Below are 57671 nucleotides of genomic sequence, written 5' to 3' on the forward strand. Positions count from 1 at the left end.
CCATAATCGGCAGCTTGGTTATCAAGGCCAATATGATAAGCAAATGCTGTATGGTTAAATTGGTGATTACCGCCAGATGCGTCACTATCTATAAACACTTCTAAGGCATCATCGTCCCAGTATTTATCCGTTGGATCTGGGTGAGTATCAATAAGCACATTATCACTAATGTCTGCTTGTAAATACAAGTAGTTTTCATCCCACAAAAGACGATAGCGACCTTTAAAATCCTTGTCTGAGTCTGGTAGGGTGCCGTCCATTAAGTATGGCATATTATGCCAAGTGGCTTTGTCCCATGCACTTTCAGAAACCCCATCAATAGTAATAGCTGTTGGTGTATGACTAACGTCAATAGCCATGATTGGCTGGGTAAAAAGTAAGCTAAAAGCGAGTAGTGTTTTTTTCATTAATCATCTCATCAATTAAGGATGATTTAGCTTGGCTTAAATAGCAATCAAAAACAATCTCGTAGTCTATTTTTATACTAACTGATTGTGCCTGCTATGCTGTCTTTTAATGCGAGCATTAATAAATGCGCACTTTCTCCAGACATTTTAAAAGGATTAAAATCAATGGAGCCTGAAAACTTGAGATTCAGTGATTCGGTTAGCTTAGATTGCGGTACATAGCCCATTGACCATTTTTCAAACTCTCTTTCAGGAATTTGGGTATAGTTGAGCATAATTACATTGTGGTGACGTTTATCGTTTAATATTTGTTGGTAGGTATTATTTACAGCCGTTCTAGAGCCTTCCAGGCATTGTAAAAAGTAATCATTACTAAAACATAACATGCCGGTGACGTTTGTTTTTACATTATAGGTTCGAGCGCTTTGTAAAATATTTTCTATATCTTTAGGCCCAAAACCACTACTAATTTTGCTGGCGTAAATAAGTCGTACAAGAAACATAAAACCTCCTCACTGTTTAGTTAATTAAACATAGTTCAGCAGAGAAGTTATTACTAATTTTGTAAATGACTGATTAAAGTTTAATACTCTCACCTTCATTTAAAATATGCAGGGGTATTTTCGAGTCCATCTTTTTGTGCATATACAATAAACGCAGTAAAGCTGAATGACTCGTGCGATCGCCCATTTTCCATGATGAGTTACCGTATCCCCAAGGTATCATTATTTTACAGTTTAGCTCTTGTGCTGCTGTTAGAGCGTCTTCTGGGGTTGTATGAACGTAACGATACCATTTAGGGTTATCTTCGCTATAGTAAGACGCTATCGGCATTAAGCACACATCAATATCGCCATATTTTTTCTGTATATCGCTGAAGTGTTTTGAGTAGCCAGTGTCGCCTGCAAAAAATAAGGTGCTGCCATTTTGTTCAAGTAGCCAGCCATTCCATAGGTCTTTATCGTTGTCTTCATAAATAAAGGGCACTAACACACGGCTGCTAAAGTGATGAGCAGGCAAGGCATGGATAGCTAAATCGCCAATATTTGTTTTTGCATACCACGCCATTTCACTAATATTAAACCCGCCTGTAGGGAAGTTGTCGGCCATGCCTAGTGGTGTTAAGTAGCGGGGTTTATTACCGATCTCTTCTATATCTGCTTTATTAAAGTGATCGTAATGAATATGCGAGTACATCACAGTGTCTAAGTTTTTCAGTTCACTATCTGTGAGCCAATCGCCGGGCTGTCGGTAAAACCCAGAGGCTAGTCTAAATGCTAAATCTACAGGTGAGTCAAACTGCTCTTTTACAGGATCAAGTAACACTTGCTGTCCGTTAGGCGTGCGGATCATAAACCCAGCATGCCCCAGCCAGCGTAAGCTAAAGCCTGTATTTAAATTCATAGGCTGTTGCTCACCAATAAATTGGCAGTTTTCGCTGTCTTTTTCGCATTGTAATTTAGGGCTAGTTGGGTAGCAGTTGCTTTTACAGGTCGTCGGGTAAGTTTTTTTACCCGGGTAGAGATTATGAAACCGTCCTTCTCGCTCGCCATTTTGATGTAGCGGGGTAATGGTTTGCTCCCCTGCAATAACTTCAACATGGTTAGCTGTTTGGCAGGCGCTGAGCATTGTGCATGCAAGTATTAGGGTAATGGCTTTGAACTTCATTTTACTGTTCTAATTATTATTATTTTGTAAAAGTATAACAACAATAGCGGATTATCGAAGAGCTTAAAGGTAACAAAAAGTAACAATAAAAAAGCCTACAATTTAGTAGGCTTAGTAAACGAGTTTATAGTAATTAGCCTGTAGTATTCATTTGCTCAATAAATTTATTTGAGTCTTCAATCGACTTATTCATGTCATTCATGAGTAACTGAATATCACGTTTTAAGTTAGTAAACTCGCCTTTTATAGCGGCTACCGCTTGTGCGTTTAAGTTATGTTTTAAGTAAAGCACGTTATCTTGTAAAGACGATAATACTGGCTCCATTTTGCTCTCAGCGCTGCGCATTGAGCGAAGTAATTGGCTAAACTGGCGCTGAGTTGCAGCTAGTTTTTTACTGCTTTGACGCTTAAGTGAGGCGCTTTTGTATTGCTCTAGCTCATCGCTCCACTCATCAAACAAGGCATCGGCAACATCTTCTACTTTATTTATGTTACTTGATACTTCGTTTGCCGCCGCTAAGCTCGACTCGTAATCGTCATTAAGTTGATTGTAAGCATCTTGCAACTCACCGCCATCGAAATTAATTAAGGTAGTTAGGCGCTCGAGTGCTGATTGAAATTCTTCTTGCGACTCTTGTTGTGAGTCTTTTGTTTCTTCAACGCGGTCAATAAGAATGTCACGTTTATGTACGCCTACTTTTTCCATTGCCGAATAATAAGCCGACTGACAACCTGAAAGCATCAGCATTAACGAGAGTATGGCTGTCCCTAATAATGTTTGTTTTTTCATCTGAATTCCTATTTACGAGTGTTAATGCTGTAAATTATGGCCTTGATTGTTATTATAATCAAAAGCCCACCAACAAAGTTAATTGTATGAATGATAAGCTCTCCCATTATAAACAGCAAGTTAAGGTGTTTCTAAAACAGCAACCAGGCTGGTGGATGCAATATTTCAATCGCTGTATAGACGATCAAATAACCATTAATGCAGGGTATTTAGCATACGTTACCTTGTTGTCGTTGGTTCCGCTGATAGCGGTGGGTGTGGCAATCTTCTCTGCTTTTCCAGGGTTTGAATCGACCCGTTTAGCCATTGAAAGTTTTTTATTTACTAACTTTGTGCCGACTTCTTCCGATGTTATTAAAGAACATATTAGCTCGTTTGCTGGTAATGCTAATCAAATGACGGCGGTAGGTATTGGCTTTTTGGCAGCCATTGCCTTGCTACTTATTCGTAATGTAGATGCCACACTAAACCGTATTTGGCGAGTAAAGAAAAAACGCCCAATGATGATATCCTTTGCTGTGTATTGGATGGTACTGAGCTTGGGACCTGTACTACTGGGTGCGAGTATTGGTGTCACCTCTTATATTGTGTCACTAGTGTCGTTTGCTGATCAGGGGATCCCTGGGTTTAGTGGTTTTTTATTAAAACTACTCCCTTATGCTATTTCTATGGCTGGGTTTATCATGCTGTATACCTTAGTGCCGAATACGCGGGGTCAGGGGATCCCTGGGTTTAGTGGTTTTTTATTAAAACTACTCCCTTATGCTATTTCTATGGCTGGTTTTATCATGCTGTATACCTTAGTGCCGAATACGCGGGTTTCATTTAGGGCCGCTATTCCTGGTGCACTGTTTGCTGCAATGTTATTTGAGTTAACCAAAAAAGGCTTTGCTTTGTACATTAGCCATTTTCCATCATACGAAGTGATTTATGGTGCGGTAGCAACCATTCCTATTTTGTTTGTATGGGTATACTTGTCGTGGGTAGTAGTGCTACTAGGTGCTGAATTTACTGTGTGTATTAACATGCAACATTACAATAAAAAAGAGCAACGAGCAGAGGATAGTGAATAAATGCAAGGACTAATTCAACGGGTAACACACGCCAACGTAGCAATAGAAAAACAGATTGTTGGTGAAATAAAACAAGGTATTGTATTACTGCTTGGTGTTGAAAAAGAAGATGATGAGCGTGTTGCTGATAAACTATTACACAAGGTCAGTAATTATCGAATTTTTAGCGATGAAAATGATAAAATGAACCTCAGTCTCAAAGATATACAAGGCGAACTATTAGTCATATCGCAATTTACACTTGCAGCTAATACCAAAAAAGGCATGCGTCCTAGTTTTTCATCGGCAGCCACACCAGACCAAGCGCAAGCATTATATAATTACTTTGTTGAGCAGGCTAAATTACTCGGTATTAAGGTAGCGACCGGTGTATTTGCAGCCGATATGCAGGTTAGTTTATGTAACGACGGTCCGGTTACCTTTAACTTAACCGCTTAAAGTGTTTTTTCAACAACCACAATGTGATTCACAAACCCGGTGATCTTTTTAATACTAACGGCTTCCCCAAACACGCGCTTAAGCACAAGTTGTAGCTGTGTAAGTTGGGAGGCATGTTGCGATAAAAAGTTAATAAATAAGATGCCCCGCTGAGCAAGCGCCTCATAAATTGTTTGATAAAAACATAAATCAAATAAGAATCTAGGGGCATCGAGTTCACTAAATAAATCTAAAATAATCCAATCTATATTCACCGCTGACTTTAAAACTGTTTGTGCGTCTTCACAGTAAATTTGGCCCTGTTCATTAAGAGTAAAAAAATCTTGATAACAGTCAATTATATGAGGGTTTTTTTCTACTGAAGTTAGCTGCGCTTGAGGGTACTGTTTTAATAAGAAGTTACGTATAGCACCACCACCTAAACCGAGCTCAAGTATTTTTTTAGGCGCTGGTCGTTGCTGCCAAACCGTTGCTAAATAGGCAAGGTGAGGAAACAGTAATACTTGTGGACTCCGGGTTAAAATAACTGATTGCAAGGTGTTGTTAATAAGTAGCCAGCGCAGCTGTTGATGCTCTCGAACTTGTATATTTATGCCATGTTGATTATGCCAATAAAGTAACTGGCCTAGCGATGAACTATGCTCAATAAAGTGCCTGCTTATCAGGCCACTGCTACCATGGATATATTTATTCATGGTATTGAGCATAAACCAGCAGGGGTAAAGCGCAATCGATTTTGTCATTAATTTTTTACAGTCATTTATAGGAAACCAAAGTCGTATTTGCAGTTTTACCCAGATCGAGTATGGTGTTTTTCACAAAATGCACAGCGTAATATTTTTACATTTTTAATTTATGGAGTCTGTATGTTTCAAGTGAGCACCCCTCAAAGTAGTGAAGACTGGCAAGCCTATTATCAATTACGCTGGCAAGTTTTACGTGCACCATGGGGCGAACCTCGTGGTTCTGAGCAAGACGATTTAGAGCAAGAAGCTGAACACCGCTTTATTAAAAATAAAGCAGGTGAAGTATTGGGTGTGGCGCGTTTGCACTTTAATAATCAGCAACAAGCTCAAGTACGTTATATGGCGGTTGCAGAGGGTAACCGTAATCAACATATTGGTAGCCGCTTATTACATGAGCTAGAAAAAATAGCGTGGAATCAAGATGCTGATGAATTAGTGCTGTTTGCTCGCGAACGTGCTCTGGAATTTTATCAGCGCCATGGCTACGAAAATAAAGAAAAAGCGCATTTAGCCTATGGTGATGTTCAACATTATAAAATGGTTAAGCTCAAGCCGAGTGAGCCAGGTTGGTTTCGTCACCCTAATTGGACTCAAGTACTGCAAAATACATGGCGTGAATCAATCCCTATTAGTGATGCAATGGGGATAAAAGTAGAAAGCTATACTGATTGGCAATTTACTACTCGTGCAGATTTAAATGCTAACTTAAACTTACACAACACCATGTTTGCAGGCTCTATTTACAGCCTAGCTACACTAACGGGTTGGGGAGCAACGTACTTAGCATTAAAAGAAGCCGGACTTGAGGGTAATATAGTGTTAGCCGATGCTAATATTAAATATTTAAAACCACTGAATACCGACCCTAAAGGCTGTGTTGATATTCAAACCTGTAAAGGTAACTTAATAGAGTTACAAGAGGCGGGTAAGGCGAGCTATTTAGTGCCAGTAACCATTTTTGATGGTGATCAAGTAGTTGCTCAGTTTGAAGGGCAGTTTGTGGTTAAAAAGTAATAAGAATAAACGAAAAAGCCAAGCGAGTTGCTTGGCTTTTTTTATTAGCGGTTATTACAGTAAATCAGTCAGTAATATACCGACACCAAAGCGTTCAATATCGGCGTTATAGTCTATTAAACTCTCACCATAGCCATTAAAATACTGCGCATAGCCGCGTACTCTTCCCCATAGAGGGAATGACCAATCAAGTTGAATTGCCCCGCGGTTATCTGAATTTAAATTATTACGAGTCATAAAACTAAATTCATGATCGTGAAAGCGATACGCGCCACCAAATTCAAAGTAACCCATGTATTTATAGATATCAGGGTTATCGTCACCTCGTGCATCTAACGGCGCAGGCTTTTCATTCTCAGGAATGCGGTACCAAGGCTTAAAGCTGAATACAAAGCCGTCATTTTCCCAAATGAAATCGGCATAAATACGGTTCCAAGAACGCGAGTTTGGCTGACTACGGCCATTAGATTGGTGTGAAATACCAATGGCTATTGCCATTTCATCGCCCCATAAAACGTTTTCAGGGTCTAAGTAATTAATCCAGAAAATTTCTGGCTCGTAATTAGTTTCTCGAAAGGGAGAAGAAATATCGTCGTTGTATACTTGCCAGTATGACTGCAGAGTAAAGCCAAAAAATATAGCTTGGTCTGAGTCGGCAAACTCATCATACAAAGGTACTTTAATTGATAACTGATATTTAGCTTCTAGGTTATCGAGAGGGTCGCCATCTTTTTTATCGGTTAATTCTGCAAGTCCATCAAACGGGCGAGTGTTTGGGTTCGACATATAAGAAACCGGTAAAATATAATTACGTTTATGCGGCGTAATTACATTACGGTTTTTTTTGCCAACCGCTTCACGGGCTTGGCGTTTATCGATAGCTGTTAGCTGCTTGCTTTCTTCAACTGCAGAGCATTTTTCGCGCAATTGATCGAGGGTTTGCTTACCGTCTCCACCTATCACTTCATTTAATATACATTGTTTAACCAGATCAAGTTCATTGTTTTGCTCGTTTTTTGCTGTTTCTTCAGCAATAACAGCAGTACTTAGTAATGTTGAGAGTAGTATCCAGTGGCGCCAACTCATTATAATTCCTTTGTAAGTGAGGGAAGTAACAGATTTGTGGTGATTATAACGCATTTTTAACACGTATACGGTGAACTTGTCCTGAACTTTAATAAAGCAAAAAGAAAAGCGACCTAAGTCGCTTTTACTGGATAACTAGCTAATAGCTCGCTAGTTAGACTCTCACGCAATGAGAAGGGGTGAGCTAGAGCTCAAAAACGTTTGTAAAAAACTTATAAAGTTCAGTGCCTTGGTTCACACTAGCTGAGGCAAAATGCAATATCGCAATCGCATCAAGATCAAAGCTTAATGTTTGCAGTGGTTGTTCGCTTAGGTAGCGTTCCATTCGTAGTATTTTAGCTATAGGTTCGCCCGCTTTAATGTGCCCACCAAGGGGGGCTAAGTATTCAACCATGCCACCCATAGGTGCATAGTAAGCAATATAATCATTTAGTTGGCAGCCATACCTTGTCATCACTTTTGGCTTGTAGGGCGCATCAACAAATACTTGCTTATGATTTAAATAACTTAAAATACTTTGAGCATCATCAAACGCCGCGCTTAAATCTATTTTTTCTTGGCTTCCCAGCTCTACCGTAAAGGCTTCAACTTGTACGTTAAAATTTCGGCCTTGCTGAGCAAGTTGCTCGCTAAGTTGCCACCATGGACAAAAGCTCGCTTCATCCATTGCGCCATCAAAGTCATTAGGGATCACTAGCACATGGGGAATATTAAAGTAACGGGCACTTTCTGTGGCATATTCAGGACAATATAAGTGCTGACTAGAAATAGGGCCAGTGTGTAAATCTAAAACAATATCAGCTTGATGCGCTAGTCTTTGTAAGTTTAGCGCTATGCGTTTACCCGTTGTTAAACGATAGTCTGGGCCATTAAGTTGCTGCTCAACATCATTAATTAACGCGGTTTTAAACGCTGTTTTTAGAGCTGTATCGTCAGCGTCGTAGTATTGCTTTGCAAACTGTGATGCAAGCTGATTATTACAGTGATACATACGATTCCAATTAGTCCCCGTAATAGGGTCGAATCGGCCAAGCGTAAATTCGCCCGATTTTTGATTACAGCCAATGGGGTTAGCGTAGGGAACTAAGGTAATATCACCTTTTAAATTAAGGTTTTTTAGCTGTTCAAGTAGCTGATAAATAACCGCGTTACCTTGCACTTCGGCGCCATGCATATTAGCTTGTATATACACACTTGGGCCTGTGCCATCGCCCTTTAAACGATAGACAGGAATGGTCAGTGGTAGGCCATTTGCCACTTCACCAACTACAATATTTTCCTGGCTTATATCTGTGGTGTTATTCATTTTTATTACCTCAAGTAGTGGCTTGCATCTTCTGCTTGGCGAATACAGTTGATTTCGCCATGGTGTATAACATATTCACCGGCCAGTTCATGGCACAAAAAGTACGGCATACTTTCGGTAAAACCATAAGCACCGCATTGACTAAACACCAGCCAGTCATGTTCATTTAAATCGCTCGGTAATTGGTGCTCCCCTAAGCAATCAAGTGCTGTACATAAAGGTCCGTATAGGCTCATTGCTTGGTTTGCTGCGTTTGAATCTCGTAATAAACGCGCAGGAAAGTCTTGATTAGTAACCGCAGGGCGCAATAAGTGATTAATACCGCCGCTCATAATTACCTGCTGTTGGCCGTAGTTTAATTTGCGCTCAACCACCGGTGTGGCGTAGTGGCCGCATTCGCCTACAGCATAGCGACCTAGTTCCATCCACAGCTCTTTAACACCCGCATCGCGTTTAATCTTTGCAAGGGCTGCTATTAATGCATCCCAGCTTAAAGTCGGGTCATTAAGGGTGTAAGGAATACCTAAACCGCCACCTAAATCTAAAATATTCAGGTTTATATTTAAGTTATTAGCAAGGACTGTAAGTGGTGTAATCATTTGCGACCACAGTTCTGCAAGTTTGTCGCTGCTGAGCATGTTACCCCACTGAAAAATATGTAGGCCATCAAAGCTCAATGCTGTGTAGTCTTTAGTATTTAGCGATTGCCATTCATCGCAGCCAAGCCCAAATGGGGTAAGGCTGTCGCCACCTAGTGGGTTTTTATCACCCTCGGGCCAGCGTAATTGAACACGCAGCAAAACCTGTAACTGACACTGCTGGGCAGTCGCTTGTTCGTTTAACCAACGCACTTGATTAAGACTTTCTGCCACAAAGGTGCGTACGCCACGTGCAATAAAATGTTTAATTTGTTTTGGGCTTTTAGCAGGGCCCGTGTTGAGCACGCGCTCGCTGTTAATTCCTTGGGCAAGTACTTGCTCAAGTTCGCCTTTACTTGCAACATCAAAGTTAAAACCAGCGTTATCTAAACTTTGTATCACTTTAGATAGGGGATTGGCTTTAACCGCATACCAAAGCTTTACTTCGGTTTGCGCCACTAAGTGCGCAAGGTGCGCATCTAGTGAGTCGAGGTCGTAGACAAAAAAGGGCGTATCAAGTTGGCTTGCTAGCTTATCAATAGCGCTTTTAACGGGCGTGCTCAAAAAGGTCATTAACGTAAAACCTCTTCAAGCAATAATGACGCGTCACTTTGCTCGTCCCGGTATTTAACAATTAAGGCACACGACATACTCAAGCCTTGAGTACGGGCCCAGTCGTTTGACGCAGGGCGAGAGCCTGGGATCACAATCGCGTATTCAGGGATTGCTTCGCCTTTATCAAGCTGACGCTCATTAACGCAGTCATAAACAGGGATGGTTGCAGATAAGCGAACACCTGGAGCAAGTACCGCGCCTTTTTTAACTACCACGCCTTCAACAATCACACAGCCTGCACCAATGAATGCATCGTCTTCTATGACCACAGGGCTTGCGCCAATGGGCTCAAGTACCCCGCCTAATTGTACCGCGGCGCTCAAGTGAACATTTTTACCCACTTGCGCACATGAGCCAACCAATGCGTGGCTATCTACCATAGTCCCCTCGTCAATAAAGGCGCCAATATTTACGTACGCAGGTGGCATAATAATAGTGCCTTTGGCAACATGTGCACCACGGCGCACACTTGAACCACCTGGCACCATGCGAACGCCTGCTGTGGCTTCAAAGCATTGCGGCGCTAGATTATGTTTATCTACAAAGCCACCAGGAAACTCCATGTTAGTGCCGTTTTTAAATGCCTCTAAAATGCCTTGCTTTACTTCTACGTTAGCGTGCCATTGGCCGTTTTCGTCTTGTGTTGCTGCGCGAACTGCGCCCGTTTCTAAATTATTTAATAGTTCTAACCAGCTCATTATAAAAACCTGTATTTAATGCCAAGATAAAATGGTGTTGTTTGCCGATGAAATGTCATCTGTGTGTGTCAGCTCAAGGTGTGTTAAAGGTGGACGTAAATGCGGACTGCTAATACGCCCTTGTAAATGCATTAACACTTTGACTGGGATAGGGTTTGCTACTGAAAATAAGCTATTGATAGCGCTAGACCACTGGACAAAAAGATTAGGGTGTTGGCCGCTTAAACTGCGCTTTACAAACTCATGGGTTTGCACTGGCCATGCATTGGCTGCAACCGACACTAAACCTTTTGCACCTGCTTGGGCAAAATAAGGCATGAGGGCATCGTCACCACTAAAAATGGCTAGTTCAGGCGCTGCTTGTCGATAGGCTTCAAATTGAGAAATACAGCCACTGGCTTCTTTGAGTGCCCATAAATTTTTATGTTGTTTGAGGTTTTCAATGGTTGCAATGGGAATGCTAACCGCACTACGTCCTGGTACGTTATAAAGCATACAAGGATGAGAACTGGCATTGAGCAGGCTTTCAAACCAATGCGTTTGCCCCACTGCACCGGGTTTGGCGTACAAAGGCGAGCCAAGTAAAAAACCATGAATAGGCAGTTGGTTGCAGTAGTTAACCCATTCAAGCTGCTGCTTTAAGTTACTACCACCGACTGCGACCATAAGCGGGACGCTCGGCTGTAATTGGCAAACATGCTCTACGATGGCTTGCTGCTCTTTTAGGGTCAGGGCTAACCCTTCGCCAGTGCTACCAAGTAATAAAATGCCGTTGTTAGCGGCTTCTTGTTCGGCCACCAAGGTGTCTAAGGTTGCGTAATCAACTAGGCCATTTTGATCAAATGGGGTGATCAGCGCAGTCCATAAATGGAAATTGTTAATATTGAAGTTGTTGATCATCTCTCACGAACTTATAGGGCATTCGTCGAGTTATTGGCGGGTATTTAGGGTGCCTGACTCTTTGAATGTATTTATAATTCGAAGAGCGAATGGGCTTAAATAATAGGGCGCACGGCCTTATTATACTAAGACCAGAAGCTCTCCACCAAATATGTTATTGGTGACAGTCGCTAGGATTCAACCTAGTCGCCCGAAGTAATCTTTCACAAAAAAGTGTTACCTCTCGGCGTTAATTCCCCTCACGTATGCTCAATGGAGTTTGCGCTCCTAACATACGCTACCTGAATAACGCACCTCTTCCAGCCCTTTGCACTTGCTATTGAAAAATCAATCAGCAAATACAATGTAATAGGGTAAGTGTGGCGATTAAACCACTTTAGCCGTCTAGGTGTCAAGTGACTAAATACAGAATAGTTCATCGATAATAGCAACGGTTACGTATTGGCTGCTTTTCTCGTAAACTAGTTTCATGGTCGAAGTAAGGTATTAAGTAGATGGAAAAATTTAGCGATATTTATAAGCGTGCAGTGGAGCGAAAGGGCTCTGAAAAAATGCTTAAATTGTTACTCGCAAAACCTTTATCAACAAAGCAACTCGTCACATTAAGTGATGATGATTGGCTAGAAGAATTTACTCGGAAGGTTTTTCAAAGTGGCTTTTATTGGTCGGTGATCAACAGTAAGTGGGCCGGATTTAGAGAGGTTTTTTGGGACTTTAGTGTTGAAAAGCTATTGATGATGCCACCAGACATGTTAGAACAAAAAGCCAGTGACGAACGAATTGTGCGCAATTATAAAAAAGTAAAAACCATTACTGATAATGCGTATATGATCCATGAAGTTGCAGAGCAGCACGGCAGTTTTAGTCAGTTTATTGCTAACTGGCCAAGTGAAGATATTATTGGTTTGTGGGCGTATTTAAAAAAACATGGTGCAAGGCTGGGTGGTAATACTGGTCCTTATGCACTGCGTGCCTTGGGGAAAGATACTTTTTTACTTTCAAGAGATGTAGAAAGCTATTTGCGTGCCCATAAAATTATAGATGGCGGATTACAAACTAAAAAGTCACTAAGTGCGGCGCAGGCATTCTTTAATGAACTGCAGCAGCAAAGCGGCTTAAGCATGCAAGAGCTAAGCTTAATTGTCGCTTATGGTGTAGGCGACAATCGCGTAGGTATCAGCCAAAAACAATAGGATTAAACATGAAATTAGTGCCAAGGTATACCGATATTGGTGAGGGGTTTGCTATTAGCGATCATCCAGCCAAGGTGACAGCACCACAGTTATTGTTATGGAATGAGCCCTTAGCCGAACAATTTAATATACAAGTAAATGCTGATTCTCGAGCAAATATATTCAGTGGAAATGAACTTCAAGCAGTTTCTGCAGTTGCATTAGGGTATTCGGGTCATCAGTTTGGTCATTTTTCTCCACGCTTAGGAGACGGCCGAGCGCATTTACTTGGCGCGATCAGTGATGATAAAAACCAGCTTTGGGATTTGCAATTAAAAGGCGCTGGCGCTACGCCATTCTCGCGTGGTGGAGATGGGCGCTGTGCATTAGGTCCTGCTATTCGTGAGTACGTAATGAGCGAAGCAATGCATGCGCTTGGCATTCCTACTACGCGTTGTTTAGCCGTGGTTGGTAGTGGTGAAACTGTTTATCGTAACCCGCCTCAACCTGGCGCTATTGTAACGCGACTCGCGAGTAGTCATATTCGAGTTGGCTCGTTTCAATATTTAGCTACCCAAGGCGATTTGACCAGTCTAAAAAACTTAGCCGATTTAGCCATTCAAAGACATTACCCTGAAATTAACAGCACTGGCGCCCAGCGATACTTGGATTTTCTAGCCGCAGTGATAACCAATCAAGTTAACTTAGTCGTAAGTTGGATGAGGGTGGGGTTTATTCATGGGGTAATGAATACCGACAACACCTTAATTAGTGGTGAAACCATAGATTACGGTCCATGTGCTATGATGAACCAGTTTGATTTTGATACCGTGTTTAGCTCTATTGATAAGCAAGGGCGTTACGCATTTGGTAATCAGCCAAACATGGCGAGTTGGAACTGTGCTCGCTTAGCAGAGAGTCTAATGGCACTAATAAGTGACGACGATGAGCAAGCCGTAGCAATGCTGACACCTATCATTGCAGACTTTTCGACCCAATTTAATCAGCAATTTAGCGCTATGTGGGCACAAAAGTTAGGGCTAACAATAGCTGATGATAAAGATAATGAGCTGGTGGGGGAGTTACTAGGGCTATTAAAAGAACACCAGCTTGATTATACCAATACTTTTAATGCACTCACTGAGTCGTTAAATGGGCAAGCTGAAATACCATCAGCACTTACCTCTTGGGCACAGCAATGGCAAACACGAACTAATGAGCACAGCTATCAAGTGATGCGACAAGCCAATCCGAGTGTGATTCCACGTAACCATATTATTGAAGATATTATTACTCAGTACACTACGTATGGGGATAGTGAGCTACTCAGTCGTTTTAGCAAAGTGATGTCGAGCCCTTACACAAGCCATGCGCAGGCCACTGACTTTCAAACGCCGCCCGAAGATGATAAGAATTATCGTACTTTTTGCGGTACTTAAGTATGGTTTATTGCATTTTAAAATGAATATAAAAGGTCATTTTTTACCCCTGCGATGTTCATTCATAGAGCAATCTATGAACGAATGATACCATAACATCCATAAAGGCTAGTGATCGTATGGGGTTTAAAGCGATTGTTTGCTTTTTGAGCTAGTCTTTGTTCAGTAACATTTTTTATGGGCTAGTTTTATTATCCTAAGATATTGAAAAAATATATTTGCGTTAAGTATTGATTAACAAAGGCTCAGTTACTGTATAGGTAAGTTAGAAGAGCTAGCAATGCTTAGCTACATTTTTAGTTGTTAAAATGGGAAGAAAACAATGAAATTAAAATCACTTACAATTGCCATAGCGTTAGCTGCAACTAGCGCATCTACTTTTGCTGCCGAACAAGAAGGTTTTTACATTGGTGCGTTCGGTGATTACTACGATGCTTCGTGGAAAAACATGCGTGAGCAGGCTGGCCTTGACGTTAATGAGTCAACAGGTTGGGGTGCTGAATTAGGTTACCGCTTTAATGATTACTGGAGCGCACGTTTAGAATACGCAGACCTAGATTTTAATGCACATGACAAAGTACTTAACAACCGCAACGATATTGACGGCGAACGTTACGGTATCGATGCGCTTTACCACTTTGGCGGCGGCCCTTTTTACGGTTTATTCGGTCTGAAAGACATTGATGTTGTTGATGACAACACGTTTGTAAATGCAGGTGTAGGTTACCGACACTTTGTTACAGACAACTTCTTTGTAAATGCTGAAACCAGTGTTTACCAAGGTTTAGACAAAGGCTACACAGATGTTGGCGCAAAATTAGGTATTAACTACTTTTTCGGCCAAAAATCAGCGCCAGTAGCACCAGTTGAGCCTGCACCACAACCAGAGCCAGAAATTGTTCCAGTGCCGGTAACACTTGCTGATACTGATAAAGATAGCATTCCTGATGTAGATGACAAATGTGCTAACACACCGATGACAGATGCGGTTGATAGTGATGGTTGTACACTTTATGAAGATACTGAAGTAACAGTAAGCTTGTTAGTAACATTCCCTAACAATGACTCGTCAGTTTCACAGCAGTACTTAAATGATATTGACGAAGTAGCGTCTTTCTTAAAAGAGTACCCAGATACAACTGTACTTCTTGAAGGTCATACGTCTGCAGTAGGTAAAGCGTCTTACAATAAATGGTTATCTAAAAAACGTGCTGATGCAGTAGCTAAAAAGCTAATTGCTGATGGTATTGCAGAAGATCGCATTACAACAGCTGGCTTAGGCGAAGAACGCCTTAAAAATGAAGCGAATACGGCACAAGCACACGCTGAAAACCGTCGTGTTGAAGCACACGTAAAATCTATTAAACGTGTAAAAGTATTACGTTAATAGTCTCATTATTGAGTAAAAACCCAGCTTAGGCTGGGTTTTTTTATGGCTGCTTAATAGGTATTCATGGGAGTTGGTTTTACTTTGTTCACTATTCATATTATTAATAATCGGTATAACTAGTTGCCTAACTGGATGGATTTTAATCTATGTATAAAAGCTTTATAATCGAGCGTTAGAATACTATAAGTATTGGTTTATAGTGTGTTTTGTAAACACTACCGAATACTTTCACGTCACCAAGAGGGCAATACTGTGCTACAAGAATATCGTAAACACGTAGAAGAACGTGCCGCGTTAGGTATCGTACCAGCGCCATTAGATGCTCAGCAAACGGCTGATCTTATTGAGCTAATTAAAACTCCACCGGCAGGTGAAGAAGAATTCGTCCTAGAACTACTAATCAATCGTGTACCGCCGGGTGTCGATGATGCAGCCTATATTAAAGCTGGTTTTTTAGCGGCTGTTGCTAAAGGTGAAGCCGTTTCTCCACTTATCTCTAAAGAAAAAGCAGCTGAATTGCTAGGTACTATGCTTGGTGGCTACAATATCGCGCCAATGGTTGACCTACTTGATGACGAAGCGTTAGCGCCAATCGTAGTTAAGGGCCTTGCAAACACATTATTAATGTTTGATGCGTTTTACGATGTAGAAGAAAAAGCAAAAGCAGGTAATACATACGCCAAACAAATCATTGAGTCTTGGGCTGCCGCAGAATGGTTTACTAATAAGCCAGCTGTTGCTGAAAAGATCTCGGTTACTGTATTTAAAGTCACTGGTGAGACAAACACGGATGACTTATCACCCGCTCCAGATGCATGGTCACGTCCTGATATTCCACTTCACGCACTAGCGATGCTTAAAACAGAACGTGATGGTATTAATCCTGACAAAAACGGTGAAGTAGGTCCTGTCACTCAACTTGAAGAATTAAAAACTAAAGGCTTACCACTTGCTTACGTAGGTGATGTTGTTGGTACGGGATCTTCACGTAAATCTGCTACTAACTCTGTGCTTTGGTTTATGGGTGCTGATATCCCATTTGTCCCAAATAAGCGCGTAGGTGGTGTCTGTTTAGGTAACAAGATTGCGCCTATCTTTTTCAATACAATGGAAGACTCGGGTGCATTACCAATCGAATTAAATGTTGATGAATTCAACATGGGTGACCAAATCGACATTTACCCTTATGAAGGGGTTGTTAAACGTCACGGTACTGATGACGTGATCTCTACGTTCACACTTAAATCAGACGTCATTCTTGATGAGGTTCGTGCTGGTGGTCGTATTCCACTGATCATTGGTCGCGGTCTTACAGACAAAGCACGTACATCACTGGGTTTAGGTGCAACTGACGTATTTAAAGTACCAGCAGTTACTGAAGTGTCAGATAAAGGCTTTACGCTTGCGCAAAAAATGGTGGGTAAAGCATGTAATGTTGCCGGTATTCGCCCAGGCCAATACTGTGAACCAAAAATGACCACGGTTGGCTCGCAAGATACCACGGGTCCTATGACACGTGATGAGCTTAAAGACTTAGCCTGTTTAGGCTTCTCTGCAGATTTAACTATGCAGTCTTTCTGTCATACATCGGCTTACCCTAAACCAATTGACGTAAATACGCATCATACACTTCCTGATTTCATCATGAACCGTGGTGGTGTATCGCTTCGTCCTGGTGATGGTGTAATTCACTCATGGTTGAACCGTATGTTATTACCAGACACCGTAGGTACCGGTGGTGATTCACATACGCGTTTCCCATTAGGTATTTCATTCCCTGCAGGTTCAGGTGCGGTCGCATTTGCAGCAGCAACAGGTGTTATGCCACTTGATATGCCTGAATCGATTTTGGTTCGTTTTAAAGGTGAAATGCAGCCTGGTATCACGTTGCGTGACCTCGTTCATGCCATCCCTTACTACGGTATTAAAGAAGGGCTATTAACGGTTGAGAAGAAAGGTAAAATCAACGAGTTCTCTGGTCGTATACTAGAAATTGAAGGAGTTGAGCACTTAACTGTTGAGCAAGCATTTGAACTATCAGATGCATCAGCAGAGCGTTCAGCTGCAGGTTGTACCGTTAAGCTTTCTAAAGAGTCGATCAGCGAATACCTTGAGTCTAACATTGTTATGCTTAAGTGGATGATTTCTGAAGGCTACGGTGATGTACGTACAATCGAACGTCGTATTACAGCAATGCAAGAATGGCTAGCTAACCCAGAACTAATGGAAGCGGATAAAGATGCTGAGTACAAGCACGTACTTGAAATCGACTTAGCTGAGATTAAAGAGCCAGTACTTTGTGCGCCAAATGACCCTGATGATGCGCGTTTACTATCTGACGTGACAGGCGAGAAAATTGATGAGGTATTCATCGGTTCTTGTATGACTAACATTGGTCACTTCCGTGCCGCAGGTAAATTACTCGATGGTTTTACTGGTCGTATTCCAACACAGCTTTGGGTTGCACCGCCAACTAAGATGGACAAAGACCAGCTTACGGACGAAGGTTACTACGGTATCTTTGGTCGTGTTGGAGCACGTATTGAAACGCCTGGGTGTTCACTGTGTATGGGTAACCAAGCACGTGTTGCAGATAAAGCAACGGTTGTGTCTACCTCAACACGTAATTTCCCTAACCGTTTAGGTACAGGCGCAAACGTGTTCTTAGCTTCAGCAGAGCTGGCAGCAGTAGCGGCAATTTTAGGTAAATTACCTACTCCGGCTGAGTACCAAGAATATGCAGCGAAAATCAATGCAACGGCAGCAGATACCTACCGTTACTTGAACTTCCACCGTATGCCTCAATACACTAAAAAAGCAGACAACGTAATTATTCAGCAAGCTGTATAATTAATAGAGTTTGAATGAAAAGCCCGCTTCGGCGGGTTTTTTGTCGTTTGAATTTAATTTGGATTATTCATGCTTTAATAATCTTATATTGAATTAAATTTAAGTATTATTTACTTTTTAGTTGAATAATAAAGCAAAAAATCCTCGCTATATGCATTAAAATCCCTGCCAATATTATCATTATTATAAGCAGGATTTTATGACCGCATTAAACAACCAGAATTTACTGCAACTTCGTTTTATTAACCAAGCCAACATTGATTTGGTTAAGCCTTCTTTTGATAACTTACCTGCAAACCCATATGCAGATGGTGCGTTTCGCAAACGCCGTTATTCAGTAGTTAAACTACAAAATGGTGAGCTTAATCTTCAAGCGACTAAAGCGTTTGTGCAAGACGATTCAATTAATACCTTTCAAGGTAATGTTGAACGTACTTACGAAAATTTAGAGCAAAGCTTGCTTGAGTCTGAGGGTATGAAAAGTATTGTTAGCGAATTTTGTGCGATTACCGGTATTGATGCAGAGCGTGATATTGAAATTCACCAATTTAGAATGCTTGCCATTGATAGCGACACGCCAGCAGCCCCAGAAGGTGTGCATCAAGACGGGTTTGATCATGTGTGTGTATGTGGTGTTTCTCATGAGAATTTAGAAGGTGGTGAGCTATTGGTTTATGAAAACCAACAAGCAGAACCTTGTTTTAAAATGGAAATAAAAGACGGCATGTTTGCACTAATTAATGACCGTCAGGTATGGCATAACGCCACGCCAATGAACAAAATTGATGCTAATAAACCAGGTTATCTGGATTGTTTTGTACTAACTGCTTAAGAGAAATAAAATGAATTTAATGCAATTGCGCGCGCAATTTCCTGCTTTAATGCAAACGGTTGATGGCAAGTCACCGGTATTTTTAGATGGGCCAGGTGGCTCACAAGTACCCCAGCCGGTACTCAGTGCCATGACCGCTTATTTAGGGCATTACAATTCAAACTTGGGCGGTGCGTTTTTCTCAAGTGACAAAACGGTTGAGCTAATGGCTAATGCGCGTCAAGCGGCGGCTGATTTGTTAAATGCCCCTAGTGCACAAAATATTGTGTTTGGTCCGAACATGACCAGCCTTACGTTTAGCTTCAGCCGCGCGATTTCACGCAGTTGGCAAGCAGGCGATGAAATTATTGTGACCAATGCAGATCATTTTTCAAATGTATCGTCTTGGCAGCAAGCCGCTGAAGATAAAGGTGCAGTGGTTAACACTGCGCTAATTAACGAAGCCGATTGCAGTTTAGATATGGCGCATTTTGAAAGCTTATTAAACGCTAACACTAAATTGGTTGCCGTTACGTATGCATCAAATACCACTGGCTCTATTAACGATATTAAACGCATTATAGAGCTTGCGCACAATGTCGGAGCATTGGTGTATGTTGATGCTGTGCATTATGCCCCTCATGAACTAATCGATGTGCAAGCATTAGATTGTGACTTTTTAGCGTGTTCTGCATATAAGTTTTTTGGCCCGCACTTAGGTATGGTATACGGTAAAGCTTCGCATTTAGAAGGGTTTACACCTTATAAAGTAGAGCCAGCAAAAGATATTGCTCCTGGTCGTTGGGAAACTGGTACCCAAAGTTTTGAAGCACTAGCGGGCTTTATTGCGGCGGTTGATTATATTGCGGCAATTAGCGAACTTGATGACAGTCACTCACGCCGAGAAAAACTGCGTGTTGCGTTTGAAAAAACGAAACAACACGAGATGGCGCTTAGTGAATACTTTTTGACACGCCTGGTTAATTACCCGCGTATTAAATTGTTTGGTATTGATGACTTAGCACGCTTAAGTGAGCGTACCCCTACGTTTGCACTGACCTTTGAAGGGTTAGAGCCTCGCCAAGTGTCTGAATTTTTGGGCAAACAGCATGTATGTGTATGGGATGGACATTTTTACGCCCAAGGTTTATGCAAACAACTTGGTGTGCTTAATAAGGGCGGCGTAGTACGCATTGGGTGCATGCACTACAACACCCTAGAAGAAATCGACACGCTCTTTAATTTGTTTGATGAGCTACTAGGTTAATCCCTTATTTATTCAATACTTTTTAAAGCCATAAGTAAAAATTACTTATGGCTTTTTTATTGGCTGATTACCTAGCTTTGTGGCGTTCCATATATTTGCTCTGCTCGATTAAACAAAACCCATGAGGTTAAAATATACTTATCATTTGATACTGGCTTATTGCCTCTATGTGTATGCGTGAAATATCCTGGAGCAACCACCATGCTGCCTTTTTTAGGGGCTATTTTACGATTTTGATAATAAAACTCGGTTTCTCCGCCTTCTTCAACATCATTTAAATAAAACATAAATAACAATACCCGATGCAGGGCTTCATTATGTTGTAACTGCGGATACACCTCACTATGCCAATACGGATAGCCCCCTTTATTGACCTCATATTTTTGTGCTTGAATATTACCGAGCCTAAAAATTTGTTGCACCAATAAAGGAAGTTGTGGTTTACCTACTTCGTCATAATTGGCATGAGTCAAATCTACCGGCTGGCCTGTTTTTGGGTGATACACTTTTAAACCAAATGCCCCAATCATCATAAAAATATGTTCTTCGATGTATTTAAAAACATACTGTGCAGTGGTTTGTTGAATATGTTTTAATTGTTCTGCGTATTCAGGATGATTGTTTAAGTGCAGGTCGTGGCTATCTTTTTTATTAAGATCAACGCCGCCCGATGTCATCCCTTGTTTAATATGCGGGCTTTGAGAAAAGGTAGTGATAAAGTTATCGCAAAAGTCACTGCTGAGCGCGTTGTCATACACGCGGATAAAGTCCGTCATGAGTTACCTGTTTAATTATTATGGATTATTATGTTTACTGAAAAAGTGATGCCGCGCTTTAGCGAAACGGATGCACTCGGACACATCAACAATACCGTACTCCCTGTTTGGTTTGAAGCCGCCCGAGTACCTATTTTTAAATTTTTTACCCCTGATCTTAATCCTCACAACTGGAAGTTAATTATTGCTAAGGTTGAAGTGTCGTTTGTCGGCGAGTTATTTTATGCCCATGAAGTGACAATTAACTCCAGCATAGAGCAGATTGGTAATAGCTCATTTGTGATCCGCCAAGAAGCCTGGCAGCAAGATAAGTGCTGTGCTATTGGTAAAACGGTCATGGTACGTTATGACTTCGCCAGCAAAACAAAGCAAATGCTTTCGGCTGATGAAAAAGCTGCATTAACACAGCACCTTGTTGCAACGAGTTAATCGCAGTTTAGCTATGACTTAGTTAAATATTGCCCTAAGGCAATGACTTGTTTTTCAGTAAAGCGTAGTCCGAGCTTAGTTCTGCGCCACAATATATCTGCGTTAGTTCTTAACCATTCATGGTTAACTAAGTGTGCCATAGCTGCGCGCTATACGTTTTAAGGTGTCGATTGGTAGCCTCTTTTTTGTGGGCTCAGTATTTAATATTGGATTTTTATGTTGTGACAGCTAATTGCTATTTGTAGGTATGCTAAAAAGGTTGGCCTTGAAATAGGCCAACCATAGTACTTCCTTTACTGACCATGTATCGATGATTGCTGAAGTTAGATTGATAAATCACGAGCTACTCGACCGCATATCTTGATTAAGCGGAAAATCCACCGTCGATCATCAAGTCAGCGCCAGTGATATAACCCGCTTCTGAGCTAGCAACGAATGCAACTAAGCTAGCAATCTCCTCAACTTGACCATAACGACCAAGTGCACCTATTGCTTTTACAGGCTCCGAAGTATCGCCATTGTCTGGGTTTAAGTCAGTATCGACTGGACCAGGAAGAATGTTATTAACTGTAATGCCTCTAGGGCCTAGATCGCGAGAGAGACCTTTAACCAATCCGGTTAGTGCAGACTTACTCATTCCATATATTGAACCGCCAGCAAAAGGAATGCGCTGAGCGTTCGTACTACTGATATTGATTATTCTGCCATTATTTTTCATGCGTTTCGCGGCTTCATGAATAGCCACAAACACACTTCTTACATTGGTATTAATGGTCTTGTCCCAATCATCCATTGTCAATTTTTCAATACTGTCCCAGATCAGCGTACCTGAGTTATTTACGACAATATCAATTTGACCAAGTTGTTCTATGGTTTCGCTGATTGCATTTCTGATATCTTCAGGCTTAGTGCTATCCGCCTTTATTGCGATGACTTTGCTACCTTGTGAAGTTAAGTTCTCAGCAATCGCTTTAGCTTTTTCGTGAGATGACACAAATGTAAAAGCAACAGACGCTCCCTCCAATGCCAACCTCTCAACAATGGCGGCACCAATACCGCGACTGCCACCTTGGATAAAAGCAACCTTCCCACTGAATCTATTGAAGTTATTCATTATGTTTACCTTAATTAAAATTAGTTGATGTGAATAATCTCGTTGATGTATGCAGAATAATCGATTCACATTGGTTTATTAAGTCTTTAAAATGATAAACACAAAGTCCTGCAGGGAATTAATGATGTTAAAAAGCCAATTTATAGAAGTTCGTCACTTTGTCACCGTTGCGCAGTTGGGGAGTTTTACCCTTGCGGCTCAAGCGCTTGGAATGACCGGTTCAGCTTTAAGTAAAAGCGTTGCTCGACTAGAAAAACAGCTAGGCACCAAACTCCTTCATCGAACAACTCGACGCATCGCGTTAACCAATGATGGGGATTCCTATTTAGCCGACTGCCTTAAAGCGATGACCATTTTAGAGGAAGCAGAGAAGCGCTTAAGCAATCAACAGTTATTGCCATCAGGGCGTGTGCGTATTGATTTACCCGCAGTTCTCGGTAGAAGAGCAATCCTACCCAAGTTGCTAGAATTAACGTCCAAGTTCGAGCAATTAGATCTATCTATTACCTTTAATGACCGTCCTACGGATTTAGTTAGTGATGGGATTGATCTTGCGATCCGCGTTGGGCACTTAGAAAACTCGGGCGATATTGTTGCACGTAAAATTGGGGAGCAAAAAAGGGTGATATGTGCCTCTCCCTCTTATTTGGCAACTCGAGGGCCGATTACCAAAAAAGAAGATCTAGCCCAACATGATTGCATCGTCGGTTGGCCTATAGGACAAAGGCATAGTTGGCTGCTGAAAAATGCTAAAGGGGCAACCGAATCTGTTGATATTTCAGCACGTCATGAGATAGCCGACTGTGAAGGTATTTTGCAATCGACTTTATCTGATGCAGGTTTAGCTCAACTACCAGTATGGTTAGTGAAGCAATACCTTGATGATGGGCAATTATGCCCTGTATTAGAGAAATTCAATGGCGAAGGAGCACCCATCAGTATTGTTTGGCTAAAAACACCTTACATTCTGCCTAAAATAAGAGTCACCATAGATGAGATTATTACTTTAGCTAGCCGTCATCCAGATGTTTTTGAGGCTTCTTTGTGATTTTGATTAATCGAAGTACGACATCGCAGGTACTTTTAGTATTATTGTGTGCGCCCATAAGTATTCTTGTGTTTACTTGCTCACTCTTGTCGTCAGTGCTATTGAAAAGTCTAACTTGTTCAATGCAATACAATGTAGCCATTTTGCGTATAAATCGTTGCGCTCTTCACTGCTTATACTTGGTTCAAAGCGGCGAACGCTTGGCAAGCTGCGCAGTTGATTCATACACCTCAGTTTGTAATCCTGCTAAGTAAGTCACCCCCAGTGAGGTGGTTTCGGTTAAAGTAAGGCGCTCACTCATCACAGCACCTTGTTGCAACGAGTTAATCGCAGTTTAGTTGTGGCAAGCAGGATGTTTAGTTAAATATTGCCCTAAGGCAATGACTTGTTTTTCAGTAAAGCGTAGTCCGAGCTTAGTTCTGCGCCACAATATATCTGCGCTGTTTTTTGCCCATTCATGGTTAACTAAGTAATCAACTTCTTGTGTATATAAGCCATGACCAAAGTGATAACCTAAATCGCCGATTGCTTGGCTTTTACCCAATAATTGAAAACTAAGTGTGCCATAGCTGCGAGCCATACGTTTTAAGGTGTCGGTTGGCAGCCAAGGATAGCTGCTTTCTAACTGAGCGATAAGGTATGCTTGGTTACTAAAGTCGCCGCCTGGTAAAGGGGTGTTTTTCGTCCACGAGCCACTCATTTTTGGGTAAAAAGGCGCTAACTTATTGACGGCATTTTCTGCAAGCTTTCTATAAGTGGTAATTTTGCCACCAAACACACTTAATAATGGAGCATGATCAGCCTCATTATTTAATATCAGTTTGTAATCGCGGGTGACAGCTTGGGCATCTGTTGATTTGTCATCTAACAGCGGGCGCACGCCACTAAACGTGTGCACAATATCCGCTTCGCTTATTGGCTTTTTAAAGTAATGATTAGTAATACTGATCAGGTATTCGATTTCTTGCTCACTAATTTTTACATCAGTAATATCGCCGGTGTACTCTTCATCCGTGGTGCCAATCAGTGAGTAATCTTGCTCATAAGGAATCACAAATACAATGCGGTTATCTTCATTTTGTAAAATATAGGCAACTGGCTGGCTATGAATTCGAGGCACCACAATGTGACTGCCTTTTACAAGACGAACAGTATGTGGTGTGGGCTGGGTAAATACATCTTCAAATAATGACGCGACCCAAGGGCCTGCAGCATTTACAACACTTTTAGTTTTAATATTTAGGTGTTGTTTGCTGGCTTGCTGCTCTAAAGTCACATCCCAATAGTCTGCGTTACGGGTGGCTTTAATACAGCGCGTGCGTGTTGCAATGGTGGCGCCCAAATTATGCGCTGCTTGTGCGTTTAAAATCACTAAGCGCGCGTCATCAACCCAGCCGTCTGCGTATTCAAAGCCTTGGGTGATGCTGCTGTTAAGTACGCTATCGCTGTTAAACTCAATCGCTTTTGAAGCTGGTAAAGTATTACGCCAGGCTAGATGGTCATAAATAAATAACCCCATGCGAATCATCCATGGCGAACGCAAATGTGCTTGGTGCGGCAGTCGAAAAGACAGTGGCCACATAATATGAGGTGCTTTTTTTAACAGTACTTCACGCTCACGCAAGGCCTCTCTTACCAATCTAAATTGATAGTTCTCTAAATAGCGAAGCCCGCCATGAATAAGTTTGCTGCTATTAGAAGAGGTAGCAGAGGCTAAATCGTTCTGCTCACATAAGAGTACTTTTAAGCCACGACCACTAGCATCGTCTGCAATGCCAGCGCCATTAATACCGCCGCCAATAATGAGTAAGTCATATTCGTTGTCGTGTGCGCTCATAGATTTCACAGTGTTTAGTCTCTCTCGTCGTCAGTGCTATTAGAAAGTCTAACTTGTGCAATGCAATGTAGCCACTTTGCGTATAAATCGTTGCGCTCTTCACTGCTCATGGTTGGTTCAAAGCGACGATCGCTTTTCCACATGTTGGCAAGCTGCGCAGTAGATTCATATACCCCAGTTTGCAGGCCTGCTAAGTAGGCAACCCCCAATGAAGTGGTTTCGGTCAAGGTTGGGCGTTCAACGCTTGCGCCTAAAATGTTAGCTAAAAATGCCATGGCCCAATTATTGTTTGCCATGCCGCCATCAACCCTTAAAATACTAGGGCGAAGTCCGTCACCCTCCATGGCTTTTTGTAAATCTTTGGTTTGATAACCCACCGACTGTAAGGCAGCTGCCACAATAGTACTAATGCCTGAATCTCGGGTTAGGCCTAAAATAGCGCCTCTTGCATTTGCATCCCAATAGGGCGCTCCTAAGCCAGTAAACGAGGGCACTAAAAACACCCCATGATCTAAGGGAACACCTTTGACAAGGGCTTCACTTTCACCTGCGTTTTCTAATAGTTTTAGGCCTTCTACTATCCATTGCATGGTGGCACCAGCCATAAAAATGCTGCCTTCAATTGCATAGGTGGGTTTGCCGTTGAGCCGATATGCAAGAGTGGTTAATAAACGATTACTTGATTTTAGTGCTTTATCGCCAGTGTTAAGCATTAAAAAGCAGCCCGTGCCGTAGGTGCTTTTTGCCATACCTTCTTCAAAACAGGCTTGACCAATTAAAGCCGCTTGCTGATCGCCTGCAATACCACAAATAGGAATTTCACTACCGAACAACTCGCCGCTTGTTATCCCAAAATCAGCCGCTGAGTCCATTACCTCAGGTAACATAGCCAGTGGGATATCAAATAAAGCCAGTAATTCTTCATCCCAGCATTGCTGATGAATATTAAACAGTAAAGTTCGTGAGGCATTAGTGGCATCGGTTTTGTGCACTTTACCGTCGGTTAATTGCCACAATAAGTAGGTATCTACCGTGCCAAATGCTAGTTCACCTGCTTGTGCTTGCTCTTTAGCGCCAGTGACGTTATCTAAAATCCAACGAACTTTGGTTGCAGAAAAATAAGGGTCGAGTACTAAACCGGTTTTATCATTCACCATTTTCGTATGCCCAGCATGGCGTAAACTATCGCAATATTCACTGGTGCGTCGGTCTTGCCATACAATCGCGTTATAAATAGGTTGCCCAGTTTTTTTATTCCACACTAAAGTGGTTTCTCGCTGATTAGCAATGCCGATGGCAATTATGTCGGCGGCAGTTACTTGTTGCTGCGCTAAGAGGTTTTTGACGCTGGTTAATACAGTTTGCCAAATATCTACAGGATCGTGTTCAACCCAACCATTTTTTACAAAATGCTGAGGGAAGGTTTGTTGAGCACTCCCTATCACCTGTGCATCTTTGCTATATAAAATAGCCCGAGAGCTTGTCGTTCCTTGATCAATCGAGAGTAAGTATTTAGCCATAAAAAATAACGTTGTTTAATTTAGATAAAGGTAGCTTGTCTTTAAGCGAAACGAATAGCAATGCTTTTGCACCATAATGGTTAAAATTATAGATTAGCAAAGGGTAGGAGAGGGAAATGATAATTAAATTTTGGCGCCTATTATTTAATAGACGCCAAGCAATAGTGATTAATCAGTAGTCGTTAATTGTTGATGTAACCAATCTTTTAATACCATTCTGTCGTGCTTTAGCTGCTGCATAGCTTCGTCATCGATAGGTGAGTCTTGTAGTTCAAGTACCCGAATTTCTTTATCGATTTCATTGTATTGTTTTGCTTTAGTAGCAAAGTTTTCATCATTTGCATTGAGTTTTGCAATTGTTTGCGTGTAATCAGGAAAGTCTTTAGTTAATGAATGGTCTTCGCCTAACATAGGTTACTCCTTGTTTATACGTATTTAATGCGCTGTTGGATAATGCAGGTCACTTTACTGATAGACAGTTTGTAACTACTGAATTACTCATATAATAGAGCTTGGGCTGATTTAAAATAAATCAACCATTGCTGATTGTAAGCGAGCTATTTGTTTTAGCTGAGCTGCAAAACACTGACACCTGCAAAGCCTTCAGTTAGAATATGCATGCAATAACCATCCGCCTAATTACTTTGAGTACTTTAATACATGCTTTTAATGATCGATAACTACGACTCGTTTACCTACAATTTGGTACAGTATTTTCAACGATTAGATCAAGAAGTGGTGGTAAAACGTAACGACCAAATAACGCTGAGCGAAATTAAACAGTTAAACCCCGATCATATTGTGATTTCTCCAGGCCCTAAAAGCCCAAGTGAAGCGGGAGTATCGTTATCTGTTGTAGAGCAATTTAAAGGAACTTATCCTATATTAGGTATTTGTTTGGGGCACCAAACTATTGCTCAGGTGCTAGGTGGTAAGGTGGTGCGCGCTAAACAGGTTATGCATGGAAAAACATCGCCAATTTATCACCAGCATCAAGGTATGTTTAAAGGTTTACCAAACCCGCTGACAGTGTGCCGCTACCATTCTTTAATTGTTGAAGCACACTCATTACCTAAAGAACTAGAAGTAACAGCATGGACACAAAGCAACACTGGGCTGCGTGATGAAATTATGGGGTTGTTGCATAACGAGCTCGCACTTGAAGGCGTGCAGTTTCACCCTGAAGCAATTTTGACCGAGCAAGGCTTAGCCTTACTTGATAACTTTTTAACGCGCTTCTAGGCTTATACCTGTAAGCTATTTTCCTTTTTTGCCTTAAGATAGAGTTTATGACCGATACATTGCAGCAACAGCGAATTGTTAACGTGCTACACCAACGAGCGCATGATTTGCTACTGGGTCATAGTTTTGCTAATCAGCAAATAGGCTTTATTCATACCTTAGACCTCAATGACGGTAAACCCGTTAAAAAGCGTACCTTATTAGAAGTTGAAGTGGCCGCTCAGCAAAAGCGTCAACAAAAAAGTACTTCACATCAAAAGTTACAGGCAAAAACCAGTCAAAAATTACATACGGTTATTGAAACCGTGATGGCCAAACGTCTTGAAGACATAGATTTAGTCATCAAAGACACTGTTGGTATAGATGATAATGTGCCCGCGATACTTGATATTCTTGCAACACGCGCGGCATCGGTCGGTCGTTTAGAGCCGCTAATTAACGATTTAAACTGGCTTGGACGAGAGCTGGTTACCTTAGTTAATTTACCTTTTTATCGTAAGCAACGCAGTAAAGGCACCTCAGTCAAAGTAGATACCCCAGCATTGGCATTACGTTATTTAGGCTTAGACAACCTGCAACTGGTAGTGCCTACTTTTGCAGTGCGCCATTGGATGCCAAACAGTACCGCACCATTTCCGCTATTAAAGCGCAGGTTAAAAGACAATACTATGTCATGTGCTATTGCGGCACAAACTCTAGCGCAGCTTAATGGGTTAAATCCCATGCATGCATTTACCTTAGGCATGTTATTAAATGTGGGGCAAATTGCCTTAGTGCGCTTATATTTAAAAGTGTTTGAGCAAGTATGGCAACGCAAAATACAGCGTGCTCGTGAAGAAGGTGACAAAAACCTACACACTGCGTTGTTGGAGTTAAAACCTGACCCGCTATTTTTAACGACATTGCTGAATGAAAAATCACTGCTTGTTAGCGCCAAGGTGATTGAAACCATGTCATTTAAATACTTACCCTTTAACACTGTTATGCAGCAGTTAGTGAATGGGACAGAAAAAGGTGATAGCTTATTGCCATTATCACAAGTAATTTTAAAGGCGCGTTGTTACTCTCAGTACTTAAATTTAAAAGAGCATCAGCTTATTGAAGACGATGAATTACAAAGCTGGTTTAGCTATTATAAGTTTACAAAAAAAGAGTTAGAGACCTTACAAACAGCTAATTTTACTAATTTGGCACTTCAAATCGATTAAATCTGTTAATTTTTTTGCGACTATTCATTCACTTTAATTCTACTTATTCATGTGCAGTTGGTTTATAAGCGCTATGCTTTTTTCGTTGTAGAGGCGCTGACTAAGGTAAATGCACATCATTATTAGCTCTCAAATAGTTATTCACTATCTATGAAATAATATCTTAAGCCCTTTATTTTAAAGGGGTACATGAAAGTTTTTGAAGAGACATAACCCTAAATTTCTGAAATAATGAGCGCCTGAAAATTGAACCACAACGTAGTTTCAGGCAAATACATAGCTATTATTTTTTGCCGACACATTTGGTTATTAACAATAATCACACCCCTATTCTACTGCTTTGTGATGCACACAATTAAGAGGAAATAAAATGACAGTCAATCGCGAATTATTTGATCACGTAATGGTTCCTAACTACGCACCTTCAAGCGTAATTCCAGTTCGAGGCGAAGGTTCTCGTGTATGGGATCAACAAGGACGAGAGTTTATCGACTTTGCTGGTGGTATTGCCGTTAACTGTCTTGGCCACTGCCATCCTGCATTAGTGGGTGCATTAAAAGAGCAGGGCGAAAAAATTTGGCATTTATCAAATGTAATGACCAATGAGCCAGCGCTTCGCTTAGCTAAAAAAATGGTTGATGCGACTTTTGCAGAAAAAGTTTACTTTGCAAACTCAGGCGCAGAAGCAAACGAAGCGGCACTTAAATTAGCGCGTCGTTTTGCGCTTGATAAATTTGGTGCAGAAAAGTCACAAATTATCGCCTTTAATAAAGGTTTCCATGGTCGTACCTTCTTCACGGTTACTGTAGGCGGTCAAGCGGCTTACTCTGACGGTTTTGGTCCTAAGCCAGGCGACATTGTTCATTGTGACTACAATGACCTTGCCGCATTTGAAGCGTTGATTAGCGATAACACCTGTGCGGTAATGATGGAGCCAATTCAAGGTGAAGGCGGTATTATCTCGCCAACTGACGAATTTGCTCAAGGCGTTCGTGATTTATGTACTAAGCACAATGCATTGCTAATTTTTGATGAAGTGCAATCAGGTGTTGGTCGTACGGGTGAGCTATACGCATACCAAGGCTTAAACGTAGTACCTGACATTTTAACTTCAGCTAAAGCACTTGGTGGCGGTTTTCCAATTGGCGCTATGCTAACAACCACTGAGATTGCACAGCATCTTAAAGTAGGTACTCATGGTTCTACTTACGGCGGTAACCCACTAGCCTGTGCAGTTGCAGAAGCTGCATTTGATACAGTGAACAATCCAGAAGTATTAGCGGGCGTTAAAGCAAAAGCGGCGTTATTTACCGAGCTACTTAATGCGATTAACGAAAAGTACCATGTATTTAGTGAAATTCGTGGCCAAGGTTTATTAATCGGTGCCGTAGTTAATGAGCAGTACAAAGGGCGCGCTAAAGAGTTTTTAGTTGCAGGTACTGAGCATGGCTTAATGTCACTTGTAGCGGGTGCTGATGTGGTTCGTTTCACTCCATCTTTAGTAATACCAGAAGCTGATATTCGCGAAGGTATGGCACGCTTTGAAAAAGCAGTAGCCCACGTTGTAAATGCGTAATCGCTAATTCAACTTCTCTAAGGGCAAACATTGTTTGCCCTGCAGTTCCTATTTACCGTTATATATAAGGGAGTAAGCGGATTCATGATGATCCTTCGCCCAATCCAAAAAAGTGATTATGCAGCTTTAGTAACCATTGCCGACGAGTCGGGACATGGCTTTACTTCTTTACCTAATAATGAAGAGTTATTACAAAAGAAGATTGCACATTCAGTTAACTCATTTACAAAAAACACGTCACAACCTGGTGATGAAGGGTACTTATTTGTTCTTGAAGATACTGAAACTGGTGAAGTAGTTGGTACTTCAGGTATTGAAGCGGCAGTTGGCTTAGATGACGCATTTTATCACTATCATTTGAGTAAAGTGATTCACTCTTCGCGCACGCTAGATGTATATAAAGCGGTAGATATTCTCACCCTTTGTAATGACTACACTGGGGCTACAGAGCTGTGTACGCTGTTTTTAAAAGACGGTTATCGTAAAAATTGTAACGGTAAGCTGCTTTCAAAAGCACGCTTTATGTTTATAAAACAGCACCAGCAACGCTTTGCACAAACCGTTATCGCAGAAATGCGTGGCGTATCTGACGAAAACGGCAGTAGCCCGTTTTGGCAGTGGCTTGAAGAGCACTTTTTCTCAATGGATTTTCCAACCGCAGATTATCTGACGGGAATTGGCCAAAAAGTGTTTATTGCTGAGTTAATGCCTAAATACCCAATTTACGTCAACTTATTGAGTAAAGAAGCGCAAGCGGTTATTGGTCAAGTACACGATAATACGCGCCCAGCTATTCAGTTATTAAAAAGTGAAGGCTTTACTTTTAATGGTTACGTCGACATTTTTGATGCAGGCCCAACCGTTGAAGCAAAAGTAGATAACATTGCTACTGTACGTAATGCACAAAACTTTAGTGTTGAAATTGGCGAAATGACAGGTGATACCATGGTATTGCTAGCCAATGATAAGCTTGAAGACTTTAGAGCAACCGTTGTTCCTATGGCATTTGATTCGCGTTCAAACAGCCTTGTGCTTACGCAAGAACTTGCTGATGCATTACATTTAAAATCGGGCGACTTTGTTACTGCTACCCCAGTTTAATTTAGGAGAAAGTATATGACTCATCCTGCACAATTTATTAATGGTCAATGGTCGCAAGGCCAAGGCACAGAATTTAACTCAGTTAATCCTGCAAATAACGACGTTATTTGGCAGGCATCAGCTGCAAGCGCAGAGCAAGTAGATAGCGCTGTAGCATCAGCACGTGAAGCATTTTACAGCTGGGCTGATAAAAGCTTTAGCGAGCGTTTAGAGATTGTAAAAACCTTTGCTGCAACATTAAAAGAGCACAGCGAAGAGCTAGCGGTTGCTATTGCACAAGAAACAGGTAAACCACTTTGGGAAACACGTACTGAAGCGGGCGCCATGGTAGGTAAAATTGCCATTGCTGAAAAAGCATTTTTAGACCGTACTGGTGATGTTGAAAACGCTATGCCGCAAGGTCGTGCGATGATCCGTCATAAGCCACATGGTGTTGTTGCTGTATTTGGTCCTTACAACTTCCCTGGGCACTTACCAAATGGCCACATTGTACCTGCACTTTTAGCCGGTAATACTGTGGTATTTAAACCATCTGAACTTACACCTATGGTGGCTGAGCTAACCCTTAAACTATGGGAAAAAGCCGGTTTACCTGCTGGGGTAATTAACCTAGTTCAAGGTGAAGTAGAAACAGGTAAAGCATTGGCGTCACACAAAGGCATTGATGGTTTATTCTTTACTGGGTCTTCACGTACGGGTCATATTTTACATGAACAGTTCGCAGGTCAACCAGGTAAAATTTTAGCGCTTGAAATGGGTGGTAATAATCCGCTAATCGTTAAAGATGCAGAAGATACTCTTGCTGTAGTGCACGATATTGTGCAATCTGCGTTTATCTCAAGCGGCCAACGTTGTACCTGTGCGCGTAAATTGTTTTTACCAACAGGCGCTAAAGGCGATGAAATTTTAGCGCGCTTAATTACAGCGACTAAAGCAATTAAAGTTGGTAACTACGACGACGCTGACCAACCGTTTATGGGTTCAATGATCTCAGCGGCCGCTGCTGCTGGTATGGTTAAAGCGCAAGACGAGTTAAAAGCCATGGGTGGTGACGTGTTAGTTGAGCTTGAGCATACAGCTAACACCGGTTTTGTTACACCGGGTATTATTGAGTGCACAAATATTAAAGACTTCCCAGATGAAGAGCACTTTGGTCCACTTTTAAAAGTATTCCGCTTTGACGATTTTGACCAAGCAATTGATAAAGCAAACGACACTAGCTTTGGTTTATCAGCAGGTTTATTAAGTGATAACCAAGCTGATTACGATCATTTCTTACGTCGTATTCGTGCGGGTATTGTTAACTGGAACCGTCCAATTACGGGCGCCTCAAGTGCTGCACCGTTTGGTGGTATTGGTGCCTCAGGCAATCACAGAGCAAGCGCTTATTACGCTGCCGATTACTGTGCATACCCTGTTGCTTCTGTGGAACTTGAAAAAGTAACCATGCCGGCAACATTAAGCCCAGGCTTAAAAATTGATTAAGGCTCATCCTTAATCATTAAAAAAGCAGCTTCGGCTGCTTTTTTTGTACTGCAATCTCACAAAGCTAGCAATTATCAGGGCTTTCTGCTTAAATTAAGCAACCAGTATTTTTGAGGTAAATAAACGATGGTTTTAAACAGGCAAGGGTACGATGACTTAATAATGTACCTAACTCAGAACTTAGCGTTGTTTGAAAAACCAGGCGAAATAAAGCCAGGTGCGCCAACCGTTATTGAGTTAATTGAAGATGTAATTGCCGAAAATGTCATACGCATTTGTCAACAACACCCAGACCTTTCTACAGAGCAGCGCAGTCAAATTGTGCGCGAGGTTGATGGCATTGTTTACGATTTACAAGAAGTGCTGAGTAGTGTGACCTCTCACACTGTTACAGTAGAACAGCATGCTTTTATTGATGAATTTGCTGGGCTAGTTAAAAACTTATTTGATAACGCTATTAATTAATTGTTCCCCCTTTAAAAACCACGCTTTATTCGCTATTTAATTTTAAATGCGCGTGAGAGCCTGCGTGTAATGAATACAAAATTAAACTAATGAGATAAAACAATGCAAGCAAATGTAAAATGGGTTGAAGGTAATACCTATATAGGCCGCTCTAATAGTAATCATAATGTGGTATTTGATGCGGGTAGTGACGGAGCAGCACCAAGCCCAATGGAAATGGTGCTTATGTCTGTCGGTGGCTGTTCATCGGTTGATGTGGTAAGTATTTTAAAAAAAACCAAGCAAGACTTCTCATCCGTTGATGTGCAATTAACTGCTGAACGAGCAGAAACAGCCCCGCGCGTGTTCACTAAAATTAATTTACACTTTGTTGTAACTGGTAAGAATGTGTCTGAAAAACACCTAGAGCGAGCGGTTTCGCTTTCTGCCGAAAAGTATTGCTCAGTTGCATTAATGCTTGATAAAACAGTAGAAATTACCCACAGCCATGAAGTTGTTGAAGATCAGGAAAAATAACGCTTTTTCCGTGAGTGAAATTCGTATAAAATCCGCGAACTTTTCATTCTGCAGGTGCAGATTTCACTAATTTATAGGTTGGTTTATATGAACAAACCCTTCGATAAACTTAAACTTCATGGCTTTAATAATTTAACTAAAAGCCTAAGCTTTAGTATTTACGATATTTGCTATGCAAAAACAGAGCAGCAACGTAAAGAATATATAGAATATATCGATGAGCAGTATAGTGCAGATAGACTAACCGACATTTTAGGTGATGTGGTTGATATTATTGGTGCCAATATTTTAAATGTTGCACGTCAAGATTATGAGCCACAAGGTGCCAGTGTAACTATTTTAGTTTCAGAAGAGCCTGTAGAAGAGCAGCAAAACTATGATGCTGACGAAGCGCCAGGGCCATTACCTGACTCAGTGGTTGCACACCTTGATAAAAGCCACATTTGTGTTCACACATATCCTGAAGCACACCCAGATGATGGTATTTGTACTTTCCGTGCGGATATTGAAGTATCAACCTGTGGCATTATTTCGCCGCTTAAAGCGTTAAACTTCTTAATCCATAGTCTTGAGTCTGATGTGGTAACGATTGATTACCGCGTACGTGGTTTTACCCGTGATGTAAACGGCGTTAAGCATTACATTGACCATGCAATTAATTCGATTCAAAACTTCATGACAGAAGATACCAAAGAAGCGTACCAAATGATGGACGTGAACGTGTATCAAGAAAACTTGTTCCATACCAAAATGATGTTAAAAGAAACCGATTTAAACACCTATTTATTTGGTTTATCTACTGATGACTTGTCAGATGACGAAGAAGAAGAGATTCGCTCAAAACTAACACGTGAAATGCAAGAAATATTCTATGGCCGTAACCTGCCAGATACAGAATAATACCAATTGCATTAAATAAAAATGGCGCTCATTGAGCGCCATTTTTGTATGTCTGAGAAAGCTCAAGTAAATGAGCTGGGCTTTTGTAATAAATACTTACTTAGCTAAGCATGCTGTACAGTAACGCACACACTGCTAATGAACCGACAGCCAGTACAAATAAGGTACTTAAACGATTACGGTACTTTTGTAAGCTAGGCACTTTGTAAACTGCAATCATTGGCATAATGAATAAAATCATCGCAATGATTGGGCCTGATAACTGATCCATCATATCTAGTATGCTTGGGTTTTTAACCGCGCAGAACCAAATAGCGAAAAACATCAGTACCGCACCCACTTTGTCAGCCACTTTAGGGCTCATGCTTGAGTGTTTAGTCACTAACCCAGTAAAGCTTTCGCGTGCCCCTAAAAAGTGACCTAAAAACGACGACATAATCGCAATAAAAGCAACCAAAGGTCCCAGCGTTGCAATGAATGAGTTTTCTGTAATATTAGCCAAGTAAGATAAAACAGAGACGTTTGCCGCTTTTGCTTCAGCCATTTGGTCGCCGGTAAGCGATAACACGCATGAGAACACAAATAACAAAACAAAGGTGATCAGTAATAAGCTAGTACGCTTTAAAATCGCTTCTGACTTAGAGGTTGCTAGGTCACCGTAATGGCTACGTTGTTTATTAACAAAGCTTGAAATAGCCGCTGCATGGCTAAACGAAAACACAATAATAGGAATCGATAACCAAAGTGTTTTGCTAAAGCTACCTAGCCCAGGCAAAGTCGTATCGGGCATTTGCCAGCTTGGGATTAAATACAGAGATAAAAAGAATAAAATACCTACTAGCGGGTACACTAAAATAGCAAAAGCGCGCAGCATTAAGCGTTCACCGCCCATCATTAAGCCAATCATAACAGCAACAAGTACACCTGAAAGCACAACGCGTGACGGCGACTCCATTCCTAATTGATTGACCATAAAGCTATCTACGGTATTGGTTAAACCCACACCGTAAATAAGCAAAATAGGAAAAATTGATAAAAAGTATAATAAGGAGATCAGTCGACCCGCGTTTACGCCAAAGTGTTCTTCTACTACATCGGTAAAATCAGCCTCTTTATTTTTTGATGATAATACAAAACGCGCCAAACCACGGTGCGCTAAAAAGGTCATTGGAAAGGCTAAACACGCCATAATAATCAGTGGCCAAAAACCACCAATACCAATATTAATCGGTAAAAATAAAATACCAGCACCTACTGCGGTGCCAAAAAGACTAAGTGTCCACTGCGTATCATGCAGGTTCCATTTTGATTTAGACGTGTGTGCGTCTTGTGCTGGTGCATTTGAAAGCGTTGCACCTTGAGATGTTGTCATGTGTGTATATCCATTATTTATCATAATAATTGCGCCGAAGAATATAGTTTTTAACCACACATTTCATGTGTTTTTATGTCTTGGATATAAATTTGTTGTAGCGTATTAGTTACTGACTGTCACGAATATGAAACAGTGTTTAAAAGCTGCGCAATTAGTGCAGGAATATGCTGCGAAATGCGTGAATAATCAGCAAAGATGCTATTGAAGGAGGGACATACAATCTGAAAAGTTATTTTCAAGCGAATGTGTACTTGGTATGCATTAACCAGCGAATGGTTGGTAAGGGTATTATGAGAATTGAAAATACTTGGCCACTTTCTTGCCCAGTTAGTTGATAACTAACAACTCAAAGCGAGTTTTACCCTGTAATATTGAAGCCATTAATCGGAACTTCATAAGAGATTTTTTCTAAACTCCGTTATACTTTCTACAATTTAATCAGCCAACTGAAGTAAATAGGCCGCTAACAGCAATGAGCAAAGACATTCTTTTCCATACTATTTTTGTGCATGAAACCAGTAAAACATGGGTAGTATTTGTTCATGGCGCAGGAGGGAGTTCGGCAATCTGGTTTCGTCAGCTTAAAGCTTATAAAAAAGAATATAATGTGTTGTTGCTTGATCTTCGTGGTCACGGTAAATCAAATGATCTATTACAAAACTTTGTTGATAATAATTACTCATTTAATAATGTCTCTAAAGACATTATCGATGTGTTAGATCATAACAATATAACCAGCGCACATTTTGTTGGTATTTCATTGGGCACAATTCTTATTCGAAATATTGCAGAAATTGCTCCGCAATATGTTTCTAGTATGGTGCTAGGTGGGGCGGTTACTCGTTTTAATACCCGTAGTAATACCTTGGTTTATTTAGGCAATACCTTTAAACACTTGTTGCCTTACATGTGGTTGTATCGTTTATTTGCTTTTATTATGATGCCGAAAAAGCGTCATAAAGAGTCTCGACTTTTGTTTATTCGTGAAGCAAAACACTTGTGCCAAAAAGAGTTTATAAAATGGTTTAAATTAGCCATGGACGTAAACCCTTTAATGCAGTATTTCAAAGAAAAAGACATCGATATACCCATTCTTTACATTATGGGTAAAGAAGATCATATGTTCCTTGGCCCGGTTAAAGAAATGGTTAAGCGCCATAAAAATAGCGTATTGCAAACCATTCACCATTGCGGCCATGTTTGTAACGTAGAACGCCCAGACTTATTCAATCAACACTCGCTTGCTTTTATAGCACAGCAAAATCGTTAGGGGTTACCGCTTTTAAAAAGTGTTTAATTAATGGTAGGTAATTAGAAAAACTTATAACCGATATTACTAGCAAACTGGAGCAGGTCATTCTTTTGGACTCTTATCGAAAACTAAAAACAAGGCCTTACTCCATGTCATACTTTTTTACACATAGTAGAATACCTCGCTTAAATATAATTGGTAATCATTTACACAGTTTGCTACTAATAGATGTTCACAAAATAAGAACGCGCTCATGTGAACTATAAGGGTGTAATTTGAGCAAGTTACTAGAATGCAGGGAAGTGTGTGAGAATATGTTTAGTTTTAATATCATTACTTCTTAATGGGTGCTCTCCAATTTGGGAGGAGCAACCTTACAAAGTGTATTACATTGATGATACCAAAAGGTTAGGTTACAGCCTTGGTCAGGGCGCATATATTGGGCGACTCGATGAACTAATAAATATTAAATCTAACGAAAAATATATTTCGGCTTATGCTTGTCCGAATAAGGTTTGTGCTTTTTACTATATTGATAAAGTCAAAGATAACAAGTTTGCTGAACACAACGAATTTGTTTATGGACCATACACAAAAGCTCAATTTTCAGCGATAACTAAAAAATTAGGGTTACCGACTATAAATTCCATCGCTAACAACGCAATTTAATAAAGGCTAAAAACTTTACTTAGATTTTCACAGGCTACGACACGTCCAAATCTTTTAACTAAAACGCCTATTAAAGTTTATAAATAAAGAACTTAAAGAACAAATAAAGGCGGTCAGTATGGATAAAAAGAAAGCCATTGTTATATTATTCGGTATTTTATGGTTTGTGTTAGGAGCTACTTTTTTCGTAGGTTTTGAGTCAGTAGAAAAGTTGTTGTTTTGCGTGTTTGTATTTTTCTTTTGTTATAGATATATCTATGCATTTATATTAAAAAGAAGTATTTATGCACCATATACCGGTGAGGAAATTTCTCCTACTGAAGGTAATTTAATAAAGCGGCTCTTTATGCTGATTATAGGCATCGGTGCGTGTACCTATTTTACTTTCTTTATCTCTTAAAAAGCATACTTGACCAAAAGCCTGAACAAACCCTAATAGAAAAGGTTATATTATCACTTGGTATGTTCATAACCTTGCTGTGTTTTAGTGCACTTTATCATTTGTGGACAAGTTCTTGTTTAGTGCGAAATAGCGAGGATGGTTAACGGGTACTTGTTGGGTTTCGTTCCACTCAACCCAACCTACGGTGTTTAGGTTTATATCGAGCTGCTCGTGGCTAACAGCTCGAAGCTCTTATTCTTCCACCGCACTCACCACAAAATATGGATTCAAGTACTCATCTTTGGTGTTATAAATAAGCGGGCTGCCGTCGAGTTTAGTGACTTTTGCACCGGCGATTTCAGCAATCGCATGGCCTGCTCCGGTATCCCATTCACAGGTTGGGCCTAAGCGGGGGTATATATCAGCACTCCCTTCGGCGACTAAACACAGTTTCAATGAGCTGCCTTTTGACACCATTTCAATCTCATCAAAGCGTTTTACAAATTCAGCTAAATCAGGGGAGGGGTGCGAGCGACTGCCTACAACACGAATAAGCCCTTTGTTAGGCTTAGTGGTGACTTTAAGCTCGATGCGCTCATCTCCTTTGTCTTTAAAAGCACCAATGGCTTCGGCGGCTATGTACGATACACCTAGCGCAGGGGCATCAACCACAGCTAAAACTGGTTTGCCGTTTTCGATTAGGGCAATATTAACGGTAAATTCACCGTTCTTTTTAATAAATTCTTTGGTGCCATCAATTGGGTCAACCAGCCAATAGCTGTTCCATGTTTGGCGTACGTCCCAACCAATGTCGGCACTTTCTTCACTCAATACAGGAATATCGGGAGTAAGCTTTTTGAGCCCTGCACTAATGATTTTATGAGCTGCTAAGTCGGCGTCGGTTACGGGGCTTTCATCAGCTTTGTATTCAACGTTGAAGTCTTTGTTGTAAATACCCATAATCGCGCTTCCCGCTTCGCGAGCGAGAATAAGGGTTTCTTCTAGCAGTTCAGTTTGGTTCATTAGATGGGCCTATAGTATATGCTGATGTTTTAGATACGTTATCAGTTGAGCTACCGATTGGTCTAGGGTGTTTTTACTGGTATCTAAAATTATTTCAGGATTAACCGGCGGCTGGTAAGTTGAATCAATCCCGGTAAAGTGTTTAATTTCACCAGCGCGCGCCTTTTTATATAAGCCTTTTGGGTCGCGACTTTCACACACCTCAAGAGGGGTGTCGATGAATACCTCGATAAATTCACCCTCATCAACTAACTCACGAACCATGTCGCGCTCAGCTTTAAAAGGAGATATAAACGCAGTAAGGACTAACAAACCAGCGTCAACCATTAGCTTGGCGGTTTCGCCTACGCGGCGGATATTTTCAACGCGATCGGCATCACTAAAGCCTAAATCTTTACATAAACCATGGCGTACATTGTCGCCATCAAGTAGGTACGTGTGCGCACCTTGCTGATTGAGTGCTGCTTCTAGTGCATTCGCAACGGTACTTTTACCTGAGCCAGAAAAACCAGTAAACCATAAAATAGCCGGCTTATGCTTTTTTTGTTCGCTGCGCTGTACTTTAGTGGTGGCGTAATTATGCCAAACAATATTGTTATCCATTTGCTGTGTCTCTTTATGCTATATACGCGGGCATTAAAACGGAAATACCAGCGGGATCAAAGTCAGTACGGTGATTGAATAAATAATAGAAAGCGGTAGTCCCATCATTACATAGTCTTTTAGTCGGTAGTTACCCGCGCTATAAACCATTAGATTAGTTTGATAACCAAAAGGTGAAATAAAGCTGGCTGAAGCGCCAAATGCAACTGCCATAATAAACGGCAAAGGTTCTACGTTAAAGCCAATGGCTAGTGAGTAGGCAACCGGAAACGATAGCGCTGCAGCAGCATTATTAGTGATTAATTCGGTAAATAATACGGTCATTAAAAAGATAGCGATAAACGCGCCATAAGGGCCAAAGTCGCCTAGCACTAAAAACATGGCGTCTGATATTTGCCCAGCAAGGCCGGTGCCTATCATCAGCTTAGCTAAACCTATGGCACTGCCCACGACAGCAAGTAACTCAATAGGAAAGCGGCGTTTTATCTCGCTTAGTTTGATAGTACCACACAGCATTAGGCCAATAAGTAACACTAATAAGCCTTTAACCAGCGGTACTGCACCTAAAATACTTAATCCCAGCACACCCGCAAAGCTTAACAATACAATATTTGATTGTTTTGCGCTGAGGTGGGTTTGTAAATCAAGCCCTGAAATATACACAAACTCGCGTTTTAAGTTAGTTAAGTCATAAAAGCTTTTACCAGGGGCGAGAATGAGTGAATCACCCGCTTGTAATCGCACTTGTCCAAGCCCGCCTTGTAAGCGGTCATGCCCACGGCGAATAGCAATAACGGCGGCATGAAACTGCTCTCTAAAACGGGCTTCTTTTACCGTTTTGCCAATTAACTTAGACGACTGACTAACGACAACTTCAACGAGGTGTTCAATGTCTTTTTCGTGTTTGTCGTGCACCACTTTTAAGCCATCAAAGCGAGTAAGCAAAGGTACCGATTTTATGTCGCCTACAAACAACAGAACGTCGTCTTGTTGAATAATATGTTGCGGGGTCACGGCGCAAATGCGGTTGCCGTCACGAATAATTTCAGCCAAAAACAAGTCTTTTAAATCGCGTAAACCGTTTTCTTCCACGGTGCGGTTTATTAGTTTAGAACCACTTTGTACTTTCCCTTCTAAATAAAAAGGCACCACCTCTTGGCTATTTTTACCATTGTCGGGCAGGCACTTTAGCATTACTAAAATAGTGATTAAGCCCACACTAAGTGCGCCTAAACCCACCAAGGTAAAATCAAAAAAGCCCAGTGGCGCCATGCCCGCATCTACTGCAAAGCCATTTACGATTAAGTTAGTAGAGGTGCCAATAAGCGTAATAGTACCCCCTAAAATCGCGGTGTACGACAGGGGTAACAATAGCTTTGAGGGAGAGTGGTTTGGGTTATCCTTTATGGCGGTAATTAATGAGGCAACTACCGCGGTATTATTAGTAAACGACGATAAAAAGGCGGTAGACAGCCCTAATTTAGTTACTGACTTAACTAAACTACCATTGGATAACGATTTGGCTAAACGCTGAATAAGCGTGGTTTTTTCTATCGCTATCGACACTAAAATTAATAACACTAAAGTAATTAATGATGAGTTAGTGTAATTTACCAGCATGCTTTCTAAATCTATTAACCCAGTTAGATAGCTTGTGCCTATGGCACTTACAAATAACCATGCAGGATTAATACGGGTGCCAAAAAGGCACCCGACTAAAAGCAACATAATGCCTGTTAAAATGAGCTGTTCTACCATGCTTTAAATGTTCCTAACAGGCGTTCATTAACGTTATAGCTTTGAAATATCAAGCGCTTGCCAATGCGGGAAGTGCTTGCGTACGAGGGCGTTAAATTCAACTTCAAAGTCGCTGTATTGTCCTGCGTTTTCTTCACTTTGCAGTACCTGTTCTATCATTCCTGCTGCAACCGTTAAGTTTGATAAGCGATCAATAAGAATAAACGAGCCGGTTTCATGATTATGATGGTACTGGTCGGCTAAAATAGTCTCGGTCAGCTCCAGTGTCACAATCGCAATTTCGTTTAACTGCAATGAATCTGCACTGCCATGCTCTAGCGTGTTTACATCAATAGTGTGATCAATTTTTGTGACCGTGGCCGAGGTGTTTTTGCTGCCAAGTTTAAGGTTGTAGCTTTTACCAAGCACCAATGGCGACTCGTGCATCCACACAATTTTAGCCTGTAATTGGTTGGTTACTTGAGCTTGCGAATTTGCAGGCACAATAACGTCTCCTCGGCTAATATCTATTTCAGTATTAAGAGTAACCGTAATTGCTTGGCCAGCTTGTGCAGTATCTAGGTTGCCATCAAAAGTAACAATTTCTTTAATATGTGATGTTTTACCTGATGGCAGTACCTTTACTTCATCACCTACACGTAATTTACCCGATGTAAGCGTGCCTTGAAAACCGCGGAAGTTTAGATTAGGGCGTACCACGTATTGCACCGGAAGACGCGCTTCAAAACCGGTGTCGATTTCAGCGGCTGGTGAATCTTCTAACAGCTCAAGCAACGGCTTGTCAGTGTAATAAGGAGTGTGCGCAGAGCGAGTTACTACGTTATCGCCTTTAAGCGCCGACATAGGCACAAACTTAATATTTGATACGTTAAGTTGCTCGGCAAATTTTAAATAATCGGCTTTAATTTTTTCATAAACGGTTTCATCAAAATCAACAATATCCATTTTGTTAACCGCAACCACGAACTGCTTAATGCCTAATGAGTCACAAATAAAGCTATGACGCTTAGTTTGTACCTGCACGCCATAGCGCGCATCCACTAAAATAATGGCAACATCACTAGTTGAAGCGCCAGTAACCATGTTTCGGGTATACTGCTCATGCCCTGGGGTGTCGGCTATAATAAACTTACGTTTAGCGGTTGAAAAGTAGCGGTACGCTACGTCAATTGTTATACCTTGCTCACGCTCAGCTTGTAGGCCATCTACTAACAGTGCTAAATCAAGATCTTCACCGGCGTTACCCACTTTTTCGTTATCTTTATGAAGCGCGGCTAGCTGATCTTCATAAATTTGGTGACTATCGTGCAGTAGGCGGCCAATTAAGGTTGATTTACCGTCATCCACACTGCCACAAGTCAGCATACGCAATAAGCTTTTATCTTGTTGACGTGCTAGGTAAGCGTCTATACCAATTTCTTTTACTTCATTAAATGTATCGTTATTTAGGTTAGACATTAGAAGTACCCCTCACGTTTTTTCTTCTCCATAGAGCCTGCTGAATCATGATCAATCACTCGACCTTCACGTTCAGATGACGATGAAAGCAGCATTTCTTCAATAATTTCGGTTAGATTGCTGGCGGTAGATTCCACTGCACCTGTTAGTGGGTAACAGCCTAATGTTCTAAAGCGAACCGACTTCATTTGCGGTACTTCACCTTCATTAAGTGGCATGCGATCGTCATCAACCATAATTAAAGTACCATCGCGCTCTACTACAGGGCGCTCTTTAGCAAGGTAAAGTGGCACCATTTCGATGTTTTCTTGATATATGTATTGCCAAATATCTAGTTCAGTCCAGTTAGACAGTGGGAATACACGAATGCTTTCTCCTGGGTTCACTTGGCTGTTATAGGTATTCCAAAGCTCAGGACGTTGGTTTTTAGGATCCCAGCGATGGTGTTTATCACGAAATGAGTAAACACGCTCTTTAGCCCGTGATTTCTCTTCATCACGACGTGCGCCACCAAATGCGGCATCAAAACCGTACTTGTTGAGCGCTTGCTTTAATCCTTGGGTTTTCATGATATCGGTATGTTTACCCGAACCATGCGTGAATGGGCCTACACCCATTTCGATGCCTTCAGGGTTTTTGTGTACGATTAAATCAAAGCCATACTCTTTGGCTAAACGGTCGCGAAACTCAATCATTTCACGAAACTTCCAGTTGGTGTCTACGTGTAATAACGGAAACGGAATCTTCGCAGGGTAAAATGCTTTACGAGCTAGATGCAAAAGCACCGATGAGTCTTTACCGATTGAGTAAAGCATAACTGGGTTCTCAAACTCAGCGGCGACTTCGCGCATGATTTTGATACTTTCAGCTTCAAGTTGCTGAAGGTGAGTTAAAGCCATTGTTGGTCGTCCTACTAAAATGATTAAATTAAAATCTGTTAAATTACGCTACGTCTGTCAGTGGTTGAGCAAAGCTACTGATCTGCGCTTTTTCACCAAACCAGTGTAATTGGTCATGTAGTGAGGCCACTTCACCGATAATGAGTAACGCGGGCGAAATTATTTGATGCTGCTCAATGAGCTGCGCTAATTGGTCTAACTGTCCGGTAACTACGCGTTGATTTTTACGGGTGCCGTTTTCAATAATTGCCACTGGTGTTGTTGCTTCTCGCCCATGTTTTAATAGCTCGGCTTGAATATGCGGCGATTTAATCACCCCCATATAAATAGCCAGTGTTTGGTTTTTTTGTGCAAGCGACTGCCAATTAAGCTCTTGGCCTTCCTTTTTACAGTGACCAGTAACAAATTGAATAGCTTGAGCATGATCGCGATGCGTTAAAGGAATACCTGCATAGGCACTACAGCCTGCGGCCGCCGTTATACCTGGCACTATTTGGTAATTTACGTTATTGGCTGCCAGTACTTGTACTTCTTCGCCACCACGACCATAAATAAATGGGTCGCCGCCTTTAATACGACATACTTTTTTACCTTGTTGCGCTAAATCAACTAGCATCTGATTAGTATCTTCTTGGGCTACGCTATGGTCGCCTAAGCGCTTACCCACACAAATTAAATCGGCATCGCGGCGTACTAATTCCATAATTTCGTCGGAAACTAAATAATCATATACCACCACGTCGGCTTGTTGCATTAGCTGCAATGCTTTTAGGGTGAGTAACTCTGGATCCCCAGGGCCTGCACCCACTACGTATACTTCACCTTCTGGCTCTACTTTGGCATCTAGCATTTTCTCTAGTTGTTGTTCAGCGCCATGGGTATTACCGGTTTGGACTTTACTCACTACCGATGAATCAAACACGCCTTCCCAAAACTGGCGACGATCGGCAAAGTGTTTAAAGCGCTGTTTTACTTTATGGCGAAAGCCACCAACTAAGTTGGCGAGTGGACCAATGTGTTGCGGGATAAGTGTTTCGAGCTTTTCACGTAAACGTCTTGCTAATACGGGTGCGGTACCTGCACTTGAAATCGCAATGGTAATTGGGTTGCGATCAACAATAGAGGGAAAAATAAACGTACATTTAGGTTGATCATCCACCACGTTCACAAACACATTACGTGCATTGGCGAGTTCAAAAACCGTATTATTAACTTCATCATTGTCGGTGGCGGCAATGATCAAAATTTTGCCATCAAGATGTGACTCTTCAAAATAGGCATCTATTAAAGTAACTTCATTGTTGTGCGCATGTTCTTTTAATTCATCACAAAACCACGGGGCAACTAAGGTTACTGCAGCACGCGCTTTTAAGAACGCGCGGCATTTTCGCAAGGCAACTTCTCCACCGCCAACCACCAATACTGGCTTGTTGTCGAGTTTGGTAAAGATAGGTAAATATTGCACTGAGTAACGCCCCTAAAAAGATAATAAAGTGTTTAATACACAGGCAGAATATAGCGGCTATTGATAAGTAAAAAATAATTAAATCTTAGTTGATATACTCAAAAGTTATATAAACTATGTTTTTTAGGTCTAAATCTTATTTAGTAAGGGTTAGAGTGCTATTTAGTATAAAAAACGCGCTTATAGTGTTTGGTTATGAGCTATAGCAAGGTTAAGCTATGATGCTTATATAGTTTAAGGTTTTTAAAATTTCATGGGCATAAAATGACAAATAATACTCAAAACGCCATGCTAGTTGTTAGTTTAATGGATTTAACCAGTTTAAACACCGATGATAATCAAGCTAGTATTAATGCATTAGTAAACAGTATTGATCCTAAGTTAGGCATACCCGCTGCAGTTTGTGTGTTTAGTGAATTTGTAGATGATGCAAAAATAGCGCTCGCTAATCGGTTATTGAGTCATGTAAAAGTGGCCACAGTAACCAACTTTCCCACAGGTGAGGCGCCACTTAATGAAGTGCTTAATGAAACGCTAATAGCCATAGAGCGCGGGGCCGATGAAATTGACTTAGTCATTCCTTACAAAGCACTTATAAAAGGCGAAGCCGATACCGTGCTGAAATACGTGAGTGAAAGTAAAAAAGCATGTGGTAGTCGCGCTAAACTTAAAGTGATTATTGAAAGCGGTGAGCTAAAAGCACCTGCACTTATTGCTCAAGCAACCGAGCTTGCTATTCAAGGGGGAGCTGATTTTGTAAAAACCAGCACCGGTAAAGTCGCGGTTAATGCCACGCTTGAAGCAACTGAAATTATGCTTAATACCATCAAAAAGTCATCAAAACCAGTTGGCTTTAAGGCCGCAGGCGGTGTGAAAACGACAGGTGATGCCAATGCTTATTTGCAGCTAACAACTGAGATTATGGGGCATGAATATTTAGCACCAGAGACATTTAGGTTTGGCGCTTCCTCGCTGTTAAATGACGTTTATAAGGTATTGCATGAAGCGCAGCAGTGATGCCGAAAAACAACAGTTAGAGCACGATGCAGCTAAGTTGTTTTTGCGTTGCTATGAGCAGCAAACCGGCATTCATATGCGCCACATTTGGCATAATGAACCGAATAGACCCGATGTAAGTTGTTATCAAGAAAATGAGCAACTCGATATAGAAGTAGCGCATTTATATGCCAGCGAAACCGAAGCAATGGCCGTGTTAGGTCGGCCATTATCGATACAAATGCAACGTGATTTAGCTGACATGGCACAACAACCCAGTGAAAACCGACTGCAATCAGCATTAGGACGATTGCTCAAACAAAAAGCGACTAAGCGTTATTACTCAAAACGTACCTGGTTGCTAATTCGTAACGCTAGCACTATTTGGCATAAGAGCGACTTTGAAGCGGCAATAAAAACAATAGTTTTTCCAAATACCCATCAATTTGAGCAAATATGGTTACTGTGTGATTTTTATCGCGGTGAGTTATTACGAGTAGATTAAAAGCGACTAGGAGATAGCCGCTTTTTTATTTAAATTGAATTGTGTTGCTTAGTTAAATTGAAACATGCTGCCTAAGCTTTCAAGCCCTGATTTTTGAGTTTTTGTTAAACATTTTGTGTCATCTAAAGATTTCTTTGTTGTTTCATCGGCAAGACCTGTTACTTTTAAGCTCTTTTCTTGTTGATATTCGCGCAGTGCTAATACAGTTTGACGGTCGTATTTTACGTCTTCAGTCTCAAATTCTTCATAATTAGGTTGGTTTTTTAAATAGCCTAAGCAAACCAAGTTCATACGAGACATTGCTAAGTCCATTTTTTCATAATGTGGCATTCTATGATTCGGCACATCGACAGCGACAGCAGCAGGTGCTACTTTTTTACTAGCTACCTTTGGCGGTGGTGGTGCTGTATAGCCTGCAGCAAGCGTGTTGTTTTGGTTATAGCGATAATAGGTGTCTGGGATTTTAGTTTCTAAAAACTCAACGGCTTTAATTATTACTTCACGTAGTGCTTTTTCTTTTGGTGTATCTGACCAACCACTAAGACTCCCTCCAACCAATGCGCCACCAAAGTTTGTTGCTGCGCTGGTAAAGTTAAAATCTTTACTACCGCCTTCAACACTAGTTGCAGCTAAAATACGTGAAGTGCGCGTATCAATTAACCTTAGGTCAATAGCCATATGCGATCCAGAAAAGCCAGCAGAAACAGAGCTAAACACATCACCAATAAAACCGCCCGAACCAACACTTGCACCTGAACTGTCATCATCAAACTCGGTAACCGCTGCAACGACTACAATCTCAGCGCCTTCAATTTCGCCATAGGCAGCCCCAGATTGTGCACTCACTCTGCCTGATACTGCTAAATCTTGCTCCGAAAGCACAGCGTCTAGTGCTTGGCGCTCCAATACAATAAAGCGATTAGTGCCAACAAGTGCGGTGGTAAGTTGATCTGCCATACCTTCACCAATTTCTTTTCGCCACCATCTTGAGTTATTTGACTTATCAGTGAAACGTGCCACGGCGATACGTGCTTTAGGGCCATTGTATTTTTGTTTACTTACTTCATTAATGTCAGGTGAATTTTTATTTGAAGTGACATTGGTTGAAGTGCTTTGACATGCGCTTAAGCTCGTTATTAATGCTGTGGCAAGTAGCGTTTTTTGTATTGATGAGAGCATAGTATTTTCCTTAATTTATCTGCTTAATTACATTTGTAGTTATTTTTTTAGCAATGGCTAATTAAGGTTAATTTAAATAAATCAGTAGCTTAAAAATAGTACTCAGGCGAAAGCTTTGAGTACAGATGCGAAGCTAATGACTTTTACATGTTTGTGCTTCTCTATATTGTTTAGGTGTCACTGTATATTTGGCTTTAAAGCAACGAGCAAAGTAACTTTGAGAACTAAAGCCGGTGTTATCTGCAACTAAACCTATGGTTAAGTCGCTATCAGCTAATAATTTTGCTGCATATTCTAGACGGGTATTGCGAATGTAATCACTGGGTGTAACGTCAAAAAGAGCTTTCATTTTTAATTGTAGTGCGCGAGGGCTCAAACACATTGCGCTGGCAAACTCTTCGACGCTAAACAGTTCATTTTGATAATTTTCGCGCAAGATTGTTTTTAAGCGTTCTGTAAATGTGTAATCTTTATTTTGCTCTATTTGCGCATCTAAGGTTACAGCATGTACTTGAGCTGATAACTGTTTAACTAAGTGTTTATTTAACGCATCACGAATACCTAATAAGCCATGAATCCGACTCTTTAATAATGATGCTTCAAAGGGTTTACACAGGTAGTCATCGGCCAGTAAATCAAGCCCTCTTATACGGCTATTACTGTCTGCTTTGGCAGAGAGTAATAAAACAGGAATATGGTTTATCGAAATGTCTGAGCGAATAGCGCTTAGAAGTTGATATCCATCCATCGTTGGCATCATCACGTCACTGAGCACCACATCGGGCATTTGAGTTTGGCACAGCAAAAACCCTTCTTCTCCATTATTAGCGCTCAGACAGGTATAGTCATTACTAAACAGTGAAACCAGTAACTCACGCATTTCCACGTTATCTTCAACAATGAGTAGTTTTTTGTTGTTTTTTAGCGGCATAGTTTGAGAGGACGATAATTGTTTATCCGTTAATAAGTTATCTGATTCACACAATGGCAAAGTGACTGTGAAGCAACTTCCCTTGTTGATTTTACTAACTAATGAAATTTGCCCACCGTATTGCTCTACAAGCTGCTTAACCAGCGCGAGACCTATACCACTGCCTGTTTGGTTGTGTGCTGCAACACGAGTAAAACGTTCAAAAATAAGCGCTTGCTGGTGTTCTTCGATACCAATACCAGTATCAGATACCGTTATAACAACATTATTGTTTGTGTTAGAAAGCGTTAGATTAACGCTTTCATTTGATGGGGTGTATTTAAGTGCATTGGTCAATAAGTTATCAATAATAGATAAAGCATGTTTAGTTTCTAAATTTATATAATTAGGCTGTTGCGTGGTGTCTTTAAAGGAAAAACTAATATTTTTTTGAGCAAACAAAATAGCGAAGTCGTCTACTATTTGTTCTATAAAAGGGCTTATAGAATAAGCGGATACATATTCTATAGTCGCACTTGGGCGCTGGCTGAGCTGTAATAGCTCATTAATTAAATTAAGTAGGCGGAGCCCGTTACGCTTGATTATAGAAACTTGATGTTGCGCTTGAGCACCGAGTTGTTGCTGTTGTAAGCTTTCTACTGGCGCTAAAATTAAGCTTAATGGCGTTTTAAGTTCATGGCTAATATTATCTAAAAATTGGGTCTTTAGTTGATTGAGCTTTCTTTCTTGTTGAATAAGTTGCTCTGCGGTTTTAGCTCGATAGCGTGACGCTAAAATTAACCATGTAATAATCAAAACTATTATAAGGTATGCCGCATACGCCAATTTCGTTTGCCACCAAGGAGGCGTTACTGTCAGCTTTAGCATATTGTGAACCTTGCTCCATTGCCCGTATTGATCGCTAACTTTTAATTGTAATTGATAATTACCTGCACTTAGCTGTGAATAGTTAACTTGTCGTTGGCTTGCATCTGTATAGATAAATTGCTTATCTAAACCACTTAGCTTGTAAGCATACTGGTATTGATTAGCAGATGAGGCATTATTAACGGCGGAATATTTAAAGCCAATGACCCCTTGGCTAGTTGGAAAAGAGAGTTTTTTAGTATGATTTATTAGTTTTGCTGGCTGTTTTTGATCTGTTAGATAGTTTTTTGTTGAACTTGCTTGGTTATAAATTAATAGCTCAGTTAACACTGGGGTTGGAGCTGAAGTACTCAATAGCAGTTTACTAGGGTAAAACTGATTAAAACCATTGATTCCGCCAAAAAATAGCTCGCCATCAGCTGCTTGAAAAGCGGCACCTAAAATAAACGAATTATGCTGCACGCCGTCACGAGGTAAAAAATGCTGCATAGCTTGATTCGTGGGATTATAGCGAGTGAGCCCTTGGTTACTGCTTAGCCATAAGTGGCCTTTACTATCATCTTTAATAGCAAAAATATTATCGTTTAGTAATCCATCATGTTCGGTAATGTAAGTGATCTTTTGTGTTTTTTTATCAAGGCGGTTTAAACCACCAAAGGTACCAACCCATAAAGTATCGTTATTTTGCAGGTGCAAAGAAGTGACCATATTATGGCTTAAACCAGTTTTCGGTTCGTTATTTGCGGGGTAATGGGTAAATGATTCATCGGCCATGCTTAGATAATTTAAACCTGCACGCGTCCCGACCCACAATCCGTTTGTATTTTGATCAAAAAGCAGAGTAAATACGGTATTGTTAGCAAGACTATTAGTTGAATCGTCGTGCTTGTAATGTTGAACCTCTAAAGTGTCGGGATTAAAGCGTGTTAAACCTTGGTTACTACCTAGCCATAAATTTCCTTTAGAATCGCTCGTTATCGCATAAACTCGATCGCTACTAAGCTGATGGCTTTGCATTGTATAGGCAATAAAATTATCTTCAGCTGGATTGTATTGCAGTAACCCACCGCCATAGGTACCAATCCAAAGTCGCTGTTGGTTATCTTCATGCAGGCTAAATACATTATTATTAGTAAGGCCGCTTTGCAATTTTGAGTTAACTTTATAGCGCTTAAAGCCAGTGTCGGTTTGTTTGTTTAAGCCATCACGCGTACCAACCCATAACCGACCTTGTGAATCTTTAAGTAGAGCGCGAACAAAATTATGACTAATAGTAGTCTCATCATCGCTCAAATGCTGTTGATGCGAAAATTGATTTTGCTTTTTATTATAACGTTGCAAGCCATAGCCATCAGTACCAATCCAAATGATACCGAACTGGTCTTGATAGACTGACAAAAGGTAATCATTAGCAAGCCCATTTAGTTGCTGTTTATTGTGCGGTATGTGCTCAAAGTTATTTTTAGATGTACTTTGCTCTGTTTTGTAAAATAAACCTTTTCCATAACTTGTAAGCCACAAGGTATCGGTGTCGTCAATTAATATATCGGTGATCCATATATCTGTAAATTGAGTAAACTCCGCAAAAGCCTCTGTTGTTGGAATAAATAGGCTAAGGCCTTGTTTGCTTGCTAGTAATAGCTGCCCTTGTGTATTTAAGTGTAACCGCCATAAATTCTTATGGCTCTTTGCTATGTGTTTAAACGTTTTTAGCTCTGGGTTAAATTTAATTAATCCCTCGTTGGTCGCTAACCAGATATTCTGTTGAGCATCTATTACGATATCTTGTATTACGGTATTAGCTTGCTCGGGGCTATTATAGCTAAATGACTCAACTTCATTATTGACTATATTTAATCGTGTTAACTTTCCATGTTCATGGCCTAACCAAATATTATTTAGGTTATCTGACGCCAGTGACCATATACGGTTATCAGTAATCGCCAACTCAGTTTGCGTATTAAAAACCTTAAATTGACCGGTTTGAGTATCAAGTAAGTTTAAACCATTACTGGCTGTAGAAAACCAGATAGCATGAGGGCCGCCAGCAAGGCAATCGGTGACCCAGTTTCCTGAAATGCTAGCCTCAGTAGGGTGAGACTTGAAGCGTTTAAACTCATAACCATCAAAGCGATTAAGACCGCCTTGTGTGGCAAACCAATTAAACCCTTGCTCATCAGTGATGCTGCATGTAATCGAGTTTTGCGATAATCCTTGCTCACTCGAATATGTATCTAAGTGAATAGGGCGGGCAATAAGCATGCTATGAAACAAGCAAAAAATACTTAAAATGAGGGTTTTGAATAGGGTTTGAAGTAAAGGCACTGGCTTCCTTGTGCGAACAGTATTCCTAAAATTGAAACAATCATAAACTGCTTTTTTAATAATGTTAAGTTTGATTTTTACAGCCGTCAGTGAGATTTTAAGTTATGGGTATCTTTTTACTCTTGTGTTAATGAATTGCGTAAGTATAATAGGCATCCACTTTGCAGGGGCGTAGTTCCAATTGGTAGAACAGCGGTCTCCAAAACCGACGGTTGGGAGTTCGAATCTCTCCGCCCCTGCCAATTTTTTACAAAGTGAGTAAAGTCTAGAACTAAAAATCGGTTTAAGTAAGCTTGTTTTTAAGTTTAGATTTTAATGGATTAACCCTGTCGACGTGCAGGGTTGTTGTGTCTGTAGTTAAGGTAATAATATTATGAGCACGAATATAGAAACACCATCGAGTGGGATGGAGTCAGTAAAGTGGTTAGTAGCAATTGCGCTACTTGCAGGCGCAGTCGTTGGTAACCATATGTTTGCAGATCAGTCTGTATTACTACGTGCTATTGGCGTTGTGGTTGCGATAGCTGCGGGTTTAGCTATTGCTTCGCAAACTTTAAAGGGACGTACATTCCTTGCTTTTGCAAAAGAAGCGCGTATCGAAGTACGCAAGGTAGTTTGGCCGACGCGTCAAGAAACAACGCACACGACATTAATTGTAATGGTTGCAACAGTGATTATGGCATTAATCCTTTGGGGATTAGATGGCATTTTATTCCGCGCTGTAGGCTTTTTAACTGGATTGGAGATCTGATCCCATGTCGGATGAGAATAACGAAAAGAAACTACGTTGGTACGTAGTACAGGCTTTCTCAGGTTATGAGAAGCGTGTTGCTCAAACATTATTAGAGCATATTAAAATCAAAGGTCTAGAAGATAGCTTTGGTGAAGTATTAGTTCCTACTGAAGAAGTCGTAGAGATGCGTGCTGGTCAAAAGCGTAAATCTGAGCGTAAATTCTTCCCAGGTTACGTACTAGTACAAATGGATATGAATGATGCAAGCTGGCACTTAGTAAATAGCACTGAACGTGTTATGGGCTTTATTGGTGGCACATCAGACCGTCCAGCACCTATTAGCACCAAAGAAGCTGATCGTATTCTTAACCGTCTACAAGAGAACGCAGAAGCGCCTAAACCAGCAACATTATTTGAGCCGGGTGAAGTGGTTCGTGTTACTGATGGTCCATTTGCAGACTTTAGTGGTGTGGTTGAAGAAGTTGACTACGAAAAGAGCCGCGTTAAAGTGTCGGTACTTATTTTTGGTCGTTCTACGCCAGTTGAACTTGAATTTGGTCAAGTTGAACAAGATAAGTAATTGATTTAAAGCGTCGCGTTAAAAACTTTTAAATTTTTGGCACGAAGCTTGAAAAAGGCCGCTGATTAACTTATAATCAGCGGCCTTTTTGTATTCAGGGAAAACGTTTGTTTAACTGTTTACTAAAAAGTGAGAAACCAATTTTTAAACTGGGAAGCCGCTAGAGTACGCGTCCTCGCGCGCACAAGGCTAAGACCCACCTAATGAGGTATTTATAATGGCTAAGAAAGTTGAAGCTCTAATCAAGCTACAAGTTGCTGCTGGTATGGCTAACCCTAGTCCTCCAGTAGGTCCAGCACTAGGTCAACACGGTGTAAACATCATGGAATTCTGTAAAGCGTTCAACGCACGTACAGAATCTATCGAAAAAGGCGCTCCAGTTCCTGTAGTGATCTCTGTTTACGGCGACCGTTCATTTACGTTCGACATGAAAACGCCACCGGCTGCTTACTTACTTAAGAAAGCTGCAGGTATCAAATCTGGTTCAGGCCGTCCTAACACTGAAAAAGTAGGCACAGTAACTCGTGCTCAACTTGAAGAAATCGTTGAGACAAAGAAACCAGACCTTACAGCTTCTGATTTAGAAGCTGCGGTTCGCACTATCGCAGGTTCTGCGCGTGCGATGGGCTTGAACGTAGAGGACTAAGATAATGGCTAAATTAACTAAACGTATGCGTACTATCCGCGAAAAAGTGGAAGTAACTAAAGATTACGAAATTAACGAAGCAGTTGCTCTTTTAAAAGAACTAGCGACAGCTAAATTCGTAGAAAGTGTTGACGTTGCTGTTAACCTTGGTATCGATGCTCGTAAATCTGATCAAAACGTTCGTGGTGCTACTGTACTACCTAACGGTACTGGTCGTGACGTTCGTGTTGCTGTATTCACTCAAGGCGCTAATGCAGAAGCTGCAAAAGAAGCCGGTGCTGAATTAGTAGGCATGGAAGATCTTGCTGACCTAGTTAAGAAAGGCGAGATGAATTTTGACGTTGTTGTTGCATCACCAGACGCTATGCGTGTTGTTGGTCAACTAGGTCAAATCTTAGGCCCACGTGGTCTAATGCCAAACCCTAAAACTGGTACTGTAACACCTAACGTTGCAGAAGCAGTTAAAAATGCGAAAGCAGGTCAAGTGCGTTACCGCAATGACAAAAATGGTATCATCCATACTACTATTGGTAAGGTTGATTTCACTGCTGAGCAGTTACAACAAAACCTTGAAGCTCTAATTGTTGCGCTTAAGAAGGCTAAACCTTCTCAAGCTAAAGGTGTTTACTTGAAGAAAGTAACTATCTCTACAACAATGGGCGCAGGTGTTTCTGTTGACCAAGGCACTTTAAGCACAGTTGTTGCTTAATTGAGTGTTTACATGGCGTGAAATTTGTACTATAATTTTGCGCCATTTTGCTGATTAATTTAGTTAATCGCAAAGTAAAGAATTCGGGTTGAAGTCCATAATTTCGAAGCGCCTTCGGGCAACGCGATAAATTGGGCTTCCGTCCAAGACCGTAGGCGGCTTCGGCCTTAATATTACCTACGTAGACGGTGTGAATCCCCAGATAGATTTTTCCTAATCTTCTGGCTCTCGCCGTAAAAAGCATCTCCACCTTTATTGGTGGGGAAGAGTAAAACAGGGAAGCCGATGTACGGTAACCCATTAAACCAGGAGTAACACCCATGGCTTTAAATCTTCAAGGCAAAAAGGCAATTGTTGCTGAAGTCAACGAAGCAGCCACTGGTGCTCTATCTGCAGTAGTTGCAGATTCTCGTGGTGTAACAGTTGGTGCAATCACTGCCCTTCGTAAAGAAGCTCGCGAAGCGGGTGTTTGGATGAAAGTTGTCCGTAACACTCTAGCTAAACGTGCTCTTGAAGGAACAGACTTTGAATGCCTATCTGATTCATTTGTTGGTCCAAGCTTAATCGCTTTCTCATCAGAGCACCCAGGTGCTGCTGCGCGTATCTTTTCAGACTTCGCGAAAAAGAATGAGAAATTTGAGCTTAAAACGGCCGCTTTTGAAGGTAATGTAGTAGATGCAGCTATGCTTGCAACTCTACCTACATACGACGAAGCTGTTGCACGCTTAATGAGCGCTATGAAAGAAGCGTCTGCTGGTAAATTGTGTAAAACAATTGAAGCAGTACGTGTACAGAAAGAAGAGCAAGCTGCTTAATTTTAAGCTGTTTAATCCCTTTCGGTGTAAATTTATTTGGACCTTAGAGTCCGTTAATTATTAGGAAATTTGTAATGTCTGTAACTAAAGACCAAATCCTTGACGCAATTGCTGAAATGTCAGTAATGGACGTTGTTGCTCTAGTTGAAGCAATGGAAGAAAAATTCGGCGTAACTGCTGCAGCTGCTATGGTAGCAGGTCCTGCTGCTGAAGCTGCTGAAGAGAAAACAGAATTTGACGTAATCCTTACTGGCGCTGGCGCTAATAAAGTTGCGGCAATCAAAGCTGTACGTGGCGCAACTGGTCTTGGCTTAAAAGAAGCTAAAGCTCTAGTTGAAGCTGCTCCAACTCCAGTTAAAGAAGGTATCTCTAAGGAAGAAGCTGAAGCTCTTGCTAAAGACCTTACAGAAGCTGGTGCTGAAGTTGAGGTTAAGTAATCTAGCTTTTGCTAGGTTCGCTGCCTGAGAAATCAGGCAAGGGCTGGTGATTATTTAATCACCGGCCTTTTTGCGCTATAGAGCGACTATTCTTATAGCGCAAATAAAATCTGATTTATTCTTTAATTTCAACGCTTTATAGTTTGCTAGTGTTGAGGTGGGATTAAGTTGGAACAACAGTTAATGTTGTACATCTTGGCATAGATGCCAGTTAAGTCTGTTCTTACAAGAACAGGTCGGGTCAAAGATCAGCAAGCTGAGGAACCCCATGGCTTACTCTTATTCTGAAAAGAAACGTATCCGTAAGGATTTTGGTAAACGTCCACAAGTTTTGGATATACCTTTCTTACTGTCGACGCAGTTAGAATCGTTTAAAAAATTCTTAGTCCCGGACGCTGATGGCGATCATGGTTTGGAAGCTGCCTTCCGTTCTGTGTTCCCAATTAAAAGCTACTCGGGAAATTCTGAGCTTCAATACGTAAGTTATCGTATTGGTGAGCCAGTATTCGATGTAAAAGAATGTCAAATTCGCGGTGTGA

At 41.0% G+C, this 57671-nt stretch carries 56 protein-coding genes, 1 tRNA gene, 1 pseudogene and 1 riboswitch (2 of these 59 cut by a window edge); of the genes and pseudogenes, 32 read left to right on the forward strand and 26 right to left on the reverse strand.

What is annotated here, in order from left to right; translation table 11 throughout:
- The 4 genes from PUND_RS00905 to PUND_RS00920 form a co-directional block, all read right to left on the reverse strand.
- Nucleotides 1-407, reverse strand: the 5' portion of a protein-coding gene (locus tag PUND_RS00905) for a CBM9 family sugar-binding protein (protein ID WP_010392013.1). 322 nt of this gene lie to the left of the window's left edge; the window shows 407 of its 729 coding nt (coding positions 1-407); it begins with the start codon at nucleotides 405-407; its stop codon lies beyond the left edge, outside the window.
- Between the two features lie 77 nt (nucleotides 408-484).
- Entirely contained in the window at nucleotides 485-910 is a 426-nt protein-coding gene (locus PUND_RS00910) for a BLUF domain-containing protein (RefSeq protein WP_010392015.1), read from the reverse strand.
- Between the two features lie 73 nt (nucleotides 911-983).
- On the reverse strand, nucleotides 984-2075 hold the full coding sequence (locus tag PUND_RS00915; protein WP_010392017.1) for an MBL fold metallo-hydrolase: 1092 nt from the start codon (nucleotides 2073-2075) through the stop codon (nucleotides 984-986).
- A gap of 133 nt (nucleotides 2076-2208) precedes the next feature.
- Nucleotides 2209-2865: a DUF2959 domain-containing protein gene (locus PUND_RS00920; protein ID WP_010392019.1), complete on the reverse strand. Its 657-nt coding sequence runs from the start codon at nucleotides 2863-2865 to the stop codon at nucleotides 2209-2211.
- Between the two features lie 86 nt (nucleotides 2866-2951).
- On the opposite strand from PUND_RS00920, the gene PUND_RS00925 reads away from it, so the two are divergent.
- Nucleotides 2952-3938 carry a YihY/virulence factor BrkB family protein gene (locus PUND_RS00925; RefSeq protein WP_198501060.1) on the forward strand — a complete coding sequence of 329 codons (987 nt, stop codon included), beginning with the start codon at nucleotides 2952-2954 and terminating at the stop codon, nucleotides 3936-3938.
- On the forward strand, nucleotides 3939-4376 hold the full coding sequence (dtd, locus tag PUND_RS00930) for a D-aminoacyl-tRNA deacylase (protein WP_010392023.1): 438 nt from the start codon (nucleotides 3939-3941) through the stop codon (nucleotides 4374-4376).
- Here dtd and PUND_RS00935 read toward each other — a convergent pair.
- Nucleotides 4373-5119: a spermidine synthase gene (locus PUND_RS00935; protein WP_010392026.1), complete on the reverse strand. Its 747-nt coding sequence runs from the start codon at nucleotides 5117-5119 to the stop codon at nucleotides 4373-4375. The genes dtd and PUND_RS00935 overlap by 4 nt on opposite strands.
- 123 nt (nucleotides 5120-5242) lie before the next feature.
- On the opposite strand from PUND_RS00935, the gene PUND_RS00940 reads away from it, so the two are divergent.
- Nucleotides 5243-6136 (forward strand): bifunctional GNAT family N-acetyltransferase/hotdog fold thioesterase, encoded by an 894-nt coding sequence (locus tag PUND_RS00940; protein ID WP_010392028.1) that lies wholly within the window; start codon nucleotides 5243-5245, stop codon nucleotides 6134-6136.
- 54 nt (nucleotides 6137-6190) lie between these two features.
- On the opposite strand, the gene PUND_RS00945 is transcribed toward PUND_RS00940, so the two are convergent.
- The 5 genes from PUND_RS00945 to dapA all read right to left on the reverse strand — a co-directional run bounded on the left by PUND_RS00945 (nucleotide 6191) and on the right by dapA (nucleotide 11379).
- Entirely contained in the window at nucleotides 6191-7222 is a 1032-nt protein-coding gene (locus tag PUND_RS00945) for a phospholipase A (RefSeq protein ID WP_010392030.1), read from the reverse strand.
- 184 nt (nucleotides 7223-7406) lie between these two features.
- Nucleotides 7407-8528, reverse strand: a complete 1122-nt coding sequence (locus tag PUND_RS00950; RefSeq protein ID WP_010392032.1) for a succinylglutamate desuccinylase/aspartoacylase family protein — start codon at nucleotides 8526-8528, stop codon at nucleotides 7407-7409.
- Between the two features lie 5 nt (nucleotides 8529-8533).
- Complete coding sequence (locus tag PUND_RS00955; RefSeq protein ID WP_010392034.1) at nucleotides 8534-9739, reverse strand: PLP-dependent decarboxylase; 1206 nt, start codon at nucleotides 9737-9739, stop codon at nucleotides 8534-8536.
- The gene (locus tag PUND_RS00960; RefSeq protein ID WP_010392036.1) at nucleotides 9739-10479 is read right to left on the reverse strand and encodes a 2,3,4,5-tetrahydropyridine-2,6-dicarboxylate N-succinyltransferase; all 741 of its coding nucleotides are present in this window, start codon (nucleotides 10477-10479) and stop codon (nucleotides 9739-9741) included. The genes PUND_RS00955 and PUND_RS00960 overlap by 1 nt, the downstream gene beginning before the upstream one ends.
- 15 nt (nucleotides 10480-10494) lie before the next feature.
- Complete coding sequence (gene dapA, locus PUND_RS00965; protein WP_010392038.1) at nucleotides 10495-11379, reverse strand: 4-hydroxy-tetrahydrodipicolinate synthase; 885 nt, start codon at nucleotides 11377-11379, stop codon at nucleotides 10495-10497.
- 127 nt (nucleotides 11380-11506) lie between these two features.
- A riboswitch (Lysine riboswitch) is annotated at nucleotides 11507-11686 on the reverse strand.
- Between the two features lie 187 nt (nucleotides 11687-11873).
- Between dapA and PUND_RS00970 the strand changes: the two genes are divergently transcribed.
- From PUND_RS00970 to PUND_RS00995, 6 genes are all read left to right on the forward strand, one after another.
- Nucleotides 11874-12572 carry a DNA-3-methyladenine glycosylase I gene (locus PUND_RS00970; protein ID WP_010392041.1) on the forward strand — a complete coding sequence of 233 codons (699 nt, stop codon included), beginning with the start codon at nucleotides 11874-11876 and terminating at the stop codon, nucleotides 12570-12572.
- An 8-nt stretch (nucleotides 12573-12580) separates the two neighbouring features.
- Entirely contained in the window at nucleotides 12581-13990 is a 1410-nt protein-coding gene (locus PUND_RS00975) for a protein adenylyltransferase SelO (protein WP_010392042.1), read from the forward strand.
- Between the two features lie 322 nt (nucleotides 13991-14312).
- Nucleotides 14313-15377, forward strand: coding sequence for an OmpA family protein (locus tag PUND_RS00980; protein WP_010392045.1), 1065 nt, complete (start codon nucleotides 14313-14315; stop codon nucleotides 15375-15377).
- Nucleotides 15378-15632: 255 nt separating this feature from the next.
- Nucleotides 15633-18230, forward strand: coding sequence for a bifunctional aconitate hydratase 2/2-methylisocitrate dehydratase (gene acnB / locus PUND_RS00985; protein WP_010392047.1), 2598 nt, complete (start codon nucleotides 15633-15635; stop codon nucleotides 18228-18230).
- Nucleotides 18231-18429: 199 nt separating this feature from the next.
- Nucleotides 18430-19062, forward strand: a complete 633-nt coding sequence (locus PUND_RS00990) for a 2OG-Fe dioxygenase family protein (protein ID WP_008108423.1) — start codon at nucleotides 18430-18432, stop codon at nucleotides 19060-19062.
- 10 nt (nucleotides 19063-19072) lie between these two features.
- Nucleotides 19073-20308, forward strand: coding sequence for a cysteine desulfurase-like protein (locus PUND_RS00995; RefSeq protein ID WP_010392052.1), 1236 nt, complete (start codon nucleotides 19073-19075; stop codon nucleotides 20306-20308).
- A gap of 71 nt (nucleotides 20309-20379) precedes the next feature.
- Here PUND_RS00995 and PUND_RS01000 read toward each other — a convergent pair whose 3' ends face one another.
- On the reverse strand, nucleotides 20380-21084 hold the full coding sequence (locus PUND_RS01000; protein WP_010392055.1) for a 2OG-Fe(II) oxygenase: 705 nt from the start codon (nucleotides 21082-21084) through the stop codon (nucleotides 20380-20382).
- A 30-nt stretch (nucleotides 21085-21114) separates the two neighbouring features.
- Between PUND_RS01000 and PUND_RS01005 the strand changes: the two genes are divergently transcribed.
- Nucleotides 21115-21513, forward strand: coding sequence for an acyl-CoA thioesterase (locus PUND_RS01005; protein ID WP_010392057.1), 399 nt, complete (start codon nucleotides 21115-21117; stop codon nucleotides 21511-21513).
- 11 nt (nucleotides 21514-21524) lie between these two features.
- Here PUND_RS01005 and PUND_RS18420 read toward each other — a convergent pair whose 3' ends face one another.
- Nucleotides 21525-21653 carry a hypothetical protein gene (locus tag PUND_RS18420; RefSeq protein ID WP_258306477.1) on the reverse strand — a complete coding sequence of 43 codons (129 nt, stop codon included), beginning with the start codon at nucleotides 21651-21653 and terminating at the stop codon, nucleotides 21525-21527.
- Nucleotides 21654-21877: 224 nt separating this feature from the next.
- A complete protein-coding gene (locus PUND_RS01015) occupies nucleotides 21878-22627 on the reverse strand; it encodes a 3-oxoacyl-ACP reductase family protein (protein WP_010392059.1) in 750 nt (249 codons plus the stop codon).
- 124 nt (nucleotides 22628-22751) lie between these two features.
- On the opposite strand from PUND_RS01015, the gene PUND_RS01020 reads away from it, so the two are divergent.
- Nucleotides 22752-23675 (forward strand): LysR family transcriptional regulator, encoded by a 924-nt coding sequence (locus tag PUND_RS01020; RefSeq protein ID WP_010392061.1) that lies wholly within the window; start codon nucleotides 22752-22754, stop codon nucleotides 23673-23675.
- A 123-nt stretch (nucleotides 23676-23798) separates the two neighbouring features.
- Here PUND_RS01020 and PUND_RS01025 read toward each other — a convergent pair.
- The 4 genes and pseudogenes from PUND_RS01025 to PUND_RS01040 all read right to left on the reverse strand — a co-directional run.
- Nucleotides 23799-23970: pseudogene (locus PUND_RS01025) on the reverse strand (glycerol kinase); the annotation flags it as partial.
- 39 nt (nucleotides 23971-24009) lie between these two features.
- The gene (glpD, locus tag PUND_RS01030; RefSeq protein ID WP_021033100.1) at nucleotides 24010-25512 is read right to left on the reverse strand and encodes a glycerol-3-phosphate dehydrogenase; all 1503 of its coding nucleotides are present in this window, start codon (nucleotides 25510-25512) and stop codon (nucleotides 24010-24012) included.
- Nucleotides 25513-25526: 14 nt separating this feature from the next.
- Nucleotides 25527-27032: a glycerol kinase GlpK gene (gene glpK, locus PUND_RS01035; protein ID WP_010392067.1), complete on the reverse strand. Its 1506-nt coding sequence runs from the start codon at nucleotides 27030-27032 to the stop codon at nucleotides 25527-25529.
- A 168-nt stretch (nucleotides 27033-27200) separates the two neighbouring features.
- A complete protein-coding gene (locus PUND_RS01040; protein ID WP_010392071.1) occupies nucleotides 27201-27443 on the reverse strand; it encodes an HP1242/YdcH family protein in 243 nt (80 codons plus the stop codon).
- A gap of 249 nt (nucleotides 27444-27692) precedes the next feature.
- Here PUND_RS01040 and PUND_RS01045 point away from each other — a divergent pair, with 249 nt between their 5' ends.
- The 8 genes from PUND_RS01045 to speD all read left to right on the forward strand — a co-directional run bounded on the left by PUND_RS01045 (nucleotide 27693) and on the right by speD (nucleotide 35525).
- Nucleotides 27693-28274: an anthranilate synthase component II gene (locus PUND_RS01045; protein ID WP_010392074.1), complete on the forward strand. Its 582-nt coding sequence runs from the start codon at nucleotides 27693-27695 to the stop codon at nucleotides 28272-28274.
- A gap of 47 nt (nucleotides 28275-28321) precedes the next feature.
- Nucleotides 28322-29482, forward strand: coding sequence for an HDOD domain-containing protein (locus PUND_RS01050; RefSeq protein ID WP_010392076.1), 1161 nt, complete (start codon nucleotides 28322-28324; stop codon nucleotides 29480-29482).
- Nucleotides 29483-29852: 370 nt separating this feature from the next.
- Nucleotides 29853-31058 (forward strand): aspartate aminotransferase family protein, encoded by a 1206-nt coding sequence (locus PUND_RS01055; protein ID WP_008108435.1) that lies wholly within the window; start codon nucleotides 29853-29855, stop codon nucleotides 31056-31058.
- Between the two features lie 84 nt (nucleotides 31059-31142).
- Nucleotides 31143-32159, forward strand: coding sequence for an arginine N-succinyltransferase (astA, locus tag PUND_RS01060; RefSeq protein ID WP_010392079.1), 1017 nt, complete (start codon nucleotides 31143-31145; stop codon nucleotides 32157-32159).
- 15 nt (nucleotides 32160-32174) lie between these two features.
- Nucleotides 32175-33644: a succinylglutamate-semialdehyde dehydrogenase gene (gene astD, locus PUND_RS01065; protein WP_010392081.1), complete on the forward strand. Its 1470-nt coding sequence runs from the start codon at nucleotides 32175-32177 to the stop codon at nucleotides 33642-33644.
- A gap of 126 nt (nucleotides 33645-33770) precedes the next feature.
- Nucleotides 33771-34109 carry a DUF3802 family protein gene (locus PUND_RS01070; protein WP_010392083.1) on the forward strand — a complete coding sequence of 113 codons (339 nt, stop codon included), beginning with the start codon at nucleotides 33771-33773 and terminating at the stop codon, nucleotides 34107-34109.
- Between the two features lie 102 nt (nucleotides 34110-34211).
- Complete coding sequence (locus PUND_RS01075; protein WP_010392086.1) at nucleotides 34212-34625, forward strand: OsmC family protein; 414 nt, start codon at nucleotides 34212-34214, stop codon at nucleotides 34623-34625.
- Between the two features lie 87 nt (nucleotides 34626-34712).
- Nucleotides 34713-35525 (forward strand): adenosylmethionine decarboxylase, encoded by an 813-nt coding sequence (gene speD, locus PUND_RS01080; protein WP_010392088.1) that lies wholly within the window; start codon nucleotides 34713-34715, stop codon nucleotides 35523-35525.
- A gap of 100 nt (nucleotides 35526-35625) precedes the next feature.
- Here speD and PUND_RS01085 read toward each other — a convergent pair whose 3' ends face one another.
- Nucleotides 35626-36897, reverse strand: a complete 1272-nt coding sequence (locus PUND_RS01085) for an aromatic amino acid transport family protein (RefSeq protein WP_010392091.1) — start codon at nucleotides 36895-36897, stop codon at nucleotides 35626-35628.
- Nucleotides 36898-37372: 475 nt separating this feature from the next.
- Between PUND_RS01085 and PUND_RS01090 the strand changes: the two genes are divergently transcribed.
- The 3 genes from PUND_RS01090 (at nucleotide 37373) to PUND_RS01100 (ending at nucleotide 39221) form a co-directional block, all read left to right on the forward strand.
- Nucleotides 37373-38170: an alpha/beta fold hydrolase gene (locus tag PUND_RS01090; RefSeq protein WP_010392093.1), complete on the forward strand. Its 798-nt coding sequence runs from the start codon at nucleotides 37373-37375 to the stop codon at nucleotides 38168-38170.
- Nucleotides 38171-38533: 363 nt separating this feature from the next.
- On the forward strand, nucleotides 38534-38821 hold the full coding sequence (locus PUND_RS01095; RefSeq protein WP_084601840.1) for a hypothetical protein: 288 nt from the start codon (nucleotides 38534-38536) through the stop codon (nucleotides 38819-38821).
- Between the two features lie 118 nt (nucleotides 38822-38939).
- Complete coding sequence (locus PUND_RS01100; protein WP_010392097.1) at nucleotides 38940-39221, forward strand: hypothetical protein; 282 nt, start codon at nucleotides 38940-38942, stop codon at nucleotides 39219-39221.
- A gap of 234 nt (nucleotides 39222-39455) precedes the next feature.
- Here PUND_RS01100 and cysQ read toward each other — a convergent pair whose 3' ends face one another.
- The 6 genes from cysQ to cysG are packed head-to-tail and all read right to left on the reverse strand — an operon-like array spanning nucleotide 39456 to nucleotide 46409.
- On the reverse strand, nucleotides 39456-40226 hold the full coding sequence (gene cysQ, locus PUND_RS01105; RefSeq protein ID WP_010392098.1) for a 3'(2'),5'-bisphosphate nucleotidase CysQ: 771 nt from the start codon (nucleotides 40224-40226) through the stop codon (nucleotides 39456-39458).
- 9 nt (nucleotides 40227-40235) lie between these two features.
- Complete coding sequence (gene cysC / locus PUND_RS01110) at nucleotides 40236-40829, reverse strand: adenylyl-sulfate kinase (protein ID WP_008108444.1); 594 nt, start codon at nucleotides 40827-40829, stop codon at nucleotides 40236-40238.
- 33 nt (nucleotides 40830-40862) lie between these two features.
- On the reverse strand, nucleotides 40863-42587 hold the full coding sequence (locus PUND_RS01115; RefSeq protein WP_010392102.1) for an SLC13 family permease: 1725 nt from the start codon (nucleotides 42585-42587) through the stop codon (nucleotides 40863-40865).
- A 33-nt stretch (nucleotides 42588-42620) separates the two neighbouring features.
- The gene (gene cysN, locus PUND_RS01120) at nucleotides 42621-44045 is read right to left on the reverse strand and encodes a sulfate adenylyltransferase subunit CysN (protein WP_010392104.1); all 1425 of its coding nucleotides are present in this window, start codon (nucleotides 44043-44045) and stop codon (nucleotides 42621-42623) included.
- Complete coding sequence (gene cysD, locus PUND_RS01125; protein WP_008108450.1) at nucleotides 44045-44944, reverse strand: sulfate adenylyltransferase subunit CysD; 900 nt, start codon at nucleotides 44942-44944, stop codon at nucleotides 44045-44047. Before cysD ends, cysN begins: the two co-directional genes overlap by 1 nt.
- Nucleotides 44945-44987: 43 nt before the next feature.
- Nucleotides 44988-46409 (reverse strand): siroheme synthase CysG, encoded by a 1422-nt coding sequence (gene cysG / locus PUND_RS01130; RefSeq protein WP_010392107.1) that lies wholly within the window; start codon nucleotides 46407-46409, stop codon nucleotides 44988-44990.
- Between the two features lie 264 nt (nucleotides 46410-46673).
- Here cysG and deoC point away from each other — a divergent pair, with 264 nt between their 5' ends.
- The gene (deoC, locus tag PUND_RS01135; RefSeq protein ID WP_010392109.1) at nucleotides 46674-47426 is read left to right on the forward strand and encodes a deoxyribose-phosphate aldolase; all 753 of its coding nucleotides are present in this window, start codon (nucleotides 46674-46676) and stop codon (nucleotides 47424-47426) included.
- On the forward strand, nucleotides 47410-47910 hold the full coding sequence (locus tag PUND_RS01140; RefSeq protein ID WP_010392111.1) for a hypothetical protein: 501 nt from the start codon (nucleotides 47410-47412) through the stop codon (nucleotides 47908-47910). Before deoC ends, PUND_RS01140 begins: the two co-directional genes overlap by 17 nt.
- Nucleotides 47911-47958: 48 nt before the next feature.
- Here PUND_RS01140 and PUND_RS01145 read toward each other — a convergent pair whose 3' ends face one another.
- Complete coding sequence (locus PUND_RS01145) at nucleotides 47959-49089, reverse strand: CsgG/HfaB family protein (protein ID WP_010392112.1); 1131 nt, start codon at nucleotides 49087-49089, stop codon at nucleotides 47959-47961.
- Between the two features lie 133 nt (nucleotides 49090-49222).
- Complete coding sequence (locus PUND_RS01150; RefSeq protein WP_010392115.1) at nucleotides 49223-53212, reverse strand: hybrid sensor histidine kinase/response regulator transcription factor; 3990 nt, start codon at nucleotides 53210-53212, stop codon at nucleotides 49223-49225.
- A 165-nt stretch (nucleotides 53213-53377) separates the two neighbouring features.
- On the opposite strand from PUND_RS01150, the gene PUND_RS01155 reads away from it, so the two are divergent.
- From PUND_RS01155 to rpoB, 8 genes are all read left to right on the forward strand, one after another.
- A tRNA-Trp gene (locus PUND_RS01155) sits at nucleotides 53378-53454 on the forward strand.
- Nucleotides 53455-53585: 131 nt separating this feature from the next.
- On the forward strand, nucleotides 53586-53963 hold the full coding sequence (gene secE, locus PUND_RS01160) for a preprotein translocase subunit SecE (RefSeq protein WP_010392118.1): 378 nt from the start codon (nucleotides 53586-53588) through the stop codon (nucleotides 53961-53963).
- A gap of 4 nt (nucleotides 53964-53967) precedes the next feature.
- Nucleotides 53968-54525 carry a transcription termination/antitermination protein NusG gene (nusG, locus tag PUND_RS01165; RefSeq protein WP_008108460.1) on the forward strand — a complete coding sequence of 186 codons (558 nt, stop codon included), beginning with the start codon at nucleotides 53968-53970 and terminating at the stop codon, nucleotides 54523-54525.
- Between the two features lie 217 nt (nucleotides 54526-54742).
- Nucleotides 54743-55171 carry a 50S ribosomal protein L11 gene (gene rplK / locus PUND_RS01170; RefSeq protein WP_008108462.1) on the forward strand — a complete coding sequence of 143 codons (429 nt, stop codon included), beginning with the start codon at nucleotides 54743-54745 and terminating at the stop codon, nucleotides 55169-55171.
- Nucleotides 55172-55175: 4 nt separating this feature from the next.
- Complete coding sequence (rplA, locus tag PUND_RS01175; protein ID WP_010392122.1) at nucleotides 55176-55880, forward strand: 50S ribosomal protein L1; 705 nt, start codon at nucleotides 55176-55178, stop codon at nucleotides 55878-55880.
- A gap of 320 nt (nucleotides 55881-56200) precedes the next feature.
- Nucleotides 56201-56695 (forward strand): 50S ribosomal protein L10, encoded by a 495-nt coding sequence (gene rplJ, locus PUND_RS01180; protein ID WP_008108464.1) that lies wholly within the window; start codon nucleotides 56201-56203, stop codon nucleotides 56693-56695.
- A 74-nt stretch (nucleotides 56696-56769) separates the two neighbouring features.
- A complete protein-coding gene (gene rplL, locus PUND_RS01185; protein WP_008108465.1) occupies nucleotides 56770-57132 on the forward strand; it encodes a 50S ribosomal protein L7/L12 in 363 nt (120 codons plus the stop codon).
- 268 nt (nucleotides 57133-57400) lie between these two features.
- Nucleotides 57401-57671, forward strand: partial view of a DNA-directed RNA polymerase subunit beta gene (gene rpoB, locus PUND_RS01190; protein WP_010392125.1) — the 5' portion only. Its footprint extends 3755 nt past the window's final position; the window shows 271 of its 4026 coding nt (coding positions 1-271); the start codon lies at nucleotides 57401-57403; the stop codon falls past the right edge of the window.

The sequence above is a fragment of the Pseudoalteromonas undina genome, assembly GCF_000238275.3.
GTDB classification, from domain to species: domain Bacteria; phylum Pseudomonadota; class Gammaproteobacteria; order Enterobacterales; family Alteromonadaceae; genus Pseudoalteromonas; species Pseudoalteromonas undina.

Bases quoted from the DNA above. Each gene is read 5' to 3' on its own strand.
- PUND_RS00910 (WP_010392015.1), bottom strand. From the start codon at position 910: ATGTTTCTTGTACGACTTATTTACGCCAGCAAAATTAGTAGTGGTTTT.
- PUND_RS00915 (WP_010392017.1), bottom strand. From the start codon at position 2,075: ATGAAGTTCAAAGCCATTACCCTAATACTTGCATGCACAATGCTCAGC.
- PUND_RS00920 (WP_010392019.1), bottom strand. From the start codon at position 2,865: ATGAAAAAACAAACATTATTAGGGACAGCCATACTCTCGTTAATGCTG.
- PUND_RS00925 (WP_198501060.1), top strand. From the start codon at position 2,952: ATGAATGATAAGCTCTCCCATTATAAACAGCAAGTTAAGGTGTTTCTA.
- dtd (WP_010392023.1), top strand. From the start codon at position 3,939: ATGCAAGGACTAATTCAACGGGTAACACACGCCAACGTAGCAATAGAA.
- PUND_RS00935 (WP_010392026.1), bottom strand. From the start codon at position 5,119: ATGACAAAATCGATTGCGCTTTACCCCTGCTGGTTTATGCTCAATACC.
- PUND_RS00940 (WP_010392028.1), top strand. From the start codon at position 5,243: ATGTTTCAAGTGAGCACCCCTCAAAGTAGTGAAGACTGGCAAGCCTAT.
- PUND_RS00945 (WP_010392030.1), bottom strand. From the start codon at position 7,222: ATGAGTTGGCGCCACTGGATACTACTCTCAACATTACTAAGTACTGCT.
- PUND_RS00950 (WP_010392032.1), bottom strand. From the start codon at position 8,528: ATGAATAACACCACAGATATAAGCCAGGAAAATATTGTAGTTGGTGAA.
- PUND_RS00955 (WP_010392034.1), bottom strand. From the start codon at position 9,739: ATGACCTTTTTGAGCACGCCCGTTAAAAGCGCTATTGATAAGCTAGCA.
- PUND_RS00960 (WP_010392036.1), bottom strand. From the start codon at position 10,479: ATGAGCTGGTTAGAACTATTAAATAATTTAGAAACGGGCGCAGTTCGC.
- dapA (WP_010392038.1), bottom strand. From the start codon at position 11,379: ATGATCAACAACTTCAATATTAACAATTTCCATTTATGGACTGCGCTG.
- PUND_RS00970 (WP_010392041.1), top strand. From the start codon at position 11,874: ATGGAAAAATTTAGCGATATTTATAAGCGTGCAGTGGAGCGAAAGGGC.
- PUND_RS00975 (WP_010392042.1), top strand. From the start codon at position 12,581: ATGAAATTAGTGCCAAGGTATACCGATATTGGTGAGGGGTTTGCTATT.
- PUND_RS00980 (WP_010392045.1), top strand. From the start codon at position 14,313: ATGAAATTAAAATCACTTACAATTGCCATAGCGTTAGCTGCAACTAGC.
- PUND_RS00990 (WP_008108423.1), top strand. From the start codon at position 18,430: ATGACCGCATTAAACAACCAGAATTTACTGCAACTTCGTTTTATTAAC.
- PUND_RS00995 (WP_010392052.1), top strand. From the start codon at position 19,073: ATGAATTTAATGCAATTGCGCGCGCAATTTCCTGCTTTAATGCAAACG.
- PUND_RS01000 (WP_010392055.1), bottom strand. From the start codon at position 21,084: ATGACGGACTTTATCCGCGTGTATGACAACGCGCTCAGCAGTGACTTT.
- PUND_RS01005 (WP_010392057.1), top strand. From the start codon at position 21,115: ATGTTTACTGAAAAAGTGATGCCGCGCTTTAGCGAAACGGATGCACTC.
- PUND_RS18420 (WP_258306477.1), bottom strand. From the start codon at position 21,653: ATGGCACACTTAGTTAACCATGAATGGTTAAGAACTAACGCAGATATA.
- PUND_RS01015 (WP_010392059.1), bottom strand. From the start codon at position 22,627: ATGAATAACTTCAATAGATTCAGTGGGAAGGTTGCTTTTATCCAAGGT.
- PUND_RS01020 (WP_010392061.1), top strand. From the start codon at position 22,752: ATGTTAAAAAGCCAATTTATAGAAGTTCGTCACTTTGTCACCGTTGCG.
- glpD (WP_021033100.1), bottom strand. From the start codon at position 25,512: ATGAGCGCACACGACAACGAATATGACTTACTCATTATTGGCGGCGGT.
- glpK (WP_010392067.1), bottom strand. From the start codon at position 27,032: ATGGCTAAATACTTACTCTCGATTGATCAAGGAACGACAAGCTCTCGG.
- PUND_RS01040 (WP_010392071.1), bottom strand. From the start codon at position 27,443: ATGTTAGGCGAAGACCATTCATTAACTAAAGACTTTCCTGATTACACG.
- PUND_RS01045 (WP_010392074.1), top strand. From the start codon at position 27,693: ATGCTTTTAATGATCGATAACTACGACTCGTTTACCTACAATTTGGTA.
- PUND_RS01050 (WP_010392076.1), top strand. From the start codon at position 28,322: ATGACCGATACATTGCAGCAACAGCGAATTGTTAACGTGCTACACCAA.
- PUND_RS01055 (WP_008108435.1), top strand. From the start codon at position 29,853: ATGACAGTCAATCGCGAATTATTTGATCACGTAATGGTTCCTAACTAC.
- astA (WP_010392079.1), top strand. From the start codon at position 31,143: ATGATGATCCTTCGCCCAATCCAAAAAAGTGATTATGCAGCTTTAGTA.
- astD (WP_010392081.1), top strand. From the start codon at position 32,175: ATGACTCATCCTGCACAATTTATTAATGGTCAATGGTCGCAAGGCCAA.
- PUND_RS01070 (WP_010392083.1), top strand. From the start codon at position 33,771: ATGGTTTTAAACAGGCAAGGGTACGATGACTTAATAATGTACCTAACT.
- PUND_RS01075 (WP_010392086.1), top strand. From the start codon at position 34,212: ATGCAAGCAAATGTAAAATGGGTTGAAGGTAATACCTATATAGGCCGC.
- speD (WP_010392088.1), top strand. From the start codon at position 34,713: ATGAACAAACCCTTCGATAAACTTAAACTTCATGGCTTTAATAATTTA.
- PUND_RS01085 (WP_010392091.1), bottom strand. From the start codon at position 36,897: ATGACAACATCTCAAGGTGCAACGCTTTCAAATGCACCAGCACAAGAC.
- PUND_RS01090 (WP_010392093.1), top strand. From the start codon at position 37,373: ATGAGCAAAGACATTCTTTTCCATACTATTTTTGTGCATGAAACCAGT.
- PUND_RS01100 (WP_010392097.1), top strand. From the start codon at position 38,940: ATGGATAAAAAGAAAGCCATTGTTATATTATTCGGTATTTTATGGTTT.
- cysQ (WP_010392098.1), bottom strand. From the start codon at position 40,226: ATGAACCAAACTGAACTGCTAGAAGAAACCCTTATTCTCGCTCGCGAA.
- cysC (WP_008108444.1), bottom strand. From the start codon at position 40,829: ATGGATAACAATATTGTTTGGCATAATTACGCCACCACTAAAGTACAG.
- PUND_RS01115 (WP_010392102.1), bottom strand. From the start codon at position 42,587: ATGGTAGAACAGCTCATTTTAACAGGCATTATGTTGCTTTTAGTCGGG.
- cysN (WP_010392104.1), bottom strand. From the start codon at position 44,045: ATGTCTAACCTAAATAACGATACATTTAATGAAGTAAAAGAAATTGGT.
- cysD (WP_008108450.1), bottom strand. From the start codon at position 44,944: ATGGCTTTAACTCACCTTCAGCAACTTGAAGCTGAAAGTATCAAAATC.
- deoC (WP_010392109.1), top strand. From the start codon at position 46,674: ATGACAAATAATACTCAAAACGCCATGCTAGTTGTTAGTTTAATGGAT.
- PUND_RS01140 (WP_010392111.1), top strand. From the start codon at position 47,410: ATGAAGCGCAGCAGTGATGCCGAAAAACAACAGTTAGAGCACGATGCA.
- PUND_RS01145 (WP_010392112.1), bottom strand. From the start codon at position 49,089: ATGCTCTCATCAATACAAAAAACGCTACTTGCCACAGCATTAATAACG.
- secE (WP_010392118.1), top strand. From the start codon at position 53,586: ATGAGCACGAATATAGAAACACCATCGAGTGGGATGGAGTCAGTAAAG.
- nusG (WP_008108460.1), top strand. From the start codon at position 53,968: ATGTCGGATGAGAATAACGAAAAGAAACTACGTTGGTACGTAGTACAG.
- rplK (WP_008108462.1), top strand. From the start codon at position 54,743: ATGGCTAAGAAAGTTGAAGCTCTAATCAAGCTACAAGTTGCTGCTGGT.
- rplA (WP_010392122.1), top strand. From the start codon at position 55,176: ATGGCTAAATTAACTAAACGTATGCGTACTATCCGCGAAAAAGTGGAA.
- rplJ (WP_008108464.1), top strand. From the start codon at position 56,201: ATGGCTTTAAATCTTCAAGGCAAAAAGGCAATTGTTGCTGAAGTCAAC.
- rplL (WP_008108465.1), top strand. From the start codon at position 56,770: ATGTCTGTAACTAAAGACCAAATCCTTGACGCAATTGCTGAAATGTCA.